The organism is Pseudomonas pharyngis, from assembly GCF_021602345.1.
Taxonomy (GTDB): Bacteria; Pseudomonadota; Gammaproteobacteria; order Pseudomonadales; family Pseudomonadaceae; genus Aquipseudomonas; species Aquipseudomonas pharyngis.
The window spans coordinates 1-57671 of record NZ_BQID01000015.1 but is presented as its reverse complement, the minus strand read 5'-3'; the positions used below and the strand labels follow the sequence as shown (position 1 = coordinate 57671).

At 60.7% G+C, this 57671-nt stretch carries 47 protein-coding genes and 1 rRNA gene (1 of these 48 running past the window's edge); 17 read left to right on the top strand and 31 right to left on the bottom strand.

The features are described 5' to 3' along the window. The 3 genes from L6D74_RS24745 to L6D74_RS24735 all read right to left on the bottom strand — a co-directional run. Window positions 1-521, bottom strand: partial view of a lipoprotein-releasing ABC transporter permease subunit gene (locus tag L6D74_RS24745; RefSeq protein ID WP_064598104.1) — the start only. Its footprint begins 724 nt before the window's first position; the window shows 521 of its 1245 coding nt (coding positions 1-521); its start codon is at window positions 519-521; its stop codon lies beyond the left edge, outside the window. A gap of 63 nt (window positions 522-584) precedes the next feature. Next, a complete protein-coding gene (lolD, locus tag L6D74_RS24740; protein WP_162831788.1) occupies window positions 585-1268 on the bottom strand; it encodes a lipoprotein-releasing ABC transporter ATP-binding protein LolD in 684 nt (227 codons plus the stop codon). A 7-nt stretch (window positions 1269-1275) separates the two neighbouring features. Further along, entirely contained in the window at window positions 1276-2526 is a 1251-nt protein-coding gene (locus L6D74_RS24735) for a lipoprotein-releasing ABC transporter permease subunit (protein ID WP_039772786.1), read from the bottom strand. A 94-nt stretch (window positions 2527-2620) separates the two neighbouring features. Between L6D74_RS24735 and L6D74_RS24730 the strand changes: the two genes are divergently transcribed. Both L6D74_RS24730 and L6D74_RS24725 read left to right on the top strand, forming a co-directional pair. Continuing rightward, entirely contained in the window at window positions 2621-3202 is a 582-nt protein-coding gene (locus tag L6D74_RS24730; RefSeq protein ID WP_011335183.1) for a PilZ domain-containing protein, read from the top strand. Between the two features lie 14 nt (window positions 3203-3216). Next, window positions 3217-3939, top strand: a complete 723-nt coding sequence (locus L6D74_RS24725; RefSeq protein WP_064381085.1) for a glycerophosphodiester phosphodiesterase — start codon at window positions 3217-3219, stop codon at window positions 3937-3939. A 42-nt stretch (window positions 3940-3981) separates the two neighbouring features. Here the strand turns inward: L6D74_RS24725 and sthA are convergent, their stop codons facing one another. Further along, window positions 3982-5376: a Si-specific NAD(P)(+) transhydrogenase gene (gene sthA / locus L6D74_RS24720; RefSeq protein WP_007953019.1), complete on the bottom strand. Its 1395-nt coding sequence runs from the start codon at window positions 5374-5376 to the stop codon at window positions 3982-3984. A 197-nt stretch (window positions 5377-5573) separates the two neighbouring features. Then, window positions 5574-6623 (bottom strand): FAD:protein FMN transferase, encoded by a 1050-nt coding sequence (locus tag L6D74_RS24715; RefSeq protein WP_236190836.1) that lies wholly within the window; start codon window positions 6621-6623, stop codon window positions 5574-5576. A gap of 53 nt (window positions 6624-6676) precedes the next feature. On the opposite strand from L6D74_RS24715, the gene tcuC reads away from it, so the two are divergent. Beyond that, entirely contained in the window at window positions 6677-7969 is a 1293-nt protein-coding gene (tcuC, locus tag L6D74_RS24710) for an MFS transporter (protein WP_039772790.1), read from the top strand. 65 nt (window positions 7970-8034) lie between these two features. On the opposite strand, the gene L6D74_RS24705 is transcribed toward tcuC, so the two are convergent. Next, window positions 8035-9498 (bottom strand): glyceraldehyde-3-phosphate dehydrogenase, encoded by a 1464-nt coding sequence (locus L6D74_RS24705; protein ID WP_039772791.1) that lies wholly within the window; start codon window positions 9496-9498, stop codon window positions 8035-8037. Between the two features lie 354 nt (window positions 9499-9852). Between L6D74_RS24705 and mfd the strand changes: the two genes are divergently transcribed. From mfd to L6D74_RS24690, 3 genes are read left to right on the top strand one after another with little or no spacing between them, the layout of a single operon-like run. Then, the gene (gene mfd / locus L6D74_RS24700) at window positions 9853-13302 is read left to right on the top strand and encodes a transcription-repair coupling factor (protein ID WP_236190834.1); all 3450 of its coding nucleotides are present in this window, start codon (window positions 9853-9855) and stop codon (window positions 13300-13302) included. Between the two features lie 10 nt (window positions 13303-13312). Then, window positions 13313-13879 carry a CsiV family protein gene (locus L6D74_RS24695; protein ID WP_064598109.1) on the top strand — a complete coding sequence of 189 codons (567 nt, stop codon included), beginning with the start codon at window positions 13313-13315 and terminating at the stop codon, window positions 13877-13879. An 11-nt stretch (window positions 13880-13890) separates the two neighbouring features. Continuing rightward, entirely contained in the window at window positions 13891-16581 is a 2691-nt protein-coding gene (locus tag L6D74_RS24690; protein ID WP_236190832.1) for a DEAD/DEAH box helicase, read from the top strand. A 114-nt stretch (window positions 16582-16695) separates the two neighbouring features. Here the strand turns inward: L6D74_RS24690 and L6D74_RS24685 are convergent, their stop codons facing one another. The 3 genes from L6D74_RS24685 to psrA all read right to left on the bottom strand — a co-directional run bounded on the left by L6D74_RS24685 (window position 16696) and on the right by psrA (window position 19323). Further along, the gene (locus tag L6D74_RS24685; RefSeq protein ID WP_064598112.1) at window positions 16696-17433 is read right to left on the bottom strand and encodes an S-methyl-5'-thioinosine phosphorylase; all 738 of its coding nucleotides are present in this window, start codon (window positions 17431-17433) and stop codon (window positions 16696-16698) included. A 13-nt stretch (window positions 17434-17446) separates the two neighbouring features. Then, entirely contained in the window at window positions 17447-18445 is a 999-nt protein-coding gene (nagZ, locus tag L6D74_RS24680) for a beta-N-acetylhexosaminidase (RefSeq protein ID WP_172829541.1), read from the bottom strand. Between the two features lie 170 nt (window positions 18446-18615). Continuing rightward, a complete protein-coding gene (gene psrA / locus L6D74_RS24675) occupies window positions 18616-19323 on the bottom strand; it encodes a transcriptional regulator PsrA (RefSeq protein ID WP_085613122.1) in 708 nt (235 codons plus the stop codon). Window positions 19324-19553: 230 nt separating this feature from the next. Between psrA and lexA the strand changes: the two genes are divergently transcribed. Further along, complete coding sequence (gene lexA, locus L6D74_RS24670; RefSeq protein WP_007953044.1) at window positions 19554-20162, top strand: transcriptional repressor LexA; 609 nt, start codon at window positions 19554-19556, stop codon at window positions 20160-20162. A gap of 10 nt (window positions 20163-20172) precedes the next feature. Continuing rightward, entirely contained in the window at window positions 20173-20646 is a 474-nt protein-coding gene (gene sulA, locus L6D74_RS24665; RefSeq protein ID WP_236190830.1) for an SOS-induced cell division inhibitor SulA, read from the top strand. Window positions 20647-20732: 86 nt separating this feature from the next. Here sulA and L6D74_RS24660 read toward each other — a convergent pair whose 3' ends face one another. The 7 genes from L6D74_RS24660 to L6D74_RS24630 all read right to left on the bottom strand — a co-directional run bounded on the left by L6D74_RS24660 (window position 20733) and on the right by L6D74_RS24630 (window position 29180). Continuing rightward, complete coding sequence (locus tag L6D74_RS24660; RefSeq protein WP_007953047.1) at window positions 20733-20966, bottom strand: hypothetical protein; 234 nt, start codon at window positions 20964-20966, stop codon at window positions 20733-20735. Between the two features lie 105 nt (window positions 20967-21071). Continuing rightward, the gene (locus L6D74_RS24655; protein ID WP_236190828.1) at window positions 21072-21596 is read right to left on the bottom strand and encodes a DUF6586 family protein; all 525 of its coding nucleotides are present in this window, start codon (window positions 21594-21596) and stop codon (window positions 21072-21074) included. Window positions 21597-21770: 174 nt separating this feature from the next. Further along, window positions 21771-24401 carry a type I DNA topoisomerase gene (gene topA / locus L6D74_RS24650; RefSeq protein ID WP_064598120.1) on the bottom strand — a complete coding sequence of 877 codons (2631 nt, stop codon included), beginning with the start codon at window positions 24399-24401 and terminating at the stop codon, window positions 21771-21773. 114 nt (window positions 24402-24515) lie between these two features. Beyond that, a complete protein-coding gene (locus L6D74_RS24645; RefSeq protein ID WP_007953059.1) occupies window positions 24516-24752 on the bottom strand; it encodes a DUF1653 domain-containing protein in 237 nt (78 codons plus the stop codon). Window positions 24753-24850: 98 nt separating this feature from the next. Beyond that, window positions 24851-26026: an acetyl-CoA C-acyltransferase FadA gene (gene fadA / locus L6D74_RS24640; protein ID WP_085613118.1), complete on the bottom strand. Its 1176-nt coding sequence runs from the start codon at window positions 26024-26026 to the stop codon at window positions 24851-24853. Window positions 26027-26055: 29 nt separating this feature from the next. After that, window positions 26056-28203: a fatty acid oxidation complex subunit alpha FadB gene (fadB, locus tag L6D74_RS24635; RefSeq protein ID WP_074689251.1), complete on the bottom strand. Its 2148-nt coding sequence runs from the start codon at window positions 28201-28203 to the stop codon at window positions 26056-26058. Between the two features lie 539 nt (window positions 28204-28742). Next, window positions 28743-29180 (bottom strand): hypothetical protein, encoded by a 438-nt coding sequence (locus L6D74_RS24630; protein ID WP_085649305.1) that lies wholly within the window; start codon window positions 29178-29180, stop codon window positions 28743-28745. Window positions 29181-29283: 103 nt separating this feature from the next. Between L6D74_RS24630 and L6D74_RS24625 the strand changes: the two genes are divergently transcribed. Beyond that, entirely contained in the window at window positions 29284-29721 is a 438-nt protein-coding gene (locus L6D74_RS24625; RefSeq protein WP_011335197.1) for a universal stress protein, read from the top strand. 75 nt (window positions 29722-29796) lie between these two features. Here L6D74_RS24625 and L6D74_RS24620 read toward each other — a convergent pair whose 3' ends face one another. After that, window positions 29797-31719, bottom strand: a complete 1923-nt coding sequence (locus L6D74_RS24620; protein ID WP_011335198.1) for an ATP-binding cassette domain-containing protein — start codon at window positions 31717-31719, stop codon at window positions 29797-29799. A gap of 215 nt (window positions 31720-31934) precedes the next feature. On the opposite strand from L6D74_RS24620, the gene L6D74_RS24615 reads away from it, so the two are divergent. Next, a complete protein-coding gene (locus tag L6D74_RS24615) occupies window positions 31935-33863 on the top strand; it encodes a transglycosylase SLT domain-containing protein (RefSeq protein WP_236190825.1) in 1929 nt (642 codons plus the stop codon). A gap of 93 nt (window positions 33864-33956) precedes the next feature. On the opposite strand, the gene L6D74_RS24610 is transcribed toward L6D74_RS24615, so the two are convergent. Continuing rightward, on the bottom strand, window positions 33957-35750 hold the full coding sequence (locus L6D74_RS24610; protein ID WP_236190823.1) for an ABC transporter transmembrane domain-containing protein: 1794 nt from the start codon (window positions 35748-35750) through the stop codon (window positions 33957-33959). Between the two features lie 259 nt (window positions 35751-36009). Here L6D74_RS24610 and L6D74_RS24605 point away from each other — a divergent pair, with 259 nt between their 5' ends. Beyond that, window positions 36010-36189, top strand: a complete 180-nt coding sequence (locus L6D74_RS24605) for a PA1571 family protein (protein WP_064598133.1) — start codon at window positions 36010-36012, stop codon at window positions 36187-36189. 57 nt (window positions 36190-36246) lie between these two features. On the opposite strand, the gene pdxB is transcribed toward L6D74_RS24605, so the two are convergent. Beyond that, window positions 36247-37389 (bottom strand): 4-phosphoerythronate dehydrogenase PdxB, encoded by a 1143-nt coding sequence (gene pdxB / locus L6D74_RS24600; RefSeq protein WP_236190821.1) that lies wholly within the window; start codon window positions 37387-37389, stop codon window positions 36247-36249. A gap of 179 nt (window positions 37390-37568) precedes the next feature. Here pdxB and L6D74_RS24595 point away from each other — a divergent pair, with 179 nt between their 5' ends. Next, on the top strand, window positions 37569-38978 hold the full coding sequence (locus L6D74_RS24595) for an MATE family efflux transporter (RefSeq protein ID WP_064598137.1): 1410 nt from the start codon (window positions 37569-37571) through the stop codon (window positions 38976-38978). A 49-nt stretch (window positions 38979-39027) separates the two neighbouring features. Here L6D74_RS24595 and tusA read toward each other — a convergent pair whose 3' ends face one another. Further along, window positions 39028-39279, bottom strand: coding sequence for a sulfurtransferase TusA (gene tusA, locus L6D74_RS24590; protein WP_007953079.1), 252 nt, complete (start codon window positions 39277-39279; stop codon window positions 39028-39030). Window positions 39280-39344: 65 nt separating this feature from the next. After that, the gene (gene rlmM, locus L6D74_RS24585) at window positions 39345-40418 is read right to left on the bottom strand and encodes a 23S rRNA (cytidine(2498)-2'-O)-methyltransferase RlmM (protein WP_236190820.1); all 1074 of its coding nucleotides are present in this window, start codon (window positions 40416-40418) and stop codon (window positions 39345-39347) included. 222 nt (window positions 40419-40640) lie between these two features. On the opposite strand from rlmM, the gene acnA reads away from it, so the two are divergent. Further along, window positions 40641-43382 carry an aconitate hydratase AcnA gene (acnA, locus tag L6D74_RS24580; RefSeq protein WP_236190819.1) on the top strand — a complete coding sequence of 914 codons (2742 nt, stop codon included), beginning with the start codon at window positions 40641-40643 and terminating at the stop codon, window positions 43380-43382. 290 nt (window positions 43383-43672) lie between these two features. Here the strand turns inward: acnA and L6D74_RS24575 are convergent, their stop codons facing one another. Then, window positions 43673-44488: an aminoglycoside phosphotransferase family protein gene (locus tag L6D74_RS24575; protein ID WP_236190818.1), complete on the bottom strand. Its 816-nt coding sequence runs from the start codon at window positions 44486-44488 to the stop codon at window positions 43673-43675. After that, window positions 44481-44969: an SRPBCC family protein gene (locus L6D74_RS24570; protein WP_064598144.1), complete on the bottom strand. Its 489-nt coding sequence runs from the start codon at window positions 44967-44969 to the stop codon at window positions 44481-44483. Before L6D74_RS24570 ends, L6D74_RS24575 begins: the two co-directional genes overlap by 8 nt. Before the next feature lie 196 nt (window positions 44970-45165). Here L6D74_RS24570 and L6D74_RS24565 point away from each other — a divergent pair, with 196 nt between their 5' ends. Together L6D74_RS24565 and L6D74_RS24560 are read left to right on the top strand one after the other, a co-directional pair. Further along, a complete protein-coding gene (locus tag L6D74_RS24565) occupies window positions 45166-46086 on the top strand; it encodes an ADP-ribosylglycohydrolase family protein (RefSeq protein ID WP_236190817.1) in 921 nt (306 codons plus the stop codon). Window positions 46087-46141: 55 nt separating this feature from the next. Further along, a complete protein-coding gene (locus tag L6D74_RS24560; RefSeq protein WP_236190816.1) occupies window positions 46142-46546 on the top strand; it encodes a lysozyme inhibitor LprI family protein in 405 nt (134 codons plus the stop codon). A 142-nt stretch (window positions 46547-46688) separates the two neighbouring features. Here L6D74_RS24560 and L6D74_RS24555 read toward each other — a convergent pair whose 3' ends face one another. From L6D74_RS24555 to L6D74_RS24545, 3 genes are read right to left on the bottom strand one after another with little or no spacing between them, the layout of a single operon-like run. Beyond that, entirely contained in the window at window positions 46689-47714 is a 1026-nt protein-coding gene (locus L6D74_RS24555) for a histone deacetylase family protein (RefSeq protein ID WP_085649312.1), read from the bottom strand. A 3-nt stretch (window positions 47715-47717) separates the two neighbouring features. Continuing rightward, complete coding sequence (locus L6D74_RS24550; RefSeq protein ID WP_236190815.1) at window positions 47718-48956, bottom strand: Zn-dependent hydrolase; 1239 nt, start codon at window positions 48954-48956, stop codon at window positions 47718-47720. Between the two features lie 22 nt (window positions 48957-48978). Then, window positions 48979-50289 (bottom strand): MFS transporter, encoded by a 1311-nt coding sequence (locus tag L6D74_RS24545; protein WP_085649314.1) that lies wholly within the window; start codon window positions 50287-50289, stop codon window positions 48979-48981. A gap of 162 nt (window positions 50290-50451) precedes the next feature. Between L6D74_RS24545 and L6D74_RS24540 the strand changes: the two genes are divergently transcribed. Beyond that, entirely contained in the window at window positions 50452-51387 is a 936-nt protein-coding gene (locus L6D74_RS24540; protein WP_064598173.1) for a LysR family transcriptional regulator, read from the top strand. Here L6D74_RS24540 and L6D74_RS24535 read toward each other — a convergent pair. The 3 genes from L6D74_RS24535 to L6D74_RS24525 are packed head-to-tail and all read right to left on the bottom strand — an operon-like array spanning window position 51381 to window position 54360. Then, on the bottom strand, window positions 51381-52310 hold the full coding sequence (locus L6D74_RS24535; RefSeq protein ID WP_236190814.1) for a 2-hydroxyacid dehydrogenase: 930 nt from the start codon (window positions 52308-52310) through the stop codon (window positions 51381-51383). The genes L6D74_RS24540 and L6D74_RS24535 overlap by 7 nt on opposite strands. Further along, window positions 52307-53062, bottom strand: coding sequence for a class II aldolase/adducin family protein (locus L6D74_RS24530; RefSeq protein ID WP_064598177.1), 756 nt, complete (start codon window positions 53060-53062; stop codon window positions 52307-52309). The genes L6D74_RS24535 and L6D74_RS24530 overlap by 4 nt, the downstream gene beginning before the upstream one ends. Continuing rightward, a complete protein-coding gene (locus L6D74_RS24525) occupies window positions 53059-54360 on the bottom strand; it encodes an MFS transporter (protein WP_236190813.1) in 1302 nt (433 codons plus the stop codon). Before L6D74_RS24525 ends, L6D74_RS24530 begins: the two co-directional genes overlap by 4 nt. A 144-nt stretch (window positions 54361-54504) precedes the next feature. Between L6D74_RS24525 and L6D74_RS24520 the strand changes: the two genes are divergently transcribed. Then, window positions 54505-55533, top strand: coding sequence for a LysR family transcriptional regulator (locus L6D74_RS24520; RefSeq protein WP_236190811.1), 1029 nt, complete (start codon window positions 54505-54507; stop codon window positions 55531-55533). Here the strand turns inward: L6D74_RS24520 and mrdA are convergent. Together mrdA and rrf are read right to left on the bottom strand one after the other, a co-directional pair. After that, on the bottom strand, window positions 55476-57368 hold the full coding sequence (mrdA, locus tag L6D74_RS24515; protein WP_064598181.1) for a penicillin-binding protein 2: 1893 nt from the start codon (window positions 57366-57368) through the stop codon (window positions 55476-55478). The two genes, L6D74_RS24520 and mrdA, sit on opposite strands and share 58 nt — an antisense overlap. 222 nt (window positions 57369-57590) lie before the next feature. Next, window positions 57591-57671 (bottom strand): 5S ribosomal RNA (gene rrf / locus L6D74_RS30365); the annotation flags it as partial.

The window sequence follows — 57671 nt, the reverse complement described above, 5'->3', positions numbered from 1 at the left end:
GTGCTGACTTCCGGCACGATCAGGGTGATCTTGTCGCCGACGTTGAGGCGAAAACGCCGAGCGGTGATTTCGCCCAGCACTACGCCGAACTCACCCGGTTTCAAGGCATCGAGACGACCCTGAACAATGTGTTGGGCAACGATCGACACCTTGCCTTCCTGAGCCGGGTCGACGCCGCTGATCTGGATCGGCTGCATCATGCCCTTGTAGGACAGCATGCCTTCCATCTCGGTGAACGGCACGGCGGCTGTCACTTCCGGGTTCTTCATCGCGGCGGCGGCCACTGGCTGCCAGTCGTCGATCGGCTTGACGCCGACGATGGTCGCGTGAGGCACCATGCCGAGGATGCGCGAGCTCATTTCGCGCTGGAAGCCGTTCATCACCGACAGCACCACGATCATCGCCAGCACGCCGAGGGCGAGGCCGATCATCGAGGTCATCGAAATGAACGAAACAAAGCGATTGCGGCGCTTGGCGCGGGTATAGCGCGTGCCGATAAAGATCGATAACGGTCTGAACATTCGCTGGGGCACCGTATAAAAATAAAAGACCCGACACCTTTTCAGGCATCGGGTTTCAAGCCGTCAGATGGGGGTCAGGCAACCTTCCTGCAGCTGCAGGACGCGGTCCATCTGGCGAGCCAGGTTCATGTCGTGAGTCACCACCAGAAACGCCGTGCGCATCGACGTGCTGAGTTCCAGCATCAGATCCTGAATGCCTTCGGCGGTATGGGAGTCGAGGTTGCCGGTCGGCTCGTCGAGCATCACCAGCCCTGGATTGTTCACCAGCGCCCGGGCGATGGCCACGCGCTGGCGTTCGCCACCGGACAGCTCTGCCGGTTTGTGCTCCAGGCGATGACCCAGGCCGACCCGTTCCAGCAACGCCGTGGCACGCTGACGTGCTTCCGGGATCGCGGTCTTGCCGATCAGCAGCGGCATGCAGACGTTTTCCAGCGCGGTGAACTCCGGCAGCAAGTGGTGGAACTGGTACACGAACCCGAGGGCGCGGTTACGCAGCAGGCCACGCTTCTTCTCGCTCAGCGCCGACAGTTCTTCACCGTCGAGCCAGACACCGCCCTTGGTCGGCGTATCGAGACCGCCCAGCAGGTTGAGCAAGGTACTTTTGCCCGAACCGGACTTGCCGACGATCGCCACCCGCTCACCCGGATGCAGTTCCAGTTGCAGGTTGGCCAGCACTTCCACCGACTCCGGGCCTTCCTCGTAGGATTTACCCAGGTTGCGGCAGCTCAAGATTGCTTTTTCACTCATGCCCGACTCACTCATAACGTAACGCCTCCGCCGGCTGGGTGCGCGCGGCACGCCAGGCTGGATACAGGGTGGCGAGGAAACTCAGGACCAACGCAGCGGCGCAGACCATGACCACGTCCTGGCTCTGCACCTGCGACGGCAGGTAATCGATGAAATACACATCGGCGTTGAGGAATTTGTGTCCGATCACGCCTTCGAGGGCCGAAATCGCGGCGCTGACGTTGAGCGCGGCGAAGATCCCGACCACGGCGCCGATGGCCGTGCCGACCACGCCGATCACCGTGCCCTGCACCATGAACGTGCGCATGATCGTGCCCGGCGTGGCGCCCAGTGTGCGCAGAATGGCGATATCGCCCTTCTTGTCATTCACCACCATCACCAGCGTGGAAATGATGTTGAACGCGGCCACCGCGACGATCAGCAGCAACAGCAGGCCGATCATGGCTTTTTCCATGCGGATCGCCTGATACAGGTTGCCGTGGGTACGGGTCCAGTCGCGGGCGTAGTAACGGTCTTCGCCGAGGCGTTGGGCGATGTTCCACGCCTCACGCGGGGCCTGGAACAGATCGTCGAACTTCAGGCGCAGGCCCTGCACCTGATCAGGCTTCCAGCGATGCATCTTCGCCAGATCCTGCAGGTTGGTCACGCCCAGATAGCCGTCCAGTTCACCGGCGCCGACATGAAAGATGCCGACCACGGTGAAGCGCTTCATGCGCGGGAACATCCCGGCCGGGGTCACACTGACCTCCGGTGCGACGAAGGTGATCTTGTCACCGAGGCCCACGCCGAGCTTGGTCGCGGCCTTGTCGCCAATCACGATGCCGAAGCTGCCCGGCGTCAGATCGTCGAGTTTGCCCTGCTTCATGAAGTTGTCGATGATCGAGACGTTGCGCTCCAGCGCCGGGTCGATGGCATTGAGCAACACCTTGGAGACCTGGCCGTTGTTGGTCAGCAACCCCTGCATCTGGGTGAACGGCGCGACGGCCGCCACCTGCGGGTTCTGCTTGACCTTGGCGGCCAGGCTCGGCCAGTCGTTGATGGCTTCACCGGACTCGATGGTCGCGTGGGGCACCATGCCCAGCACGCGGGTGCGCATCTCATGATCGAAGCCGTTCATTACCGACAGCACCACGATCATCACGACCACGCCAAGGGCGAGCCCGATCATCGAAGTCAGGGAAATGAATGACACAAAATGATTGCGACGCTTTGCACGGGTATAACGCGTGCCGATAAATACGAAGAGAGGTCTGAACATGTCGGGGCTTGTTCGGAGGGAAAAGGAACGTCCTTGTGGCGGGGGTCGATAACCAGCTTTACACTCAGACCACCGCCGCTACCATGGGTTCGCCATGTCGACATTAGATGAAGAAGATCGCCGCGAATACTACCGTATCGAGGACACGATCGCACTGGAAATTCGGCCCCTGTCCGCTCCCGAAGCCGCAGGCCAGGAAGTGTTGCAGGATGCTTCTCCACTGTTCAACCTGCTCAGCGAACTGCACCTGAGCGAATTCGAGTCGCAGCACCTGCTGCGCCAGATCAGTGAACGCGACCGCGCCATCGCGGCGTTCCTGAAATCCCAGAACAAACGCATCGACCTGCTCAGCCAGGTGGTCGCCCTGACCGTGCTCGGCCATATCGGCGAGCCGCAACCGGTGATCATCTCCGAGGGCGGCATCGACTTTCAGCACCCTACCCCGATCGCCAGCGGCGCCCACCTGTCGGTAAAACTGGTGCTGATGCCTCAGGCGCTTGGCCTGTTGTTGCGTGCCCGCGTGACCCATTGCGACCGCAAGGGCGACGGCTACGACGTCGGCACCGAGTTCGAACACCTGACCGACGCCCAGCGCCAGTTGCTCGCCCGCTATATCTTGCAGAAGCAGGCCCAGGAACGACGCCTGGCCCGCGAACAGAACGAATCAGGCATCTAAATTAAGGAAGAACCGTGACCCTTATCTACGGCCACCGCGGCGCCAAGGGCGAAGCACCGGAAAACACCCTGAGCAGTTTTCAGGAATGTCTCAAGCACGGCGTTCGCCGTTGCGAGCTGGACCTGCACCTGTCCAAGGACGGCGAGCTGATGGTCATCCACGACCCGACCCTCAAGCGCACCACCGACCGGCGCGGCAAGGTGGTCGAGCACACCGCCGCCGAGCTGGTGACCTACGACGCGCGCAAGGGCGGTCCGGGCTGGATCAAGCCATGCCCGATTCCAACGCTGGAAGAACTGTTCGAAAAGTGTGATTTCGAGCACTGGCAGCTGGAAGTCAAAAGCGCTTCTCGCACCCGCGCCGCGACCACCGTGCTGGCGATCCGTGAAATGGCAGTCAGACACGGGCTGCTCGACAAGGTGACGATCACCTCGAGTTCGCGGGAAGTATTGAAGGCTGCGCTGGATCTGGTGCCCGACGTCTCACGCGGCCTGGTGGCCGAATATGCCTGGCTCGATCCGTTGAAGGTCGCGCAAAGTTACGGTTGCGAGATTCTGGCGTTGAACTGGACGCTGTGTACGCCTGAACGCCTGCAAAAGGCGCAGCGTCAGGGGCTGCATGTGTCGGTGTGGACCGTCAACGAGCCTGCGCTGATGCGCAGACTCGCCGACTTCGGCGTTGACAGCCTGATTACAGACTTTCCCGGTTTGGCCACTGCCACCCTCGGGAATGGCTGAAATCGGTCTCCCCGGCCGGCTCAGGCCACCGGCCGGAGCCCGTCAAAAAAGCCGGTTGAGGCCGTCGTACGCCGCTACCCGATAGGCTTCGGCCATGGTCGGGTAGTTGAACGTCGTGTTGACGAAGTACTTCAGGGTATTCAGCTCGCCCGGCTGGTTCATGATCGCCTGACCGATGTGCACGATCTCCGACGCCTGATAACCGAAGCAGTGAACGCCCAGCACTTCGAGGGTTTCACGGTGGAACAGGATCTTCAGCATGCCTTGCGGCTCGCCGGCGATCTGTGCCCGCGCCATGCTCTTGAAGAACGCCTTGCCCACTTCGTACGGCACTTTGGCCTGGGTCAGCTCCTGCTCGTTCTTGCCGATCGAGCTGATCTCCGGAATGGTGTAGATGCCGGTCGGCACGTCATTCACGAAACGCCAGCTGCCATTGTCGACGATGCTGCCAGCGGCCGAACGGCCCTGGTCGTGGGCGGCACTGGCCAGGCTCGGCCAGCCGATCACGTCACCGGCGCCGTAGATATTCTGCACGCAAGTGCGGTAGTTCTCGTCGACTTCGATCTGGCCACGACTGTTGACCTTGACCCCGATGTTTTCCAGACCCAACTGATCGGTGTTGCCGGTACGGCCGTTGCACCAGAGCAAGGCGTCGGCCTTGATCTTCTTGCCGGACTTCAGGTGCAGGATCACGCCGTTGTCCACGCCTTCGACGCGGTCATACTCTTCGTTGTGACGTACGGTGATGTTGTTGTTGCTGAAGTGGTAGCTCAACGCCTGGGAGATTTCCGAGTCGAGGAAGCTCAGCAGCTGACCGCGGTTGTCCACCAACTCGACCAGCACGCCCAGACCGCTGAAGATCGAGGCGTATTCGCAACCGATCACGCCGGCGCCGTAAACGATCAGTTTGCGCGGGGTGTGACCGAGGCTGAGGATGGTGTCGCTATCGTAGATACGCGGGTGATGGAAATCGATGTCCGCCGGGCGATAAGGACGCGAACCGGTGGCGATGATGATGTGCTTGGCCACCAGTTTCTCGACCACGCCGTTGGCGCAGACCACTTCGATGGTTTGCTCGTCGGCGAAGCTGCCGGTGCCGAAGAATACGTCGACGCGGTTACGGGCGTAGTAGCCGGTACGCGAAGCAACTTGTTTGGAAATGACTTTCTCGGCGCTTTTCAACACGTCCGGGAAGGAGAACCAGCGCGGCTCGCCGATCGCACGGAACATCGGGTTGGTGTTGAACTGCATGATCTGCCGCACCGAGTGACGCAGGGCCTTGGACGGGATGGTGCCCAGGTGGGTGCAGTTGCCGCCGACCTGGCGACGGCTGTCGACCATCGCCACCTTGCGCCCTGCTTTGGCGGCGTTCATTGCCGCGCCTTCTCCCGCCGGGCCGGAACCCAGCACCACCACGTCGTAGTTGTAGACAGCCATGCGTACTCCTCAGAACAGGCCGCGGTGCCAGCAGCACCGGCGGCTAAATCACGCCGAACGACGGCGCGAAGGAACAATTGGGGGCCAGTAGAAAACCCGGACACAGTCTATAGAAGCGTCAACGCCGCGCACATTAACCCTTGGTCGCGTCGTAGGCTACTTTTGCATGCACTACAACGCCAGCTTTCGTACTGTTCTCAGTCAATTTTTGCGCCACTGAGCCGCTCGAAAGCGTGACTGGTGCGTGTGACGAAACCTGTATCGGCACGAATCACAAAGAATGCACCAATGTCGTGTTTTTCGGCATAGTCCCAAGCCCTTTCAGGCCCGAGAATCAGCAACAGCGTCGATAGTCCATCGGCCATCAGCGCTGAAGGATGAATCACCGTGACCGACGCCAGATCGTGTAGGACGGGCGCACCGGTGCGGGCATCGAAGGTGTGGGAATAACGCCGGCCATCCTGCTGAAAATAGTTGCGGTAGTCGCCGGACGTGGAGAGGCCGTAGCCATCGACATTGATGACGCGCTCTGCAACCTGCTGATCGTCGCGCGGTTCTTCCAGAGCGATACGCCATGGCGAACCATCAAGCTTTTTGCCGGATGCCTTGAGCTCGCCGGTGGCTTCGGCAAGGTAATCATGTATGCCCAGAGCCTGGAGCCGCGCGGCAATGGTGTCGACCGCGTAACCGGCGGCGATGCTGTTGAAATCCACCTCGACCGCCGCGTCCTTGCACAACCGGTCACCGTCGATACGCAGGTGCTGATGACCGACGCGCTGCCGCACTTCGGCCAGCGCCGCCGTATCAGGGACTTTTTCTTCACGCCCCTGCGGGCCGAAACCCCACAAATTCATCAGCGGTTCGACGGTGAGGTCGTAGGAGCCTTCGCTTTGTTGCGACAGCTGCTCGCCCACGCGGATCAATTCAAGGACCGGCGCGGGCATGACCTGACAGCGATCAGCCGGCAATGCGTTGAAGCGCGAGATGTCGGAGTCTGCGCGGTAAGTCGACATCTGCCAGTCGAAATCCGCGAGTATTTTTTCCACTTCGACACGCACCTCCTGCGGCGCAGGCAGATTGGCGTGGCGCACGTACTTGATCGAATAGGTGCTGCCCATCGTCGGGCCGCCGAAAGTCTCCAGGGAATCACCGTTGCCGCAGCCGGACAAAAACCCGGTCAGCAGCACGAGAATCACCCAGCGTCCAGTTAACAATTCTTCATCTCCCCGCAAAACCGCGCCGGCCATTATGGGCTACGAGCGCAACGCTTTCTTACAAGATTTAGAGCGAGTACCTACCCATGTCTTCCACGACCGGCAAAGGCAAGGCGATTTTTCGCGTTGTCAGCGGCAACTTTCTCGAGATGTTCGACTTTATGGTCTACGGCTTCTATGCCACGGCCATTGCCAAGACCTTCTTCCCTACCGACAGCGCCTTCGCGTCCCTGATGCTTTCCCTGGCCACTTTCGGCGCCGGCTTCCTGATGCGTCCGTTGGGGGCGATTTTTCTCGGTGCCTACATCGACCGACACGGCCGGCGCCAGGGCCTGATCATCACGCTGGCCATGATGGCAGCCGGCACCGTGCTGATTGCCTGCGTGCCGGGCTACGCCACCCTTGGCGTCGCTGCACCGCTGATCGTGCTGTTCGGGCGATTGCTGCAAGGTTTCTCGGCCGGCGTCGAATTGGGCGGTGTGTCGGTGTATCTGGCGGAAATCGCCACACCGGGCCGCAAGGGCTTTTTCGTCAGTTGGCAGTCCGCCAGCCAGCAGGCGGCGGTGGTATTCGCCGGCCTGCTCGGGGTCGGCCTCAACCACTGGCTGAGCCCGGAACAGATGGGCGACTGGGGCTGGCGCGTGCCGTTCCTGATCGGCTGCATGATCGTCCCGGTGATTTTCGTCATCCGCCGCTCGCTGGAGGAAACCCCGGAGTTCCAGGCGCGCAAACATCGCCCTACCTTGCAGGAAATCATCCGTTCGATCGGTCAGAACTTCGGCATCGTCATCGCCGGCATGGCGCTGGTGGTCATGACCACGGTATCGTTCTACCTGATCACGGCCTACACACCGACGTTCGGCAAGGCGGAACTGCACCTGTCGGACTTCGATGCGTTGCTGGTGACCGTGTGCATCGGTCTGTCGAACTTCTTCTGGTTGCCGGTGATGGGCGCGGTGTCTGACAAGGTCGGGCGTAAACCCCTACTGCTGGCGGCGACGATTCTGGCGATCCTGACCGCTTACCCGGCGCTGTCGTGGCTGGTGGCGAATCCGAGCTTCAGCCATTTGCTGATCGTCGAGCTGTGGCTGTCCTTCCTGTACGGCTCGTACAACGGGGCAATGGTGGTGGCACTCACCGAAATCATGCCGGTAGAAGTTCGTACGACTGGCTTCTCGCTGGCCTACAGCCTGGCGACCGCCACCTTTGGTGGCTTTACCCCGGCGGCCTGCACTTATCTGATTCATGTGCTGGACAACAAGGCGGCACCGGGAATCTGGCTCAGTGGCGCAGCGGTGCTGGGCCTGATCGCCACGCTGGTGCTGTTCCGTGGCAACAGGCACGAACTGCGCACGGCCCAAGCCGCCATCCCCCGCTGAAACAAATCGCGCGCAAACAAAAACGCCCCGACCAGAGTCGGGGCGTTTTCAATTGCAGCTAAGGCTTAGCGCGGGAACGCTGGCGGGTTTACACCGGCCATGTCTTCCATCACGCGAACCACCTGGCAGCTGTAGCCGAACTCGTTGTCGTACCAGACGTACAGAACAACGCGGTTGTCCTGAACGATGGTCGCTTCAGCGTCGACCACACCGGCGTGGCGCGAGCCAACGAAGTCGGTCGAAACCACTTCCTGCGAATTGACGAAGTCGATTTGCTTGTGCAGATCGGAGTGCAGCGCCATGTAGCGCAGGTACTCGTTCATCTCTTCACGGGAGGCGGCTTTCTCAAGGTTCAGGTTGAGAATGGCCATGGACACGTTCGGCGTCGGAACGCGGATCGCGTTACCGGTCAGCTTGCCGGCCAGCTCAGGCAGGGCCTTGGCTGCAGCGGTGGCGGCACCGGTCTCGGTGATCACCATGTTCAGCGCGGCGCTACGGCCACGGCGATCGCCCTTGTGGAAGTTGTCGATCAGGTTCTGGTCGTTGGTGTACGAGTGAACGGTTTCGACGTGACCGTTGATGATGCCGAACTTGTCATTCACGGCTTTCAGCACCGGCACGATGGCGTTGGTGGTGCAGGAAGCGGCGGACACGATCTTGTCGTCAGCAGTGATTTCGTTGTGGTTGATACCGTGAACGATGTTCTTCAGCTTGCCCTTGCCAGGCGCGGTCAGAACAACGCGGTCGATACCCGGGCACGCCAGGTGCTGACCCAGGCCATCGGCATCACGCCATACACCGGTGTTGTCCACCAGCAGCGCATCTTTGATGCCGTACTGGGTGTAGTCCACTTCGGTAGGGTTCTTCGCGTAGATAACCTGGATCAGGTTGCCGTTGGCGGTGATGGTGTTGTTTTCTTCGTCGATGGTGATGGTGCCGTTGAACGAACCGTGTACCGAATCGCGACGCAGCAGGCTGGCGCGTTTGGTCAGGTCATTTTCGGCGCCCTTGCGCACCACGATGGCACGCAGACGCAGGCCGTCGCCGCCACCGGTTTTTTCGATCAGGATACGCGCCAGCAGACGGCCGATACGACCGAAGCCGTACAGCACAACGTCGGTGCCTTTGCGGGCCGAAGCGTTTTGCTGGCCAACCACGTCAGCCATTTCTTCACGCACGAACTGCTCGGCGGTGCGGCCGTTGCCTTCGTTGCGGAATTTGTACGCCAGCTTGCCCAGATCTACCGAGGCCGCGCCGAGCTTGAGCTCGCTCATGGCCTTGAGCAGTGGGAATGTTTCGTGGACGGAGAGTTCGCTGTCGTCGGCAGAACGGTGGCGAGCAAAGCGGTGAGCTTTGAGAATCGCGATGACAGACTGGTTGATCAGGCTGCGGCCATAGATCGAGCTCACCACGTTGTTGTTGCGGTAGAGCTGACCGATAAGCGGAATCATCGCTTCTGCGAGTGCTTCACGGTCGATCCATTCACCAAGACACTGGTCGGGCTTCTGAGTCACGGTAACCTTCCACATGTAGGGGCAGAAAAAAGGGGCTACATTATGCCGCCGAGAACCTCTTGTAGCAATGCGCGCCTGTCGCGCAATCGGTAACAAAAACCCGTCCAAAAAAATAACGCCCTCCGCCAGCCCAGTAAATACGGGGCTTCCAGCGCAGTCAGTTTTTCGACGACTGTTAGACGATGTCTGTAACCCTCCGTAACACCACCAACTTTTGGCACTACATAACCGTAAAAAAAGCGCTGGTTTTTATGGTTACCACTACATTTTTCCCAAACGGTGCAGATAGACGCATCCTGCAACTGACAGGCGGCACCGGACGCCGCTACAATTACCGACTTTGTCGCAACGCCTGGAGCTCAACCTTCCGTGCCTGTTCTGCGTCTACCGCTTCTCCCTGCTGCGGCAGGTAAACAGCACTGGGGCAACCTCCCCGGTGCCGCCCTGAGCCTGGCGATCGCCGAGGCTGCCAGCGCTGCCAAGCGCTTCACGCTGCTTTTGACCGCCGACAGCCAGAGTGCCGAACGGCTGGAACAGGAGCTGAGTTTCTTCGCCCCGGATTTGCCGGTGCTGCATTTCCCGGACTGGGAAACCCTGCCCTACGATCTGTTTTCGCCGCACCAGGACATTATTTCCCAGCGCATCGCCAGCCTTTATAGGCTGCCGGAGCTGGAACATGGCGTGCTGGTGGTGCCGATCACCACCGCCCTGCATCGTCTGGCGCCGACCAAATTCCTGCTCGGCAGCAGCCTGGTGCTGGATGTCGGGCAGAAACTCGATGTCGAGCAGATGCGCTCGCGGCTCGAAGCCAGCGGCTATCGCTACGTCGACACCGTCTACGAGCACGGCGAGTTCACGGTCCGCGGTGCACTGATCGACCTGTTCCCGATGGGCAGCAAACTGCCCTATCGCATCGACTTGTTCGACGACGAAATCGAAACCCTGCGCACTTTCGACCCGGAAAACCAGCGTTCCATTGAAAAGGTCGATTCGGTCAAGCTGCTGCCGGCCAAGGAATTCCCACTGCAAAAAGAGGCGGTCACCCGCTTCAAGGCGCGCTTTCGCGAGCGCTTCGACGTCGATTTCCGCCGCTGCCCGATCTTCCAGGACCTGAGCAGCGGCATCACGCCGGCCGGTATTGAGTACTACCTGCCGCTGTTCTTCGAAGAAACCTCGACCCTGTTCGATTACCTGCCACAGGACACTCAAGTGTTCTCGCTGCCGGGCATCGAGCAGGCGGCGGAAAACTTCTGGAACGATGTGCGCAACCGTTATGAAGAGCGTCGCGTCGATCCATCCCGTCCTTTATTGCCGCCGGCCGAACTGTTCCTGCCGGTGGAAGACTGCTTCGCCCGCCTGAAGAACTGGCCGCGCGTGGTCGCCAGCCAGCAGGACGTGGAAACTGGCGTCGGCCGCGAGCGCTTCCCGGCGCAGGCATTGCCGAACCTGGCGATCGAGGCCAAGGCCACGCAACCACTGGCCGCGCTTTCCGCCTTCCTCGACGAATTCCCGGGGCGCGTGCTGTTCACCGCCGAATCCGCAGGTCGTCGCGAAGTACTGCTGGAATTGCTCGAACGCCTGAAGCTGCGCCCGAAAACCGTCGATAGCTGGCCGGACTTTGTCGCGAGCAAGGATCGTCTGGCGATCACCATCGCCCCGCTCGACGAAGGCCTGATGCTGGACGAGCCGGCCCTGGCACTGGTCGCGGAAAGTCCGCTGTTCGGCCAGCGCGTGATGCAGCGTCGCCGTCGCGAAAAGCGCGCCGATGCCAACAACGATGCGGTGATCAAGAACCTCACCGAGCTGCGCGAAGGCGCGCCGGTGGTGCACATCGACCATGGTGTCGGTCGTTATCTCGGCCTGACGATTCTGGAAATCGACAATCAGGCTGCCGAATTCCTGACCCTCGAATACGCCGAGAACGCCAAGCTCTACGTGCCGGTGGCCAACCTGCATTTGATCGCCCGTTACACCGGCAGCGACGACGCACTGGCCCCGCTGCACCGCCTCGGCTCCGAGACCTGGCAGAAAGCCAAGCGCAAGGCCGCTGAACAGGTCCGCGACGTGGCTGCCGAATTACTCGACATCTACGCCCGTCGCGCCGCCCGCGAAGGTTATGCGTTTGCCGATCCGAAGGCCGATTACGCGACGTTCAGCGCCGGTTTCCCGTTCGAAGAAACCCCGGACCAGCAATCCACCATCGAAGCCGTGCGCGAAGACATGCTCGCGCCGAAGCCGATGGATCGACTGGTCTGCGGCGATGTGGGTTTCGGCAAGACCGAAGTCGCAATGCGCGCCGCGTTCATCGCCGTGCACGGCGGCAAGCAAGTGGCGATCCTCGTGCCGACCACCCTGCTCGCCCAGCAGCACTACAACAGCTTCCGCGACCGCTTCGCCGACTGGCCGGTGACCGTGGAAGTGATGAGCCGCTTCAAGTCGGCCAAGGAAGTGAACGCTGCAGTCGCTCAGTTGGCCGAAGGCAATATCGATATCGTGATCGGCACTCACAAGCTGCTGCAGGACGACGTCAAGATCAAAAACCTCGGGCTGGTGATCATCGACGAAGAGCACCGTTTCGGTGTCCGTCAGAAGGAACAGCTCAAGGCTCTGCGCAGCGAAGTCGACATTCTTACGCTGACCGCCACGCCAATTCCGCGCACGCTGAACATGGCGGTGTCGGGCATGCGCGACCTGTCGATCATCGCCACACCACCGGCGCGACGCCTGTCGGTGCGCACCTTCGTCATGGAGCAGAACAAGAGCACGGTCAAAGAAGCCCTGCTGCGTGAGTTGCTGCGTGGCGGTCAGGTCTATTACCTGCACAACGACGTGAAAACCATCGAGAAATGCGCCGCCGACCTGGCCGAACTGGTGCCGGAAGCGCGAATCGGCATCGGCCACGGGCAGATGCGCGAACGCGAGCTCGAACAGGTGATGAGCGACTTCTACCACAAGCGCTTCAACGTGTTGATCGCCTCGACCATCATCGAGACGGGCATCGACGTGCCGAGCGCCAACACCATCATCATCGAGCGTGCCGACAAGTTCGGTCTGGCGCAGTTGCACCAGTTGCGCGGCCGCGTTGGGCGTAGCCACCACCAGGCTTACGCCTACCTGCTGACCCCACCGCGCCAGCAGATCACCGGCGATGCGGAAAAACGTCTGGAGGCGATTGCCAATACTCAGGATCTGGGCGCTGGCTTCGTGCTGGCCACCAACGACCTGGAAATCCGTGGTGCCGGCGAGCTGCTGGGCGACGGCCAGAGCGGTCAGATTCAGGCCGTCGGTTTCACCCTGTACATGGAAATGCTCGAGCGCGCGGTGAAGTCGATCCGCAAGGGTGAACAGCCCAACCTCGACCAACCGCTCGGCGGTGGCCCGGAAGTCAACCTGCGGGTGCCGGCGCTGATTCCGGAAGATTACCTGCCGGACGTGCACGCCCGCCTGATCCTGTACAAGCGCATCGCTTCGGCCACCGACGAGGAAGGCCTGAAGGATCTGCAAGTGGAGATGATCGACCGCTTCGGTCTGCTGCCGGAGCCGACCAAGAATCTGGTGCGCATCACGGCGCTGAAATTGCAGGCCGAACAGTTGGGCATCAAGAAAGTCGATGGCGGCCCGCAAGGCGGACGCATCGAGTTCGCGGCGCAGACGCCGGTCGACCCGATGACCCTGATCAAACTGATCCAGAGCCAGCCAAAACGCTACAAGTTCGAAGGCGCCACGATGTTCAAGTTCCAGGTGCCGATGGAGCGCCCGGAAGAGCGCTTTAATACTGTGGAGGCGCTGTTCGAGCGCCTCATCCCGAAAACTGCTTGAAGGACGCCGCATGCGCCTGTTTCGCTCTCTGACTTTGCTACTGACTCTGGTGGCACCTACGGCGTTTGCCGATGACCTTTATCAGGTCGAAATGATTCTGGTACGCCAGAACGCCGTGCCGGCGATTATCAGCCGCGCCGCACCGGAAGACTGGGCGGCAGGCGCCCAGCGGCTGGGAGATGACAGCAAACGCACGCCGGCGCTGAACGACGTTGTGACCAAACTCACCGCCAGCGGCGAGTACAGCGTGCTGATGCATAAGGCCTGGCAGCAGACCCTGGGCGAGACGCCTGCCAAAGTTGCGGTCAGCGAAGGTCAGGAGCAGTTCGGCCAGTTCCCAATCGAAGGCACGATTGAAATGAAGCTCGGGCGCTTCACCGACGTGAACGCCGACTTCTGGGTCAACCAGATCGACGCCAACGGCATGGTCACCGCCAGCGAGCGCCTGAAACAGGACAGCCACACCAAAAACGGCCAACTCAACTACCTCGATAACGGCCACCTGGCCCTGCTGATCAAGATCACTTCACTGACGGCGCCCGCGCCTCGGGAAGCGCCTGAAGTCGTTCCGGACTGATCGAAGTCCTTATGCCCCCGCCACTGAGTAAACCGCTGGCCTCCTCCTGGGTCAGCCGATTCAAGGAACAAAGCCTGGAGCGCGGCCGCCGCTACGCACTGGAAAACCGGGTGCGATTCGTGCAGGTCGGCGACGCGACCATAACCGCCAGTTGCGAAGGCTCTGGCGGTAACGTCTACCGTCAGACGATTCACCTGCGCGAGTCAGCCAAAGGCACGCTGCTGATGGTCGACGCTACCTGCACCTGCCCGGTACACAGCAACTGCAAACATTGCGCGGCGGTGTTGCTGCAAGTGCAGGAAACCCTCGAATACCCCGCCGCTGCCAAAGACGCCGAACTTCTGGAAAAACTCCAGGCTGTGCTGGAAAACCGCAGCCCGAAAGCGCCGCCGCAAGTGCTGGTGGACAACGTGCAACCGGTGCCGCGTTTGTGGCTGGCCAGCGTCGAATTCAGCGCGTTCGAACCGCGCAACGGCAAGATGCAGCGTTACATCCAGCATCGTGCGGCGCTGTCCTTCAGTTACCTCGACGAATACGTCAGCGGCCAGAAGAACAGCGACATTCTGATTCGCCAGGAAGCGCAGACCCTGCGGGTCAAGCGCCATCCGGACGTCGAGCAAAGCTACCGCGAGCAGCTGCGAATTCTCGGTTTCCGCATCGCCACCCGGCAGAGCAAGGCCCTGCCGGAAAGCGCCGGCGAACTCTACGAGATGGTCAACGACAGCGCCTGGCTGACGTTCACCCTCAACGATCTGCCGAAACTGCGCACCCAGGGCTGGGAGTTGCTGGTCGACGATGAGTTCGGCTTCGACCTGACCGCCGTTGACGATTGGTACGCCACCGTCGAGCAGACGCCGGAGCGCGACTGGTTCGATCTGGAGCTGGGGATCATCGTTAACGGTGAGCGCCTGAGCCTGCTGCCGATCCTGCTCAACCTGATGCGTTCGCACACGGAAATCCTCAATCCGGAACGTCTCGCCCGACGTCGCGACGATGAACTGATTCTGGTGAACATCCCGCAACGCAACAGCGAGCACGGGCCGCTGCAAGTCGCCCTGCCCCTCGGCCGGCTGAAACCGGTGTTGGCGACCTTGGGCGAGTTTTATTTGCAGGAACCGGGCGAAACCACCCTGCGCCTGAGCAAGGCCGACGCCACGCGCCTGAATTCGCTGGAAGGCATTCCCCTGCTCTGGGAGGGTGGCGAGCAGATTCGCAGCTTCGCCCAGCGCTTGCGTGATATCCGCGATTACAGCGCCAAAGCACCGAAGGGACTGAATGCGACGCTTCGTCCTTATCAGCTCGAAGGCTTGAGCTGGATGCAGTCGCTGCGGCAACTTGAGGTCGGCGGGATTCTCGCGGACGACATGGGGCTGGGTAAAACCCTACAGACACTGGCGCATATTCTCAGCGAGAAGAACGCCGGACGCCTGGATCGGCCGTGCATGGTGGTGATGCCTACCAGCCTGATTCCCAACTGGCTGGACGAAGCAGCGCACTTCACGCCGCAGCTCAAGGTGGTCGCCCTGTACGGCGCAAGCCGCAAAAAGCATTTCGAGCATCTGGCCGATTACGACCTGATCCTCACAACCTATGCGCTGCTGCCCAAGGATGTCGAACGTCTGGCCCAGCAGCCGCTGCACGTGCTGGTGCTGGATGAAGCGCAGTACATCAAGAACCCGAACAGCAAAGCCGCCCAGGCTGCCCGTGAACTCAATGCGCGTCAGCGCCTGTGCCTGAGCGGGACGCCGCTGGAGAATCACTTGGGCGAACTGTGGTCGCTGTTTCACTTTCTGCTGCCCGGCTGGCTCGGCGACGTCAAAAGCTTCAACGCCGATTACCGCGTGCCGATTGAAAAACGCGCGAGCGAAGTCAGACTTCAGCACCTCAACGGTCGGATCAAACCATTCCTGCTACGCCGCACCAAGGAACAGGTTGCGACCGAGCTGCCGCCGAAAACCGAAATCATTCATTGGGTCGAGCTCAACGAAGCGCAGCGCGACGTGTACGAAACCATGCGCCTGGCCATGGATAAAAAGGTTCGCGACGAAATCACCCGTAAAGGCGTGGCGCGCAGTCAGATCATCATTCTTGAAGCGTTGCTCAAGCTGCGTCAGGTCTGTTGCGATTTGCGCCTGGTCAATGACGCCACCCTGCCCGCTCGCGGCAGCACGTCGGGCAAGCTCGACAGTCTGATGGAAATGCTCGAGGAGTTGTTTGAGGAAGGACGGCGGATTCTACTGTTCTCGCAGTTCACTTCGATGCTGTCACTGATCGAGGACGAGCTGAAAAAACGCAATGTCGCCTATGCGTTGTTGACGGGACAGACCCGTGATCGGCGTACACCGGTGAAGGAATTCCAGAGCGGCAAGCGTCAGATCTTTCTCATCAGCCTGAAGGCTGGCGGCGTGGGTCTAAACCTGACAGAAGCGGACACCGTGATTCACTACGATCCGTGGTGGAACCCGGCGACCGAAAATCAGGCAACCGACCGCGCGTATCGCATTGGCCAGGAGAAGCCGGTGTTCGTCTACAAGATGATTGCCCGGGGCACGGTCGAGGAGAAGATTCAACACTTGCAGCGGGAAAAATCCGACCTGGCGGCCGGCGTGCTGGATGGGCGCAAGGCCGGGGACTGGAAATTGCAGAGTGATGATATCGAGGCGCTGTTTGCGCCGCTGCCGGACAAATTCGACAAGCGCTGAAGTCTTTGTCGTCTACCAGATCGATTCGCGGGCAAGCCCGCTCCCACAGAGATAGCGCTTAACCTGTGGGAGCGGGCTTGCCCGCGAATGGCTCGACTCGGTTTCGAGCCAGACTCAGCCCTTCAGCACCCGCGCCAACGTCGACTTCACTTTGCCCATGCCGTCGTGCAACGCCTGCTCGATCTCGGCCATGGTGATCACTTCCGTGGTCTTGCCCGCCGCCGGATTCACCACCAGCGACAGACACGCGTAATCCAGATCCAGCTCGCGAGCCAGCGCCGCTTCCGGCATGCCGGTCATGCCGACGATGTCGCAGCCGTCACGCTCCAGTCGCACGATCTCGGCCACGGTTTCCAGACGCGGGCCCTGAGTGCAGGCATAAACGCCTTGATCGCTGTACTCGCACCCTTCCGCGGCCAATGCAGCAATCAGTCGCTGACGCAGCGGTTCGCTGTAGGGAAAGCTGAAGTCGATGTGTGTGACATGTTCCAGGTCGTCGGCGAAATAGGTGTGCTCGCGACCACTGGTGTAGTCCACGATCTGATGCGGCACGCAGAAATGCCCGGTGCCCATCGCTGGATGAATCCCACCCACGGCGTTGACCGCAATGATCGCTTCGGCTCCGGCCTGCTTCAACGCCCACAGGTTGGCGCGGTAGTTGACCTTGTGCGGCGGGAAACGATGCGGGTGACCGTGACGAGCGAGGAACAGCACTTCCTTGCCGGCGTATTCGCCAATCTGGACCTCGGCCGATGGCGCGCCATAAGGCGTATCCACCGCCAGCGACTGACGAATGCTCAGGCCTTCCAGCTGGGTCAGGCCGGTGCCGCCAATGATTGCGTAAACCGTCATAGCGAAAAAATCCTTAATCGATCAGTTGAGCGTCTTTGAGCGCGCCGACAGCGGTCAGCCAGCGCGGATCCTGACGGTATTCGGTATTGGCGAATGCCTGACCGCGCATGCGTGCGATGCGCGGCGACGGCTTGACCTTCATGCGCTGCGCGGCGCTCAGGGCCAGCTCGGCGGCTGCGCGGTCGTTGCAGACCAGACCCATGTCGCAACCGGCACTGAGTGCCGCTTCGATACGGCTGGCGGCGTCGCCGACCACGTGCGCGCCGGCCATCGACAGGTCATCGCTGAAGATCACGCCGTCGAACTGCAACTCGCCACGCAGGATGTCCTGCAGCCAGCGCCGGGAGAAACCGGCAGGTTGTGTGTCGACTTGCGGATAAATCACGTGAGCCGGCATGACCGCGGCCAGTTGCTTGCTGAGTCTGGCGAACGGCACCAGGTCGTTGGCGCGGATCTCTTCGAGGCTGCGCTCGTCGTTGGGGATCGCGACGTGGGAGTCGGCTTCCGCCCAGCCATGGCCGGGGAAATGCTTGCCGGTGGCGGCCATGCCCGCGCTGTTCATGCCTTTGATGAAAGCGCCTGCGAGCAGTGCGGCGCGCTCCGGGTCACCTTCAAACGAGCGGGTGCCGACCACGGCGCTGCGCTGGTAATCCAGATCCAGCACCGGCGCGAAGCTCAGGTCGAGTCCGACTGCCAGCACTTCGGTGGCCATGATCCAGCCGCATTGCTCGGCCAGATACTCGGCGTTCGGGTTATCAGCGATGGCGCGCATGGCTGGCAAACGGACGAAGCCCTGACGCAGACGCTGGACGCGACCGCCTTCCTGATCCACCGCCAGCAGCAAGTCCGGACGAATGGCACGGATCGCAGCGCTCAGCTCGCGCACCTGGCGCGGATGCTCGATGTTGCGGGCAAAGATGATCAGGCCGCCCACTTCGGGCTGGCGCAACAATTGGCGATCTTCGGCCGTCAGCCAGGTACCGGCGACGTCCACCATCAACGAGCCTTGCAGGCCAGCAGTCATAGAGATTCCTTGAAAACGAAAAACCCGTCGCCCACGAAATCACCACCAGGGACATTGCCCGGCGGGTCGGTGATTTCAATGAGAAACGGGTTCAGAACGAGAGTCGACATGGGCGGCTAGCTTAGCGGATGTCAGCTGCCGCGCCCACCCATGAACGGTCAAACCTTGGCAGGTACCGGCGCGGATTTGCTGCGCGGACGCAACTGCGCTGTGGCCATGGCCGTGTCCGTGACGCCGGTTTCGGCACGCATGCCGGCCGCCAGGAACGGCACCATCAGACGCATCACCTGCTCGATGGAGGTGTTGACGCCGAAATCGGTCTCGGCAATCGCACGCAAGGCCTTGATCCCGGACATGCTGAACGCCGCAGCGCCGAGCATGAAGTGCACGCGCCAGAACAGTTCGATTGGAGGAATACGCGGCGCAGCTTCATTTACCAGCAACATGTAGCGGCGGAATACCTTGCCGTACATGTCTTCCAGATAACGGCGCAAGTGGCCCTGGCTCTGACTGAAGGCCAAACCGAGCAAACGCATGAAGATCGACAGATCGTTGCCGCTGCGTGGCTGTACCACCAGCGCCTGCTCGACGAGAATTTCCAGCAGCTCTTCGAGCGAAGGCTTGTTCTCTGGCTTGGCCTGGCGGCGCTCCAGCTCTTTGTCGAGGCTGATGCAGAACGGACCAAGGAAGCGCGAGAAAACAGCCTGGATCAGCGCCTTCTTCGAGCCGAAGTGATAGTTCACCGCAGCGAGGTTGACCCCTGCCTTGCTGGTGATCAGACGCAATGAGGTTTCAGCGAAACCTTTTTCCGCGAACAGCTGTTCTGCAGCATCAAGAATGCGTTCAACGGTTTCCGACTGGGCCATGGCTACTCCGCCTGACAAACACTTGTTTGAAACATACGTTTCAGTCTATGCCTTGTCAAGCCTGCCAGTTCGTTTTGGGAATGGTCGGTCAGTTATTTAACCACAACAAGGACGCCACATTAATCAGCGCCGTCACTGACCGTCCGGCGGCATGGCAAAAAACGATGATTGCCAAGACCGCTTCACTGTATATAATCCCAGTCACTGTATAAAAAGACAGAGCGATCAATATGCTTAAGCTGACGCCACGCCAAGCCGAGATTCTGGCCTTTATCAAACGCTGCCTCGAAGACAACGGCTACCCGCCGACCCGTGCGGAAATCGCTCAGGAACTGGGTTTCAAATCGCCCAACGCGGCCGAAGAGCACCTCAAGGCGCTCGCCCGTAAAGGCGCGATCGAGATGACTCCTGGCGCTTCTCGCGGCATTCGCATCCCTGGCTTCGAAGCCAAGGTCGACGAGTCCACGCTGCCGATCATCGGTCGAGTGGCTGCCGGCGCGCCGATTCTCGCTCAGCAACACATCGAGGAGTCCTGCAACATCAATCCGGCCTTCTTTCATCCGCGCGCCGACTATCTGTTGCGCGTCCACGGCATGAGCATGAAGGACATCGGTATTTTCGACGGCGACTTGCTGGCGGTTCACACCACCCGCGAGGCACGCAACGGTCAGATCGTGGTTGCCCGGATCGGCGACGAAGTCACCGTCAAACGCTTCAAGCGTGACGGCAGCAAAGTCTGGCTGATTGCCGAAAACCCCGAGTTCGCCCCTATCGAAGTCAACCTGAAAGACCAGGAACTGGTTATCGAAGGCTTGAGTGTCGGCGTCATCCGCCGCTAAAGGAGGCTTTATGCAGTTCCCACACGCACCTCAGCAAACACAACTGCCGTTGTTCGAAGCGTTTCTGGCGCAACCGATCGCCCCCATCCTCAAGGATGTCGTCGAGCGTCCGTGGAATACCGAACCTGAAGCGTTCAGCGAGCTGTCACTGCGCGGTGCGGCCGGAAACTGCCTGAACCTGCTGGCGCCGATTCTTCGCGAACTGAGCGAGGATCAGGACGCACGCTGGCTGACCCTGATTGCACCGCCTGCCAGCCTGACCCAGACCTGGCTGCGGGACGCTGGATTGAATCGCGAACGCATCCTGCTGTTACAGCCGCGCGGTGCCCAAAGCGCTCAGCAACTGGCCTGCGAAGCATTACGCCTGGGCCGCAGCCACACAGTCGTCACGTGGCTGAATCCACTGAGCACAGGATCACGGCAACAGCTGATCAGCGCCGCCCGCACCGGAGACGCTCAAAGCCTGAACATTCGTTTGGGGTGACTCAGCAACAATGCGCGCCACGTTAAGCGCAGGGCTTCTCCAGGGATAGAGAAGCCGGTCTGGAGCAGTAGCTGACAGACAGCGAATCAATGAAGAACCCGCGGCCCCTCATCTTTATCGAATTCGCCTTCAACCATACGCCCCGCCATTTGCACGCCAACGCTCAACATCGCTTTGGCAATTTCAACGTGCTGGCCCTGCAAAAACGCCTTGGCATCCTCGGAGAAATCCAGAGTCACCAGAGAACCCTCGTCCTCGGCCCTGCGCAGTTCGATTCGGCCGTCTGGTAGCTCGACAATTTCTAGAAAGGACGTTGGCATATAGGTCTGATCTCCACGAAAGGCAGGGATTATATAGACATCATTCAGGCTTCGCTCGGGATCTTGACCAGCAGCACGCCTCTCGTCGCCGCCAACCCACGCCCCTCAGCACTCGCTCAAGCCTTCACGGAAACGGAGCGCCAGCCCCTTGAGGTTCTGCCGCCAGCTCTCGAGCTCTTCACGGCTCAACTCTTCAACCACCTCTTCTTCATCCAGATTCACTGCCTGAATCAATGGCTGCGTCACATCGCCCTTCGGCTTGTGTGGCACGCGTAGCGGCTGAAACAACGCCGAATGCGCGGCCAGTAACTTAGACAGCCAGGTCTCCGGATTGCCCGCCAGCTCAATCATCTCTGCCAACTCTGGAATGGCGATCGACTCCAGCACTTCGCGGGTCAGCAGGGCTTCCGCTCGCGCCGCATTGGCTTGCGGCAGACGGTAGAAACCGGCAATTTCATGACACAAACCCAACAACGCACCATAGAGATGAAACAATGCGGATTCGCGCCCGGCCTGAATCAGCGCCAGCGAGTTCATCGCCCGCCCCTCTTCCGCCCTGGCCAGCGCTTCCAGCGACAAACCCGCGAAATAGATCTTCTGATTGGTACGGGTATAGAGTTCGTTGGCCATGTCGGCACTCTCCACAACGAAATAATTGCTTCACACAGGCCGGACAGTGTCGTGGATCAGCCGATCCGACCGCAAGCATTAAACAAAAAGGCCGCATGAAAACCCGAAGGTTGTCATGCGGCCTTTTGTCGTATTGGGCCGATAACATCAGCCCATCGCAAGGTCGGAGTCAGCTCACGCCTTGGCTTTCGCCGGACGCTTGTCCTCGACCGTCCACTTGCCACCGTCAAAGAACGCTTTCCAGCCAGTCGGCTTGCCGTCAACTTCGGTCTGAACATACTGTTCTTTGGTCTTGCGGCTGTAGCGGATCACGGCTGGCAGACCATCCGGATCCTTCTGCGGCGCTTCGCACAGGAAGTGGTACTTCGGATCGATCTCGTCCTTGTGCGGCAGAATCTCGATCACCAGCGGAGCACGGGTCTCGCGGTTTTTCGGGAACTGACTGGCCGCCAGGAACAGGCCGGACGCTCCGTCACGCAGGATGTAGGTGTCGTTGACCTTCTCGCATTTCAGCTCAGGCATCTTCACCGGATCCATCTTCGGCGGCGCCGCGTCACCGCTCTTCAGCAGCTTGCGGGTGTTCTTGCACGTCGGGTTGGTGCACCCGAAGAACTTGCCGAAACGGCCGGTCTTGAGCTGCATCTCGCTGCCGCACTTGTCGCACTCCAGGCTCGGACCTTCGTAGCCCTTGATGCGGTAGCTGCCCTCTTCGATCTCGTAGCCGGCGCAATCCGGGTTATTACCGCAGATGTGCAGCTTGCGCTTCTCGTCGAGCAGGTAAGCGTCCATAGCCGTGCTGCAGATCGGGCAGCGGTGCTTGCCGCGCAATACCAGGGATTCCGACTCACCCTCATCGTCCGCCGCGATTTCGTCGCCCGGCACCAGGTTGACGGTCGCCTTGCAGCGCTCTTTCGGCGGCAGGCTGTAACCCGAGCAGCCGAGGAACACTCCGGTCGATGCAGTACGGATCTGCATTGGACGGCCGCAGGTGGTGCAAGGAATATCGGTCATCACCGGCTGATTGGCACGCATGCCGGCTTCCGGATTCTCTGCTACTTCAAGTTTTTTCTTGAAGTCGCCGTAGAATTCATCCAGCACGTTTTTCCAGTCGCGCTCGCCCTGAGCCACGTCATCGAGATTCTCTTCCATACCGGCGGTGAAACCGTAGTCCATAAGATTGGAGAAGCTCTCCGACAGACGCTCGGTAACGATGTCGCCCATCTTTTCCGAATAGAAACGACGGTTGTGCAGGGTCACGTAGCCGCGATCCTGAATGGTCGAGATGATCGCCGCATAGGTCGAAGGACGGCCGATGCCGCGTTTTTCCATTTCCTTGACCAGGCTGGCTTCCGAATACCGGGCCGGCGGCTTGGTGAAGTGCTGGGACGGATCGAGCTTGATCAGCTTCATCACGTCGCCCTGCGCCATGTCGGGCAGAACGTCGTCATCGCCAGGTTTGGTGATTTGCGGCAGCACACGGGTGTAACCGTCGAACTTCAGGATGCGGCCCTTGGCGCGCAGCTCGAAGTCGCCGGCAGCGACGCTGACAGTGGTCGACAGGTATTGCGCCGGCAACATCTGGCAAGCCAGGAACTGGCGCCAGATCAGCTCGTAGAGGCGCTCAGCGTCGCGCTCCATGCCAGCCAGCTTGCTTGGTGTGGTGTTGGCGTCGGAAGGGCGAATCGCTTCGTGAGCCTCTTGTGCGCCTTCTTTGCTGCTGTAGACGTTCGGCGACTCCGGCAGATACTTCTTGCCGAACTCGGTCTCGATGTAATCGCGCGCCATCGTCACGGCATCAGCCGAGAGGTTGGTCGAGTCGGTACGCATATAAGTGATGTAGCCGGCTTCGTACAGACGCTGGGCCATCATCATGGTTTTCTTCACACCGAAGCCCAAGCGGTTGCTCGCGGCCTGTTGCAGTGTGGAGGTGATGAACGGTGCCGATGGCTTGCTGCTGGTCGGTTTGTCTTCACGCTTGACGATGCTGTAGCTGGAGGACTTGAGCTTCTCCAGCGCGGCCGTCGCTTGCGCTTCGTTCAATGGCTTGAAGGCTTCGCCTTTCTCTCGAGCCACTTCGAAACGCACGGTCGAGCCTTTGGCGGTGCCGAGATCGGCATGCACTTCCCAGTACTCTTCCGGGTTGAACGCGCGGATTTCACGTTCACGCTCGACCACCAGTTTCACGGCAACCGATTGCACGCGACCGGCGGACAGACCACGGGCGATCTTCGCCCACAGCAGCGGCGAGACCATGTAGCCGACGACGCGGTCGAGGAAACGACGGGCTTGCTGCGCGTTCACTCGATCGATGTCGAGTTCGCCCGGCTCCGAGAAGGCTTCCTGAATCGCCTTCTTGGTGATTTCGTTGAACACAACGCGCTTGTAGCGGCTGTCGTCACCACCGATGGCTTCGCGCAGGTGCCAGGCAATGGCTTCCCCCTCGCGATCCAAGTCGGTTGCGAGATAGATGGTGTCAGCATCCTTGGCGAGCCGGCGCAGCTCTTCGATGACCTTTTCCTTGCCCGGGAGGATCTCGTACTTGGCTTTCCAGCCGTGTTCGGGATCGACCCCCATACGCGAGACCAGCTGCTTGCGCGCCTTCTCTTTCGGCGACAGCGCTGGCGCTTCGCCCGCAGCAGCCTTGCCACGCTTGGCGGCAGGCTCCTTGCTGGCGCTAGCCGAACCGCTGGTGGGCAGGTCTCGGATATGGCCGATACTCGACTTCACCACGTATTGGTTGCCCAGATACTTGTTGATGGTCTTGGCCTTAGCCGGGGATTCCACAATGACCAGCGATTTGCCCATGGATCAGAAAATTCCTGAATTCTAGAAGTGAAAGGCGGTTGGCGCCTGACGCGGCACCGCTATATATAGTGGCTACAAGGTGAGGTCAAGCGCAGGGTTTTGCGCGCACTCGCCTTACGGCTTCGAAAAAAGGCTCGGTTCGGCTTGCACCAAAGCAAAGCGTGGGACCTGCTCGCCGTCAACCTCGACGGACTCCAGGAACATGCTCAAGGGACGTACCCAAAAGCCGTAATCGCCATACAGGGCTTGGTAAAAGACGACTTCTTCTTCGGTCTCGGAATGCCGCGCGACACTGAATACGCGGTACTGCGGACCTTTGTAATGTTGGTAGAGCCCAGGTTGTATCGGCATGCTTTGGCCCTCACTCAAATATTTTCAAAATAAAAACAAAATAAATCCGCAAAAACAAAAACCGGGGCACTTGGCCCCGGCTTCCATCGACGAGACGCTTAAACGCGTTCGAAGACGGTGGAGATGCCTTGGCCGAGGCCAATGCACATGGTGGCCACCCCGAAGGTGCCGCCATTCTGCTTCATCACGTTCAGCAAGGTGCCGGAAATACGGGCACCGGAGCAACCGAACGGGTGACCCAGGGCGATCGCGCCGCCGTGCAGGTTAACCTTCTCATTCATCTTGTCGAGCACTTTCAGGTCTTTCAGCACTGGCAGGGCCTGTGCGGCGAACGCTTCGTTGAGCTCGAAGAAGTCGATATCGTTGATACCCAGGCCGGCACGTTTCAGTGCTTTCTGAGTAGCCGGTACCGGACCATAGCCCATGATCGCCGGGTCCACACCCGCTACCGCCATCGAGCGAATCACCGCCATAGGCTGGATGCCCAGGTCCTGTGCGCGCTGTGCCGACATCACGATCATGCACGAAGCACCATCGGTGATCTGCGACGAAGTACCGGCCGTCACGGTGCCGCCCTTTGGATTGAACGCCGGCTTCAGAGCCGCCAGACTTTCCAGGGTGGTTTCCGGACGAATGGTTTCGTCGTAGTCGAAGGTTTTCAGGAAACCGTTCTCGTCGTAACCCTGCATCGGGATGATTTCGTCCTTGAACTTGCCTTCCACAGTCGCCTTGTGGGCCAACTGGTGGGAACGCACGCCAAAGGCGTCCTGCTGTTCGCGAGTGATGCCGTGCATTTTGCCCAGCATTTCAGCGGTCAGGCCCATCATGCCCGAGGCTTTCGCCGCGTACAGGGACATGTGCGGGTTCGGATCGACACCGTGCATCATGCTCACGTGACCCATATGCTCGACGCCGCCAACCACGAACACGTCACCGTTGCCGGTCATGATCGCTTGCGCCGCGGTGTGCAGCGCGCTCATCGACGAGCCGCACAGACGGCTGACGGTCTGGCCGGCCGAAGTGTGCGGGATCTGGGTCATCAGCGACGCCATGCGCGCGATGTTCCAGCCCTGCTCCAGGGTCTGGTTGACGCAGCCCCAGATCACGTCCTCGACTTCGGCAGGATCGACCTTGGTGTTGCGTTCCAGCAATTTGCTGATCAGGTGCGCCGACATGTCTTCGGCGCGGGTGTTGCGGTGCATGCCGCCCTTGGAGCGGCCCATCGGAGTACGACCGAAGTCGACAATCACGACGTCTCTAGGATTCAAGCTCATAAGTTCACTCTCACTCTAGTTGGGGGCGCTTAACCGAAGAAGCTCTGGCCGTTCTTGGCCATTTCGCGCAGCTTCGCGGTCGGGTGGTACAGCGCGCCCAAATCAGCGTACTGGTCGGCCAGGGCAACGAACTCGGCAACACCGATCGAGTCGATGTAGCGCAGCGCACCGCCACGGAATGGAGGGAAACCAATACCGTAGACCAGACCCATGTCGGCTTCGGCGGCGGTTTCGACGATGCCGTCTTCCAGGCAACGCACGGTTTCCAGGCACAGCGGGATCATCATCCAGTTGATGATGTCTTCGTCAGTGACTTCGCGCTGCTCGTAGACGATCGGCTTGAGTACTTCCAGTACCGACGGATCGGCGACTTTCTTCTGCTTGCCTTTCTTGTCGGCCTCGTAGGCATAGAAGCCCTTGCCGTTCTTCTGGCCCAGACGCTTGGCTTCGTAAAGCACGTCGATGGCCGAACGACGGTCGTCCTTCATGCGATCCGGGAAGCCTTCGGCCATCACGTCACGACCGTGGTGACCGGTGTCGATACCGACCACGTCCATCAGGTACGCCGGGCCCATCGGCCAGCCGAATTTTTCCATGATCTTGTCGATACGGACGAAGTCCACACCGGCGCTGACCAGTTTGGCGAAACCGCCGAAGTACGGGAACAATACGCGGTTGACCAGGAAGCCCGGGCAGTCGTTGACGACGATCGGGTTCTTGCCCATTTTCTTGGCGTAGGCAACGGTGGTGGCGATGGCCTGCTCGCTGGATTTCTCGCCACGGATTACTTCCACCAGCGGCATCATGTGCACCGGGTTGAAGAAGTGCATGCCGACGAAGTTTTCCGGACGCTTGAGGGCCTTGGCCAGCAGGCTGATGGAAATGGTCGAGGTGTTGGACGCGAGGATGGTGTCCTCTTTGACCTTGTCTTCGACTTCCGCCAGAACGGCTTGCTTGACCTTCGGGTTCTCGACCACGGCTTCAACGACCAGGTCAACGTGACCGAAATCGCCGTAGGACAGGGTCGGACGAATGCCGTTGAGCACTTCAGCCATTTTCGCGGCGGTCATGCGGCCTTTATCAACGCGACCGACCAGCAGCTTGGCGGCTTCAGCCAGACCTTGCTCGATGCCGTGCTCGTTGATGTCCTTCATCAGGATCGGCGTACCTTTGGAAGCCGACTGATAGGCGATACCGCCACCCATGATGCCGGCGCCCAGTACGGCAGCCTGCTTCACATCCTTGGCGATTTCGTCGTAGGCCTTGGCCTTTTTCTTCAGTTCCTGATCGTTCAGGAACAGACCGATCAAGCTCTGCGCGGCAGAGGTCTTGGCCAGTTTCACGAAACCTGCGGCTTCGACTTCCAGCGCCTTGTCACGACCGAAATTCGCGGCTTTCTGGATGGTCTTGATCGCTTCGACCGGGGCCGGGTAGTTCGGGCCCGCCTGGCCAGCCACGAAACCTTTGGCGGTTTCGAAAGCCATCATTTGTTCAATGGCGTTCAGCTTGAGCTTTTCCAGCTTCGGCTGGCGCTTGGCCTTGTAGTCGAACTCGCCGGAAATGGCGCGCTTGATCAGTTCAAGGGCAGCATCCTGCAGTTTTTCCGGGGCAACCACGGCATCGACGGCGCCGACTTTCAGCGCGTCTTCAGGACGGTTTTCCTTGCCGGCGGCAATCCACTCGATGGCGTTGTCGGCACCGATCAGGCGCGGCAGGCGCACGGTACCGCCGAAGCCCGGGTAGATGCCCAGTTTGACTTCCGGCAGACCGATCTTGGCCTTGGTCGACATGACGCGGTAATCCGCGGCCAGGCACATTTCCAGACCGCCACCGAGGGCGATGCCGTTGATCGCGGCGACAGTCGGAACGTTGAGGTCTTCGAAATCGCTGAAGATCTTGTTGGCTTCGAGATTGCCAGCAACCAGCTCGGCATCCGGCAGCTTGAAGTTGTCGACAAATTCGGTGATGTCGGCGCCGACGATGAACACGTCCTTGCCACTGCTGACGATCACGCCCTTGATCGAAGCATCTGCCTTGATGGTGTCTACGGCCTGACGCAGTTCGTTCAGGGTAAGACGGTTGAACTTGTTGACGGACTCACCCTTGAGGTCGAATTTCAATTCGACGATGCCACTTTCAAGAGCTTTAACCGTGATGGCTTTACCTTCGTAAATCATCAACTGATCTCCACGATATGGAAGCTGAACAGTACACGTCGGACGCAGGCGAATGGCTCGGCAGGACGCTTTTTCGTCAATGCTGACACCAATCCACCCGGCACACCCGCCAACGCGATAGTCGGGATTCTGTAGGAGCAGTCTGCAATACAAACGCTCAATTCATACGCCCGTTTGATTTGGGTACGCCACCTTCACGGAATTTCCGACAATTGTCAATCGCCCTAAATACGGGTTGAAATGCGACTTTGCGGTCATTTCTGTAGGACGCAGCCCGGCCACACACGCTTGCATGTGGGGGCATTCATAAGATTAATAGTTAGAAAAGTCGCCCTAATTCACGGCACGCCTTGTTTAACAGGCTACGCTGGCTGGACTACGAAGGAAAACAGGCGCACGTTTGTTGATCGGATCACCCGATTCAACGCCAAAAAGACTTTCCGGCCTGCCTGGCCAACCCCGCCCGATGAATCATGTCGGGCTTTTTATTGCTCGTCTGCCGGACATTTCGCGCCGTTGCAGCGCGAAAATTCCGCGAGTCATGCCAGCGCTTTCAGCGTGGCATCAATGTCCAGCAAAACCGATGCTTCACCCTTCTCGCCCCAATAGAGGGCGATCATCTGCTTGTCCGCCTCGACCTTGAAAACATTGCCCGGCAATTTTTCGAAATGATTCAGCAACAGCGGATCTTCACAGACTTCCTGCCACTGATTGACCCACACTCCCGGTGATTTCTGCCAGTACGTCCAGCACGCCGGCTGCTTGCCACGGCGTGGCCGATGGTATTGCGCACACGGGTTCGGCGGCTCCTGAGACATCCAGTGCGGCCACTCTTGAGGTGCCAGCTGCATGGCCAGCCCGATACGCCGGGCCTCCGTACGCAAGGCTATCCGGCCACTCTGTGCACGGGACGGGCGCAACCACGCCAGCGGACTCAACACCACCAGCAGGATTGACACCACCAGCCAGACCGTCATATCTCTACTCCCGAATCCTGATGAGCCCATTGCGTCACTTTGGAACCAATGCGCTTGAAACCAGCCATACTTACCAATATTGATCCCTCACGAGGAGCACCTCATGCCCTACCACCATATCCTGGTCGCCGTAGATCTGACCGAAGAGTGCGACCCTGTGATCCACCGCGCCCGAGAGCTGTCGGTGAGCAATGGCGCCAAGCTGTCGCTGGTGCATATCGTTGAACCGATGGCCATGGCCTTCGGCGGTGACGTGCCGATGGATCTGTCACAACTGCAACAACAGCAGTTCGACCAGGCCAAGGAACGACTCGAACGCCTGAAGCACAAGTACACCGAGCTCGAAGGCGCCAACTGCCACCTGACCTATGGCCAGCCACGTCAGGAAATCCACCATTTTGCCAAGGAACAGCAGTGCGACCTGATCGTGGTCGGCAGTCACGGCCGGCATGGTCTTGCATTGTTGCTGGGCTCGACCGCCAATGACGTGCTGCACGGCGCACCATGCGATGTGTTGGCGGTGCACCTGGTCAAACGCTGATACCAGTCACTTATGAAAAGCTGAAAAGCCCGGCGCCCATCACTGGACGCCGGGCTTTTTCATGCCTGGAATCAATCAGGCGTCGAGCTCGGCCCAGCGCTCGACCAAGGCATCCAGCTCCGCCTGCAATTGCTCCAGAGAAGCAATGACCTTGGCCGTCTCGGCCGGCGGACGCTGATAGAAACCGGCCTCAGCCATTTCAGCCTCGACAGCAGCAATCTGCTGCTCTTTGGCGTCGATATCGCCCGGCAAGGCTTCCAGCTCGCGTTGAAGCTTGTAGCTCAGCTTCTTCTTCGCAGCCGGGGCCGCAGCAACAGGTGCGGCAACCGGAGCCGGCTCAGCAGTGACCACCGCCGAGTTCAGGTCAGCCTTGCCGGATTTGCTTTCCGTCACGCCCAGCAGACGCGGCGAACCGCCCTGACGGATCCAGTCCTGATAGCCGCCGACGTATTCGCGAACCTTGCCTTCACCTTCGAAGACCAGGGTGCTGGTGACCACGTTGTCGAGGAATGCCCGGTCGTGGCTGACCATCAGCACGGTGCCGTTGAAGGTCAGCAGCACTTCTTCGAGCAGCTCGAGGGTTTCCACGTCGAGGTCGTTGGTCGGTTCGTCGAGTACCAGCAGGTTCGCCGGCTTGCTGAACAATTTGGCCAGCAACAGACGCGCACGCTCACCACCGGACAACGCCTTCACCGGCGTGCGGGCACGCTGCGGGCTGAACAGGAAGTCGCCGAGGTAGCTCAACACGTGGCGACTCTGGCCGTCGATATCGATGAAGTCGCGACCTTCGGCGACGTTATCGATCACGGTTTTTTCCAGATCCAGCTGATGACGCAACTGGTCGAAGTAGGCCACGTCGATCTTGGTGCCCTCTTCCACTTTGCCGCTGGTCGGTTGCAGACCGCTGAGCATCAGTTTCAGCAGGGTAGTCTTGCCGGTACCGTTGGCGCCGAGCAGGCCGATCCGGTCGCCGCGTTGCAGCACCATGGAGAAATCGCGGATCAGGAACGGACCGCCCGGATGCGCGAAGCTCACGTTATCCAGCACCATCACCTGCTTGCCGGACTTCTCCGCTGTTTCCAGCTGGATGTTGGCCTTGCCGGTGCGCTCGCGACGCTCGCTGCGCTCAACACGCAATGCTTTCAGGGCACGGACGCGGCCTTCGTTACGGGTACGACGAGCCTTGATGCCCTGGCGAATCCACACTTCTTCCTGGGCCAGACGCTTGTCGAACAGCGCGTTGGCGGTTTCTTCGGCGGCCAGTGCGGCTTCTTTGTGAACGAGGAAACTGGCGTAGTCACCGTTCCAGTCGATCAGGCCACCGCGATCCAGTTCGAGGATGCGGGTGGCAAGGTTTTGCAGGAAGGAACGGTCGTGCGTGATGAACAGCACGGCGCCCTGGAAATCCTTCAGCGCTTCTTCAAGCCAGGCAATCGCACCGATGTCCAGGTGGTTGGTCGGTTCGTCGAGCAGCAGCAGATCCGGTTCGGACACCAGCGCCTGCGCCAGCAACACACGACGACGCCAGCCGCCGGACAGTTCGGCGAGGGTCTTGTCGGCCGGCAGTTGCAGGCGGCTCAGGGTGCTGTCGACCAGGGTCTGCAAGCGCCAGCCATCGCGGGCTTCGAGGTCGTGCTGAACGTGCATCAGCTTGTCCAGATCGGCATCGGTGACGATGTTCTGGCTCAGGTGATGGTATTCGGCGAGCAAGGCGCCAACGCCGTCGAGACCTTCGGCGACCACGTCGAACACAGTCCGCTCGTCGGCCACCGGCAATTCCTGCGGCAATTCACCGATTTTCAGACCGGGGGCACGCCACACCGAGCCGTCATCAGGCTTCTGGTCGCCCTTGACCAGTTTCATCATGCTGGATTTGCCAGTGCCGTTGCGGCCGATGATGCACACCCGCTCACCACGGGCGATCTGCCAGGACACCTTGTCCAACAACGGCATCGCGCCGAATGCAAGGGACACATCGCTGAATTTGAGCAGGGTCATGAGCTTCTCCAAAAACCGGGCGCGCATTCTACCTGAATCGAGGCCCGAACAGGCCGGCAATTTCGCCGCTGACGCACTCTGCACAACAATTGTTGCGAACTTGTGCTGCAAGGTCGGCAAAGCTTTCGCCCCTTGCTGGCAAAAGGCTAAGCTACAGGCAATTCAGTGCCGGCCTTGAGCCGGCACTTGTCATGATTTCTCTGCCCGGATGTCTCATGCGCAGTCGCCTCTTCAGTGTTTTGTCATGTTTGCTGCTTTCCGCCGCTGCCGTTCAATCCGTCCAGGCGGTGGACCTGTCCACCCAACGCCAGTATTACGATGAAGCCAAGCGCGCCCTGGCCAAGGGCGACAGCGGCCCGTATTTCCGTTACAGCCAGGCCCTCGCCGATTATCCGCTGAAGCCGTACCTCGCCTACGACGAGCTGACCGCCCGCCTGAAAACCGCCAGCAACGCGGAGATCGAAAAATTCCTCGCCGAGCACGGTGACCTGCCCCAGGCCAACTGGATGAAACTGCGCTGGCTGCGCTGGCTGGCCGATCGCGGCGACTGGGCGACGTTCGTCAAGTATTACGACCCCAAACTGAATTTCACCGAACTGGACTGCCTCAACGCGCAGTACCAGATCAGCCACAACAAGAAGGCCGAGGGCTACGCCAACGCCGAGAAACTGTGGCTGACCGGTAAATCCCAGCCCGCCGCCTGCGATGCGCTGTTCGGCATGTGGGCCGCCGAAGGTCAGTTGACCGAACAGAAACGCTGGGAACGCGCCAAACTCGCCGCCCAGCACCGCAACTATCCGCTGGCCAACAGCCTGGTCAACGGCCTGACCACCCTCGCCCCGCGCGGCCGCCTGCTGGTGGACGTGGCGCAGAAACCGGAATTGCTCAACCAGCCGTCGCGCTTCACGCCGGCCGATGAACCGATGTCGGACGTGGTCAGCCTCGGCCTGCGCCGCCTCGCGCGTCAGGACCCGGACAAGGCCATGGCCCTGCTCGACGGTTATGCCAGCAGCATGCATTTCTCCCGGGATGAAAAAGTCGCGATCGCCCGGGAAATCGGCCTGACGCTGGCCCGCCGCTTCGACAGCCGCGCGCTGGACGTGATGACCAAGTACGACCCGGAGCTGCGCGACAACACTGTGTCCGAATGGCGCCTGCGTCTGTTGTTGCGTCTGGCGCGCTGGGATGACGCCTACCAACTGACCCGCCGTTTGCCACAGGACCTGGCCACCACCAACCGCTGGCGCTACTGGCAGGCCCGCAGCCTGGAACTGGCGCAACCGCAGAACCCGGAAGCACAGACGCTGTACAAGAACCTGTCGCGGGAACGTGATTTCTACGGCTTCCTCGCCGCTGACCGCTCGCAATCGCCGTACTCGCTGAACAACAAGCCGCTGGTGCTCAGTCAGGCGCTGATCAACAAAGTGCGCAACACCCCTGGCGTACGTCGTGCACTGGAGTTCCACGCCCGTGGGCAGATCGTCGACGGTCGCCGCGAGTGGTATCACGTCAGCCGGCATTTCAACCGCGACGAGATGGTCGCCCAGGCAAAACTGGCCTACGACCTGAAATGGTACTTCCCGGCTATCCGCACCATCAGTCAGGCGCAGTACTGGGATGATCTGGACATCCGGTTCCCGATGGCTCACCGCGACACTCTGGTACGCGAAGCCAAGGTGCGCGGCCTGCATTCGAGCTGGGTGTTCGCCATCACCCGCCAGGAAAGTGCGTTCATGGACGACGCCCGCTCCAGCGTCGGCGCCAGCGGCCTGATGCAACTGATGCCCGGCACCGCCAAGGAAACCGCGCGCAAGTTCAGCATTCCGTTGGCCTCGCCGCAGCAAGTGCTGGATCCGGATAAAAACATCCAGCTCGGCGCCGCCTATCTGAGCCAGGTGCACAGCCAGTTCAACGGCAACCGCGTACTCGCCTCCGCCGCCTACAACGCCGGCCCCGGCCGCGTGCGCCAATGGCTGCGCGGCGCAGACCACCTGAGCTTCGACGTGTGGGTGGAAAGCATCCCGTTCGACGAAACCCGCCAGTACGTACAGAACGTGTTGTCCTATTCGGTGATCTACGGCCAGAAACTGAACTCGCCACAGCCGCTGGTGGACTGGCATGAGCGGTATTTCGACGACCAGTGATCGGGGCGCGTATCGCCGATAGATCGACGTAAACAAAAATGCCCGCATCGAGAGATGCGGGCATTTTTTATGGCGTTCTACTGGGTCGGTTACTTAGTCGGTTACAGGGTCGGTCGAAGCTTGATGACCATCACTGAACTGCAACGCCGCCAACCGCGCATACAGCGGATTGCTGGCGATCAGCTCCTGATGTGTGCCAATCGCTACCAGTTTGCCCTGATCCATCACCGCGATCCGGTCGGCGTTTTTCACCGTGGCCAACCGGTGGGCGATGACCAGCGTGGTGCGGTTTTGCATCAGGCTCGGCAGCGCTTGCTGGATCAGGTGTTCGCTTTGGGCATCGAGGGCGCTGGTGGCTTCGTCGAGCAGCAGGATCGGCGCGTCGACCAGCAACGCCCGGGCAATGGCCAGGCGCTGGCGTTGTCCGCCTGACAGACCGAGGCCACCGTCACCCAGATGGGTCTGGTAGCCGTCGGGCATCTGTTCGATGAAGTCGTGGGCGTGGGCGATTCTGGCCGCCTCCCGCACCTGCTCCAGCGTGGCGGTCGGGCAGCCGTAGCGAATGTTCTCTTCGACACTGCCGAAGAACAGCGCCGGGGTTTGCGAGACCAGCGCGAAGCAGCGACGCAAGTCCAGCGGATCAAGGCTCGTCAGCGGCACGCCATCGATCAGGATCCGCCCTTCCCGGGGATCGTAGAAACGCAGCAGCAGGTCATACACCGTGGACTTGCCCGCGCCGGACGGTCCTACAAGCGCGAGGGTTTCTCCGGCGTTGATCGTCAGACTCAAGCCATCGACGGCAAGACTTTCGGGACGCGAAGGGTAGGAAAAACGCACATCCTGTAATTCCAGCTCGCCTTTGACCCGCCCCGGCAACGTCACCAACCCTGTGGTCGGTGGCTGAATAATGTTCTCCGAACGCAGCAGTTCCGCAATTCGCTCCGCGGCGCCGGCCGCTCGCTGCAACTCGCCAATCACTTCGCTCAACGTGCCAAACGCACTGCCAACAATCAGGCTGTAAAACACGAACGCCGCCAGTTCACCCGCCGAAATCCGTCCCGCGATCACGTCCATGCCGCCGACCCACAACATCACCGCGACGGCGCCGAGCACCAGCACGATTACCAGCGTGATCAGCCAGGCCCGCTGGAAAATCCGTTTGCGCGCGGTCTCGAACGCTTGCTCGACGGTGCTGGCGAAACGCTGTTCGTCCTGCACCTGATGGTTGTAGGCCTGCACGGTTTTGATCTGGCCGAGGGTTTCCGAGACATAACTGCCAATGTCGGCAATCCGGTCCTGACTCAGCCGGGAGAGGTTGCGCACGCGACGGCCGAAAATCAGGATCGGCGCAATCACCAGCGGCAGTGCGATCACCACGATGCTGGTGAGTTTGGGGTTGGTGATGAACAGCAGCACCACACCGCCAATGACCATCAGCAGATTACGCAGGAAGAGCGACAGCGACGAGCCGATCACCGATTGCAGCAATGTGGTGTCAGCGGTCAATCGTGACTGGATTTCCGAGCTGCGATTGTCTTCGTAGAATCCGGGGTGCAGGTACACCAGATGGTTGAACACCTGCCGGCGAATGTCTGCCACCACGCGCTCACCGATCCACGACACCAGATAAAACCGCGCAAAGGTGCCGACCGCAAGGCCGAACACCAACAGCATGAACAGGCCGATGGATTGGTTGAGCAAGTGCGGCGACTGGGTCATGAAGCCTTGATCGACCAGCAACTTGATGCCCTGCCCCATCGACAGGGTGATGCCCGCCGTGACGATCAGCGCCAGCAGTGCGCCGAAGGCCGGCCAGCGATAGGGAGCAAGGAAATGACTGGTCAGGCGCAAGGCCCGGCGGTGGCGCGAGGAAAGCATCGAGATCATTCAGGTTCACGTCGTGTGCTGATGGATAGGGCCAGCCTACAGAGTCAAATGGGGTGGAACTCTGCAAATCACAATGAGTCAGGTTAATTATGACCGGCAAGACTACCCCCTAGACGCTATTGGTCTAAGGTCCGGGTTGAGACAGACGGTCATTTCTGTTTGAGTGGAGATGCCGTTCCGGACCGACCGCAGGGAGTTGTCACAGCCTGGTCACCTGACGGTTTTAATCTAGGCACACAACCTGATGAGGAGACAGGCCATGTCCTTGCAACACAGCAGCGATGACAAAATTGAAGTGATCCGCACCAAGCCCGGCCAACCTCTGGGTTGCTCGATCATCGATAAGGATGGGCGCGAAGTGCCAATCACTGAAGACATGATCCAGGACGCCTGCCGCGAACTGGAGAAGCGATTGGTCAAGCCTGCCGAACAAAAGTGATATCGCCACCGTCTTCCTGACCCGGCCCCTGCAGGCCGGGTTTTTTCTGCCCGCTGTTTATACCGCCACAGCCCCCAGCGCGGTCACGATCTGGCGCAAGACGGGCGAATCCCCCTCGATCCGCACCTTCAAGCCTTCGATTTCGCGTCGCGAAGGATACTGTTTGCGCAGCAGATCAAACGCGGCGCGTTGCTCACCGACACTGCCCAGCAGCGTACGACGGAAATCCGCATCGTCCCGGCGCGGGTCGTACACACCGCGGCACAACATCGCCAGCGCCCAGGCCGGATCGCTGTCGGCATGCAGGGAAACTTCCGACAGCCACGGCGCCGGCAGCAGATCACCGAGCTGAATGGTGGCGGGCTCACCGATAAAGTCGCAGTAAGCCTGATAGATCTGCGCCGTGCCGCGCTGTTTGCCATCGAGGCTGTAACCGGCGATGTGCGGCGTAGCCAGCACGCAGAGTTCGGCCAGCGCCACATCGACTTGCGGCTCGGCTTCCCAGACATCGAGCACTGCTTGCAGGTCTTCTCGCTCCAGCAGCACCTCGCGCAACGCGGTGTTATCCACTACCGGACCGCGCGCCGCGTTGATCAGCCAGGCGCCGGGCTTGAGCTGCTGCAAACGCTGCTCGTCGAACAAATGCCAGGTCGCGCCGTCGCCGCTGCGGGTCAGCGGGGTATGCAGGCTGATCACATCGCACTGCGCGATGATCTGCTCCAGGCTGACATAGTCGCCGCCCTCGGCCGCCTGACGTGGCGGGTCGCAGACTTTCACGTTCCAGCCCAAGCCTTTCAGTACCTTGATCAGGCGACCGCCGACTTCACCGGCACCGATCACACCGTAAGTGCGTTCGCTTAAATCGACGCCTTCGATTTCGGCCAGGGTCATCAGGCTGCCGAGCACGTAATCGACCACACCCCGGGCATTGCAGCCGGGTGCGCTGGACCAGGTGATGCCGGCCTCGTTGAAATAGTCGAGATCCAGATGATCGGTGCCGATGGTGCAGGTGCCGACAAAACGCACCTTGCTGCCTTCGAGCAGTGCGCGGTTGACGTTGGTCACCGAGCGCACCAGCAGCACGTCGGCGTGTTCGACCGTGGCCCGGTCGATGGAACGGCCCGAAACCCGGCGGATCTCGCCGAAACCGGCAAAAAAGGCATCGAGCAGCGGGATATTTTCGTCGGCAACAATCAGCATGGCGGGGCTCCTTGGGCGGATCGGCAGTGTAGGCGCTGGGACTGCGATGAGCCAGCAGGCTGTGATTTCTTGATGAGGCGCCTCGATTACAAATACGCAACAGAGGATTTTTCCTGACCGTTACGTCAGCGGCGTAGAATGCCCGGCCTTGCGCATCAACCCCTGTGGACGCTTTGCCTGTGAATTCCGTGACTGACCGCCCTGCCGCCGTTTCCCTCAACCGCCCTGCCCGGGTTCGCCTGGAGCTGAAAAACCTGCTCGGCCTGGCCCTGCCGATCATGATCGCGCAACTGGCGACCACCGCCATGGGCTTCGTCGATGCGGTGATGGCCGGGCGCGTCGGACCCAAGGATCTGGCGGCCGTGGCGCTGGGTAACTCGATCTGGGTGCCGGTGTTCCTGCTGATGACCGGCACTTTGCTGGCCACCACGCCGAAAGTCGCCCAGCGCTTCGGTGCCGGCACCCACAGTGAAATCGGCCCGATCGTGCGCCAGGCCCTGTGGCTGGCACTGGTGGTGGGCCTGATGGCAACCTCCATGCTGTTCAGCGCCGAACCGATCCTGCATCTGATGAAAGTCGATCCGGAACTGATCGGCCCGTGCATGCAGTACCTACACGGCATTGCCAGCGGTCTGCCAGCGGTGGCCTTCTATCACGTGCTGCGCTGCACCAGTGACGGCCTCGGTCGCACCCGCCCGGCGATGGTGCTTGGCCTGTGCGGTCTGGCGCTGAACATTCCACTGAACTACGTGTTCATTTATGGCCACTTCGGCGTGCCGGCCATGGGCGGCGTCGGTTGCGGCTGGGCCACGGCGATCGTGATGTGGGTGATGGCGCTGGGCCTGGCCGGTTATGAACGCTGGGCGCCGGCCTACAAATCGAGCGAACTGTTCAGCCGCTTCGACTGGCCGCAATGGGCGGTGATCAAGCGTTTGCTGGCCATCGGTCTGCCGATCGGCGTCGCGGTGTTTGCCGAGTCGAGCATCTTCGCGGTGATCGCGCTGCTGATCGGCAGCCTCGGCGCCACGGTGGTGGCCGGGCACCAGATCGCACTGAACGTCAGCTCGCTGGTGTTCATGATTCCGTACTCGCTGGGCATGGCCGTGACCGTGCGGGTCGGCCAGGCTCTGGGCCGTGAAGAACCTCGCGAAGCACGTTTCGCCGCGGGTGTCGGCATGGGCACTGCGCTGGCTTACGCCTGCCTGTCGGCGAGCATGATGCTGCTGATGCGCGAACACATTGCGGCGATCTACACCTCCGATCCGATGGTGATTCACATCGCAGCGATGCTGATCGTGTACTCGGCGCTGTTCCAGTTCTCCGACGCGATCCAGGTCACCGCCGCCGGCGCCCTGCGCGGTTATCAGGACACTCGCGTGACGATGATCCTGACCCTGTTCGCCTATTGGGGCATCGGCCTGCCGGTGGGTTACGCCCTCGGCCTGACCGACTGGCTCGGCGAGCCACGTGGCCCGAGCGGCTTGTGGGAAGGTTTGATCGTCGGCCTCAGCTGCGCGGCGCTGATGCTGTCGATCCGCCTGACGCGCAGCGCACGCAAACGCATTCGCATCAGCCGTTCGATGGGCTGACCGGCCATAAAAAAAGACCTGCATTTGCAGGTCTTTTTTTGCCTTGCGATCAACCGGACTTCTTGCGGATCCAGTACAGATAGGTCCCGGCTTCTTCGTGCTGCCCCACCAGTTCATGGTCGAGAAACACGCAGAACTTGGGGATGTCGCGGCGGGTCGACGGGTCGGTGGCGATCACCTTGAGCAGTCCGCCGGGCACCAGGTCACGGATGTGCTGGTGCAGCATCATCACCGGCTCCGGACAGTTGAGGCCTGTGGCGTCGAGGGTGCCGTCGACCGGCGTATCGATCATTTCACTCATGATTCACTCCTGAAACTGGCCGGCATTGTCGCCCAATGCCGGGTGTTCGGTCACCTGTCGCGCGCTCAGCGGGCTTTGGTTTTCTTCACGTCATGGCGGCGCAAATGGCAGGTCACTTCCTCGCGGTCGTGGTAAAGCTGCTTGCAGCCGATGTCGACCTTGATCCCACGGGCCTTGAAACCGTCGGCGATACGCTCGAGCAGGCGCTTCACTTCGGCGTAACGCTGCTTCATCGGCAACTTCAGGTTGACCACCGCTTCCCGGCAATGCCCCTCGCCGATCCACTCTTCGAGCATCGCGGCGTTGCGCGCCGGTTTCTCAACGATGTCGCAGACCATCCAGTCCACCGGTTGCTTGGGTTTGAAAGTGAAACCGTCAGCCATCAAGTGCTGCACCAGACCGGTGTCCATCAGGCTTTCGGCCATCGGACCGTTGTCGATGGCGGTCACCAGCATGCCGCGATTGACCAGTTGCCAGGTCCAGCCGCCCGGCGCAGCGCCGAGGTCGACGCCGGTCATGTCGCTGTGCAGGCGATCTTCCCACTGGTCGCGGGGAATGAAGTGGTGCCAGGCCTCCTCCAGCTTCAGGGTCGAACGGCTCGGCGCCTCGCGCGGGAACTTCAGGCGCGGAATGCCCATCGGCCACATCGCCGAGTTGCCGGCGTCGGCCAGACCGAGAAACACCTCACGACCGCTCTTGAAGGTCAGCAGCAGGCGTGGCTTGCTCGCGTCCTCCACCAGTTTGCCGGCGCCGGTCAGCGCCTTGCGCAGTGGGCCTTCGAACTTCTTGCAGAAATTCGACAATTCCTTGCCGTCGTTGGTGTCGACGACTTCCAGCCACAGACTGCCGCACACCGGGAATTCAGCCATGTGCGCGAGGATCACGCTGATGCGGTCGTTTTCCGGCAGATCGATGAAAAATCCGCGCGCCCACTGGCGCGGGAAGATCAGCTCGGCGAAACGCTGACCGCGCATCAGACGCTCGGCGCCATCCTCTTCGCTGCAGACGAACTCGGCGCAAGCGGTAGCCGGTTTGGCCTTGGCGTAGCCGGCCACGTTGAGTTGGGCGGCGAGGTCGGAAATCTCCGAGCAGACTTCACCTTCGAAACCTGGCCGGCAATGCATGAATAGGGTGTTCATTCTTACTCCTGGGCAGAGGGCGATCATTCATCCCCTGCGCGATGCCCAGACCCTGCTTTGAAGCAAAGCCTGTCACGAAAACCGGCGCATGATAGCCCATGTCGGAACCTTGGACTTGCCCATAGAGTCCAGTTATTAGCCAGCTACTGAAAACAGGGCTACGTTGATAGCTCTGCCCGTCCCCTCAATCCGTAGCCGTGCGGATTCAAAGGAGTGATCGTAATGCCGTCCCTCGATAGTCTGAATTCTCTGAAAACCCTCAAAGTCGATGACAAGACTTACCACTATTTCAGCCTGCCGGATGCCGCCAAGACCTTGGGCGATCTCGACAGGCTGCCGATGTCGCTGAAAGTCCTGCTGGAAAACCTGCTGCGCTGGGAAGATGAAAAAACCGTCACCGGCGCCGACCTCAAGGCCATTGCCGCGTGGCTCAAGGAGCGCCGCTCCGACCGGGAAATCCAGTACCGCCCGGCCCGCGTGCTGATGCAGGACTTTACCGGCGTACCCGCCGTGGTCGATCTGGCCGCGATGCGCGCCGCCATGGCCAAGGCCGGTGGTGATCCGCAGCGAATCAACCCGCTGTCGCCGGTGGATCTGGTGATCGACCACTCGGTGATGGTCGACAAGTTCGCCAGCGCCAGCGCCTTCGAACAGAACGTCGACATCGAAATGCAGCGCAACGGCGAACGCTACGCCTTCCTGCGCTGGGGCCAGAGCGCCTTCGATAACTTCAGCGTGGTGCCGCCGGGCACCGGGATCTGCCACCAGGTCAACCTCGAATACCTCGGCCGCACCGTGTGGACCAAGGACGAAGACGGCCGCACTTATGCCTTCCCCGACACCCTGGTCGGCACCGACTCCCACACCACCATGATCAACGGCCTCGGCGTACTCGGCTGGGGCGTCGGCGGGATCGAGGCGGAAGCGGCGATGCTCGGGCAGCCGGTGTCGATGCTGATTCCGGAAGTGATTGGTTTCAAACTTACCGGCAAACTAAAGGAAGGCATCACCGCCACCGACCTGGTGCTGACCGTCACCCAGATGCTGCGCAAGAAAGGCGTGGTCGGCAAATTCGTCGAGTTCTATGGCGACGGCCTCGCCGACCTGCCGCTGGCCGACCGCGCAACCATCGCCAACATGGCCCCGGAATATGGCGCGACGTGCGGCTTCTTCCCGGTGGATGACGTGACCCTTGACTACCTGCGCCTGTCCGGCCGTCCGCCTGAAGTGGTGAAGCTGGTCGAGGCCTACACCAAGGCTCAGGGCCTGTGGCGCCTGCCCGGTCAGGAACCGGTGTTCACCGACAGCCTGGCGCTGGACATGGGCAGCGTCGAAGCCAGCCTCGCCGGGCCGAAACGCCCGCAGGACCGCGTCTCGCTGCCGAATGTCGGCCAGGCGTTCAGCGACTTCCTCGACTTGCAGTTCAAACCCACCAGCAAGGAAGAAGGACGTCTTGAAAGCGAAGGCGGTGGTGGCGTGGCGGTGGGCAATGCCGATCTGGTCGGCGAAACGGATTACGAGTACGACGGCCACACCTATCGCCTGAAAAACGGTGCCGTGGTGATTGCCGCGATCACCTCCTGCACCAACACCTCCAACCCCAGCGTAATGATGGCTGCCGGGCTGCTGGCGAAAAAAGCCGTGGAAAAAGGCCTGACCCGCAAGCCGTGGGTGAAGAGTTCGCTGGCACCGGGGTCGAAAGTGGTCACCGATTACTACAAGGCCGCCGGGCTGACGCAGTACCTCGACCAGCTCGGGTTTTCACTGGTGGGTTACGGCTGCACCACTTGCATCGGCAACTCCGGACCGCTGCCGGAACCGATCGAAAAAGCCATCCAGAAAGCCGATCTGACCGTGGCATCGGTGCTGTCCGGCAACCGCAACTTTGAAGGCCGGGTGCATCCGCTGGTGAAAACCAACTGGCTGGCGTCACCGCCGCTGGTGGTCGCCTACGCCCTGGCCGGCACTGTGCGCACCGATATCAGCAGCGAACCGCTGGGTAACGACCAGCAAGGTAACCCGGTGTACCTGCGTGACATCTGGCCGAGCAGCAAGGAAATCGCCGACGCGGTAAATCAGGTCAACACGGCGATGTTCCACAAGGAATACGCCGAGGTGTTTGCCGGTGACGAACAGTGGCAAGCCATCGAAGTCCCGCAAGCCGCGACCTACGTCTGGCAGGCGGATTCGACCTACATCCAGCATCCGCCGTTCTTCGATGACATTGCCGGGCCATTGCCGGTGATCGCCGATGAGAAAGGTGCGCGAGTGCTGGCGCTATTGGGCGATTCGGTGACCACCGACCACATCTCCCCCGCCGGCAACATCAAGGCCGACAGCCCGGCCGGGCGTTACCTGCGCGAGCAAGGCGTCGAGCCACGGGACTTCAACTCCTACGGCTCGCGCCGGGGCAACCACGAAGTGATGATGCGCGGCACGTTTGCCAATATCCGTATCCGCAACGAAATGCTCGGCGGCGAAGAAGGTGGCAACACCCTCTACATTCCGACCGGCGAGAAACTGGCGATCTACGACGCCGCCATGCGCTATCAGGCGTCGGGTACGCCGCTGGTAGTGATTGCCGGGCAAGAATACGGCACCGGTTCCAGTCGCGACTGGGCCGCCAAGGGCACCAACCTGCTGGGCGTGAAAGCGGTGATCGCCGAAAGCTTCGAGCGCATTCACCGTTCCAACCTGGTGGGCATGGGCGTGCTGCCGTTGCAGTTCAAACTGGATCAGAACCGCAAGAGCCTGAACCTCACCGGCAAGGAAACCCTGGATATCCAGGGCCTGAGCGGTGTCGAGCTGACGCCACGGATGAACCTGAGCCTGGTCATCACCCGTGAAGACGGACGGCAGGAGAAAATCGAAGTGCTGTGCCGCATCGACACCTTGAACGAGGTGGAGTACTTCAAGTCCGGCGGGATTCTGCATTACGTGTTGCGCCAGTTGATCGCCTCGTAAGACCTGCAGATGCAGAAACACCGCCAGATCGGCGGTGTTTCTGTTTGAGCACGGCACTTTTCTGCAGACGAAAAAAAACCCGCCGAAGCGGGTTTTTCCCAAGACCATTATCGACTCCCTGTCGGCAGCGATCCTTGCTAATGGTCGATCATCCGTGATCCTGAAACACTCCCTGTGCTTCAGTTGATGAGGCTAGATTACGCTGTGGATCCAATCGGCAATAGTCGAAAAAGCTACTATCGCGTGTAAGACATTCGCCATAGCGCGCCTTCCGAAAACCCTTAGGCGTGTCAGGCATTGAGCGCGGAAGCCGCCAGTTGTGCGACTTTCAGCTGCCCGGCGGCGGCTTTTTGCTCGTCATCCTCCATGAACCATGCGGCAGACAGTCCGGCAAAGGCCAATACCCATTGCAGCAAGCGGCTTCGCTCGATGCCCGCTGTTGCGCAGATCACCTCGACTTGCCGCTGAAAGCGCTCCGGATCGGTGGCCGTCGGCAGTTCCGGGTTGCAGATCAGGTTGGCGTAGTCATAACCACGCTCGCCCCGCACCCGCTTGGGGTCGATGGCCAGCCAGCCCCGTGGGCCGAAATCGAGGACATTGTCGTGGTGCATGTCGCCGTGCAGCACCACCACGTCCTGCGGTTCGGCGAGCAAGGTCTCGGCGATTTGCAGGCATTCGGTGTATTGGCCGCCGTATCGGACCGCGGCCATTGTTAATGATGCAAACCACGGCGCCAGCTCCACCAACGGCGGTGGCGGCGTCGGTCGCGGTGCGTGCAGGTGCGCCAGCGCTCGACACATGATCCGTGTGGCTTCGTCGTCTTCGCCGTTGAGCGCCATGTGCATCAGCGAACGCTGGCCCATGGCCCGCTCCAGCAACAGGCTCTCGTCGTGATGGGCGAGCACCCGGGCGGCACCGTCGCCGCCCCACCAGGTCATCAGCAGGTTGCCGTACTTTTCCTCCTCGTCCACCGCGACTTTCAGCATCGCCGGAGTATTGCCCTGACGCACAGGTAACAGGCGGCTGCCCGGGGTGATGACCGGCTCACCGTCCGGCGTCAGCGCCCAGCGTTCCAGCCACGGCGTGAACAGGCCGAGATCAGCCACCCTCACGCTCGCGGGCCCGTTCGCTCTCCGTGAGGAAGTGTTCAAGTCGACTCAACTGTTCCTCCCAGCCCCGGCTGTCCATGTAATACGCTTCTTTCTGGCGCACGTCGGGAATGTGCGCGAAACCGGATTCGGAGACTTTCAGCAACGTACCGTTCTCGTAGTCCTGCAATTCGAATCTGACCAGCGTGGTCGGTTCCTGGGAGTAGTCGATTTTCGGGTTCACCGCGTAGGGGTGCCAACGGAAGGAGAACAACTGCTGCGGCTCGACCCGCTCCACCAGCACGTTCCACAACACATGTTCATAACCGGGGTACGTGACCTGCCCTTGCGTCCATTCGCCCGCGATAAACCGCCGGCCCTCCAGCGCAACGCCGAACCACTGGCCGAACGCCTCGGCATCGACCAGGGCGCGCCAGACATGGGAGCGCGGCGACCTGAGCATGATCTTACGTTCAAAGCTGTTGGGTACTGGTTTCATACGTCACCTCCTGTTTTGAACAGTAGGCTTGTATGACCACATGTCCAATCCGAAGTTGTATCAATCCAGTGCAACGGTCGGGTCTGATTGAAATATCCGGCAGTATTTTGGATCACCGGTTCGTCAGAATGCGCACGGATCGGCGCGGCGAAACTGCTAACGTTCCCAGCGAATTGAACGACACAAGGACGTCATCATGCAGCCCTCCCTCCCCGAACGTTACCGTGGCGCCCTGCTCGGCCTGGCCTGCGGCGATGCCGTGGGAACCACCGTCGAATTCCAACCTCGCGGCAGCTTCCAGCCCCTGACCGACATGGTCGGTGGCGGGCCTTTTCACTTGAAGCCCGGACAATGGACCGACGACACCTCGATGGCGTTGTGCCTGGCTGAAAGTCTGCTGAACAAGAACGCATTCGATGCCGCTGATCAGATGGGCCGCTATCTGAACTGGTGGCAATGGGGTTACCTGAGCTCGACCGGCGAATGCTTCGACATTGGCATGACCGTGAGCCAGGCGCTGGATCGCTATCAACACACCGGAGAGCCGTTTGCCGGCTCCACCGATCCCGATAGCGCCGGCAATGGCTCGTTGATGCGACTGGTGCCCGTGGTTCTGTTTTATTTCCCCGATGCCCGGCAAATCAGGCGATTCGCCGCCGACAGTTCACGCACCACACACGCGGCGCCCGAGGCCATCGAATGTTGCCAGTTGTTTGCCGAACTGCTCTGCAAGGCCCTGGAAGGCGCATCGAAAGCGCAACTGCGCACTCTGCCGCAAACATCCTTCAACCAGCCCAAGGTGGCGGCGATTGCCCGGGGTAACTACCTGCACAAGACCGAGCGCGACATTCGCGGCAGCGGCTACTGCGTCGAATCCCTGGAAGCGGCGTTATGGTGCTTCCAGCACACCGACAGTTTTGCCACCGCCGTCCTGCAAGCGGCGAATCTGGGCGATGACGCGGACACCACGGCCGCCATCGTCGGTCAGTTGGCCGGTGCCCATTACGGCGTGCAGGGAATCCCGTCCGCGTGGCTGGAAAAACTACATGACGGAGAGGAAATTGCGGCGACTGCCGAACGGTTGCTCAACGCATCCAGACATCGCACACCTTGTTAGCGCGACGAAGCCGCTAAACTGCCCGGCAAGTTCATTCATCAAAGCGAGATGACTCATGTCCCCACGCCTGCTTCTGGCCCTGACACCCTTTCTTTTCACTTCCGTCGTCCACGCCGCCGTGGACTGCGCCAATGCCAGCGATCAGGCGACGATGAATCAGTGCGCCGCGCAGGAAAACAAGACGGCGGACAAGGAGTTGAATACGGTTTATCAACAGATCACAGCTCGGCTGAAGGACAACACTGAGGGCAAAAAAATGCTGGTGAGCGCGCAACGGGCATGGATCGGCTTTCGCGATGCCGAGTGCAAGTTTTCGGCATCCGGGGTGGCAGGCGGGAGTGTTTATCCGTTGATCTACAACAATTGCATCACCTCAGTGACAAAGACGCGAACCGAGGCGCTCAAGCAGTATTTGAAGTGTGAGGAAGGTGACATGAGCTGTCCGGTACCCGGGGCCTGACTTTCTGTAGCGGTTTCGAGGGCCTCTTCGCGGGCAAGCTCGCTCCCACATTTGAACCGCATTTCAAATGTGGGAGCGAGCTTGCTCGCGATGGCTTCAGGGCGATGGCAAGCACCACCGGCGCTACGGCAGGTGGGGTGCCTCAGCGTTGCCACACCTCGCCATTCACGAAAAACGCTCGGGCATTGTCTTCGAGACTTTCCAGGTGATAACCGCCCTCCTGCACGATCAGGCATGGCAGATCCAGGCTGCGGATCCGCTCACCCAGTACCGCAAAGCCCTCACGAGTCACGGCGACTTTGCTTTGTGGGTCCAGCTCATAGATATCGAAACCCAGCGACAGCACCAGCACCTCGGCGCCGAACTCGCGCACCGCGTTCAATGCGACGTCCAGTTGCCCAAGAAAATCCGCTTCGCTTGAACCATGGGCCATCGGCAGGTTGAGATTGAAGCCCTCCCCCGCGCCGCTGCCGCGTTCGTCGGCGAACCCGGCGACGCCCGGGTAGAAGTTGGTCGGATCGCCATGCACCGAGACGTAGAGCACGTCATCGCGGTCGTAGAAAATCTCCTGGATGCCCTGACCGTGGTGCATGTCGGTATCGAGTACGGCGACTTTTTCAAACTTGTCACGCAGCACCTGCGCCGCCACCGCCGCGTTGTTCACGTAGCAGAAACCGCCCGCCGCTTCGGCACGGGCATGGTGCCCCGGCGGACGGCACAAGGCGTAGGCCGCCGGCTCGCCATCGATCAAGGCTTGCGCACCGGCCACTGCGCTTTGCGCCGACCAGTAGGCGGAACGCCAGGTCTGCTCGCCGACCGGGCAACTGCCGTCCGCCAGATAGCGCGCCGCCTGGGCGAGGATGCCGCGCAAGGCGTTGGGCTCGCGGACGAAGATGTTCGACATCACTTCATCGCCCCAGTCTTCGGGGATTTCTTTCCAGCGTGCATGCGCTTCCTGAAGGAACGTCAGATACGGCGCACCGTGTACCGCCAGCAACGGTGCGAGGCCGGCATCGATCGGCTGCTCGACACTGAAACCCAAACCGTGGGCGGCCTGCACCAGACGTTGCGCACGCTCGGGGACTTCCTGCGGCGTGCGCATCTGCCCCCGCGAGTAATAGCTGCGTGGATGGTGGAGCAATTGTTCGGGGTGGAAAAAACTGCGCATGGTTCAGGCTCCCTGTTCGATTCGACCGGCGCGGGCCAGCACGGCGTTGAGCAATACATCGGTGCCCTGCTTCACATCTTCGGGCAACACGTCTTCGGCTTCGTTGTGGCTCAGGCCGCCAACGCACGGGATGAACACCATCGCCGTCGGGCAGTAGCGTGCAAGATGAATCGCGTCATGCCCGGCGCCGCTGACAATCGACTGCTGAGCGTAGCCCAGCGCATCTACCGCTTCTTGCACCGCCGCCACGCACTCGGCGTCGAACGGTGTGGCCGGGCTGATCCAGTGCGGGGTGATCGTCAGATTCAGACCTCGCCCATCGGCGATCGCCTGCAGGCGGGCGCGGACTTGTTGCTCCATGGTGGCAATGGCGTCGTCGCGGTGATGACGCAGATCGACGGTGAAATTCACCAACCCCGGAATGGTGTTGCGCGAGGACTTGTTGATACTCAACTCGCCGACCGTGGTCAGGCCTTCCGGGGCAAAATCAGCGGCCAGACCTTCGATGGCCTGAATCATCCGCGCCACCCCGTACAGCGCGTCTTTGCGCAGCGGCATCGGCGTGGTACCGGCGTGGGCAGCCATGCCTTCCACGCGCACGTCCAGCCAGCGGATCGCCTGACCGCCCGTGACCACGCCGATGCTTTTGACGTTGTCCTCGAGGATCGGGCCTTGTTCGATGTGCGCTTCAAAATACGCGTCCACCGCGCCTCCCAACGGGCGATCACCGGCGTAACCGGTACGCTGCAAAGCTTCTGCGACGCTGATGCCATCGACATCACGCACCGCCAGCGCAGCGTTCAGATCCATGATCCCGGTGAACACCGCCGAGCCGAACATGGCCGGGGTGAAGCGTGCGCCTTCTTCGTTGGTCCATACCGCCACTTCCAGCGGTTTGCGGGTCTGGATGTTCAGGTCATTGAGGCAACGTACCACTTCCAATCCTGCGAGTACGCCGTAGACGCCGTCGAAACGCCCGCCTTCGGGCTGGGTGTCGAGGTGGCTGCCCATCATCACCGGCGCGGCGTCCGGATCGGTGCCGGCGCGACGGGCGAACAGGTTGCCGATGGCATCCACGCTCAGGGTCATGCCGGCTTCGCGGCACCAGTGGGCGAACAGCTCGCGCCCGGCCTTGTCTTCGTCGCTCAATGCAAGACGGCAGCTGCCGCCTCGGGCTGTTGCACCGATTTCGGCCATGGCCATCAGGCTCGCCCACAGGCGTTCGCCATTGATTTTCAACATGAGGTTCTCCTGAAATTCCGGGTCAGGCACGGGCCAGTTCCGCGCGATGAGCACTGGCGTGACGACGGGCGAGGGACAGCACGCACACCAGCGAAATGCCGGCGATCAGGCTGTAGAACACCGCCATCGGCCACCACTGCCCGGTGAACTTGTGAGCGAGCATCGTGCCGATCAGCGGCGTCAGCCCACCGGCCACCGCGCCGCAGATCTGATAGGCCAACGAGATCGCGGTGTAGCGCACGCGGGTCTCGAACATGCCGCTGACATAACCGGCGATCACCGCATAGAACGAGGCCATGCACACCACCGCCAGCGCGATGCCGAGGATGATCAGCGGCGCCTGGGCCGAGCTGACCAGCACGAACATCGGATACGGCGAGGCCATCGCCAGCAGCGATACCAAGCAAAGGAAACGCGTCGCGCCGATCTTCTCCGCCGTCCACGCGGCCAGCGGCTGAATGCAGAACTGGATGATCGCGACGAAGAACAGGCATTCGAGAATCAGCGAACGTGGCAGCGCCAGTTGCTGAGTGGTGTAGGCGATCATGAAGGTGTTGGTGAAATACACCCCGGCGATGCCCAGCGTGTTGGCACCGATGCACAGCAACAATGGGCGCCATGCGGTGCGCAGGACTTCCATTACCGGCGCCTGTTCTTTCTTGATTTGCTTGCTGGCCTGCTCGCGGCTGGCGAGGAATTCCGGTGACTCATTCACGCCCAGACGAATCGCCAGACCCACCAGCAGCAACAGCGCACTGGCGAGGAACGGCAGGCGCCAGCCCCAGCTCATCAGGTCTTCTTCCGGCAAACGGGTCACGGCACTGAAGGCCAGCAGCGACAGGATCAGACCCGCCGGACTGCCCAGTTGCGCGAACGAGGCGAAGAAATTGCGCCGCCCCTTCGGCGCATGCTCACCGGCCATCAACACCGCCCCGCCCCACTCACCACCGACGGCAATGCCCTGGACGATGCGCAACAGAATCAGCAGCACCGGTGCTGCCGCGCCGATCTGCGCGTAGGTCGGCAGCAGACCGATGCACACCGTGACCACACCCATCATGAGCAGCGTGATGATCAGGGATTTCTTGCGGCCGATGCGGTCGCCGATATGGCCGAAGATGATCCCGCCCAACGGCCGGGCGAAGAAGCCCACGGCGAAGGTGCCGAACGCCGCCATGGTGCTGAACAGCGGATCGTCGGAGGGAAAGAACAGCGCGCCGAACACCAGCGCGGCGGCGGTGGCGTAGATGTAAAAGTCGTACCACTCGATCATGGTGCCGATGAAGGCTGCGGCCGCCGCACGGCGCGGCTGGTTCGAAGCGTGGGGCTTCATTGGGTCGGGCTCCTTTGATTGTTTTTTTGGCAGGAGGAAAACGTAAATCCAAGGCGCTCTGGCGGCGCCTGTCGTGGGGTGATTTATCGTCCCGGGGCTATGATTAGTCAATTTTCTATTTATTATTCCGAGTATTACCTCACCTTATAATCGAGAGCCGCCATGGCCGAACGCGATGTCCAACGCCTGCTCAACGACCGCCTGGACTGGAACCTTTTGCGCACCTTCCGGGTGATCGGCCAGGAGCTGAGCATCAGCCGCGCCGCCGCGCGTCTGCACCTGACGCAGCCGGCGGTGAGCCAGGCACTCAAGCGTCTGGAGGAGCAACTGGGTCGCCAGCTAATCGCCCGGCGCGGCCCACGCTTTGCCCTCACCGAAGTCGGCGAGCAGATCTTCGAACTGGCCGGCGAGATCTACGGGCAAATGTCCCAGGTCAGCAGCCTGCTGGAGCAACCAGCTGACGAAGTGATCGGCAAGGTGCGACTGCTGATCATCAGCCGGATCTTTTCCGAGCGCTTCGATGACTTCCTCGCTGACTTTCATCGGCAGTATCCACGGGTGGATCTGGAGGTCGATGTGATGCGCAGTTCGGACATCGTCAGCGCCCTTCAGGAGAAAACCGCGACGCTCGGCCTTAGCCTCAATCGCCGCCCGCAACCGCGTCTGGAACAGCGTCTGTTTCTGCGTCAACGCTATGCGTTCTTCTGTGGCAAACACCACGCGCTGTTTGGCCGACAGGACATCGGCGAAGGCGATTTGCAGCGTGAGAATTTCGTCAGTTTCACCAGCGACCAGATTGGCGGCATGCTCTCGCCGCTGACGATTTTTCGCGATCAACAGGGCTTCAGCGGACGCATCGTTGCGTCATCGCCGAGCCTGGAAGAAGTACGGCGACTGGTGATCGCCGGGTTCGGTATCGGTTGCCTGCCGGAGCACGTGGTGGCAGCGGACGTCGAGGCCGGATTGCTCTGGCGCCTGCCGCCCCACGAGGGTATTGCCGATGTCGACATTCATCTGCTGTGGAACCGCGACCAGCGCTTGAGCCGCGCCGAAACGCTGTTCATCGAACGCTTGCAGGCCTGCCTGGCGGATCAGTAACCGAGCAGGCGATCCGCGCTGTTGAGCAGCGGCTCGCCGGCATTCAAACGGCGGAAGTTCTCGGCGATCTGATCGGCGATGCAATCGTGGGAGGCTGCCGAAGCCATGTGCGGAGTGATGGTCACGCCCGGGGTTTTCCACAGTGGATGATCGGCGGGCAGCGGTTCCTGTTCGAAGACATCGAGCAGCGCCCCGCGCAGTTTTCCACGGGCCAGCGCTTGTCGCAGATCCTCGATATTCAGGTGCCCGCCGCGCCCGACGTTGACCAGCGCCGCGCCGTTTGCCAAGTGCTCGAAAGTCTGGCGATTGAGGATGCCGCGAGTCTCGTGAGTCAGCGGCAACAGATTGATCAGCAATTCCACACCGTCGAGGAACGGGTGGAAGGCACCGGTGCCGGCAAAGGTCTGCACGCCCGGTAAATCCTTTTTGCTGCGCGCCCAGCCACGCACCTCGTAACCGGCACTGGCCAGGTCTTGGGCAATCGCGCTGCCGAGCGAGCCGAGCCCCATCACACCGATCCGGAACTCACGGGCCGGGCGTTGCAGCGGTCGCTCCCAATGCTGTTGGCGTTGTTGCTCGAGCACTTGATCGAAGCCGCGATGAAAGTGAATCACCGCCCAGCGCACATACTCGGTCATGCCTTGGCGATGGCCGGGATCAACTACCCTGCACACTGGCAAATCCGGGCACGACGGATCGTGCTCCAGGTGATCAATGCCGGCGGCGACCGAGTGAATCACTTGCAGATTAGGCAACGCGGCGAGGCTGTCCGGCAGCGGAAACCAGCACGCCGCGATCTGCGCAGTCGCCGCCCGGGGATCGTCGGCCAGCACCGCCGAAAGCTGCGGCGCACAGCGGGCAAAAGCTTCCTGCATTTGTTTGAGCAACAGCGTATCGCGGGACATCAGTGCAACGGTGTTCATGACAGATAGGACTCGCGCTGGGATTCGATCAGGGTCAATGCGGCCTCCCAGGCCAGGTCGATGATGTTGTCCTGCTCATCGCGGTCGAACTGTTCGGCGGTGTGGGCACAGACTTCCGGCGACGGGAAATGCAGCTCGCAACCGCCGGCCAGCGCTTGCACTTGAGCCTGGCAGGCGCGCTCCAGAAAGTGGATTTCCTGGAATGCCTGGGCCACGCTCGAACCGCCGACCAGCAGGCCGTGATTGCGCAGGATCATCGCCCGGTGCGGGCCGAGGTCGGCGATCAACCGATCGCGCTCGTCCAGCGACAGAGCGATACCTTCGTAGGTGTGGTAAGCGAGTTTTCCGTAGAACTTCAACGCGTGTTGACTGATCGGCAGCAGGCCCTGTTTCTGCGCGGCGACAGCCATGCCGGCGGCGGTGTGGGTGTGAATCACGCAGTTCAGATCCGGCCGCGCCATGTGGATCGCCGAGTGGATCACGAAGCCGGCAGCGTTGACCCGATGCCCGGCGTACTCAGGATCGACGATGCGCCCGTCCTGATCGATGCGCACCAGATCGGAGGCGCGCATGCGGTCGAAAATCACGCCGTAGCGGTTGATCAGGAAATGGTGCTCAGGCCCCGGAATCCGCAGGGTGATGTGGGTGTCGATCAGGTCGGTCATACGAAAGTGCGCGATCAATCGGTACAACGCCGCGAGCTCGCAACGGGCTTGCCATTCGATCGGGTCAATGTGGGCGGGCTTACTCACGAATACACCTCTTTGTTGGTATGAAGGACGACCGGGTTGGCCCGCAAGCGCGCGAGGCCGCAGACACCGATCAGAGACAGGGCGGACAGCAGCGTGAAGAACACCGCCAATGGCAGCCACTGTCCGGAGAACTTGCTGGCCAGCAGCGTGCCGATCAGCGGCGTGGTGCCGCCGGCCACTGCACAACTCAACTGGTAAGCGATGGAAATACCCGAGTAACGCAGGTGCACCGGGAAGGCCTGGGTCATGTACCCGGCAATCACCGCGTACAATGCCGAAAGAATCACCACCGCGACAGCGATGCCGAGGGTCATCAACAGAATGTTTTGAGTGCCGACCAGCAGGAACATCGGGTACGGCGTGCCCATGCACAGCAACGCCACCAACATCAGGAATCGGCCTTCGCCGATACGCTCGGCGAGCAGTGCCGATAACGGTTGCGACAGCAGTTGAATGACTGTCACCAGGAACAGGCAGTCGAGAATGGTCGCGCGCGGAATGCCCTGATATTGGGTGACGTAGGTGATCATGAAGGTGTTGGTGAAGAAGAACCCGGCCGAACCGATGGTGACTGCGGCCGCGGCGAACAGGATCTGCCGCCAGCACTGACGGATCACGTCTTTCACTGGGTATTTAGCGGTTTCGTTGTTGTCCTTGGCCTTGGCGAATTCCGGCGATTCATGCACCCCGGAGCGGATCATCAGGCCGACCATCATTAGCACGCCGCTGGCAAGAAACGGTAGACGCCAACCCCAGGCGAGGAAGTCTTCCGGCGACAGCGACGTCACCAGTCGAAACGCGATCAACGCCAGCAGCAAACCCGCCGGGCTGCCGAGTTGTGCAAAGGAGGCATAGAAGGTTTTACGCTTGGCCGGGGCGTGCTCACTAGCCATCAACACTGCCCCGCCCCACTCGCCGCCGACGGAAATGCCCTGAATCAGGCGCAACGCGATCAGTCCGATGGGCGCCCAGATGCCGACGCTGGCGTAGCTCGGCAACATACCGATACCCGCCGTGGCCAAGCCCATCAACGCCATGGTCACCAGCAGCATTTTCTTGCGACCGAGACGATCGCCCAAATGACCGAACACCATCCCGGCCATCGGGCGGGCGATGAAGCCGACAGCAAAACTGCCGAACGCGGCGAGGGTGCTGGTCACCGGGTCGCTGCTGGGAAAGAACACTTGCCCGAGCACCAGCGCGGCGGCGGTGGCGTAGATGTAGAAATCGTAGAACTCGATGGTCGTGCCAATGAAGGCAGCGGCCGCGGCGCGACGCGGCTGAGCGGTGGTGTGCATGCAAGAACCCTGTGTATTTATAGTTTTGGGCAGGTGTCGAGGCGGCTGACGGTCGCGCTCTGTGGCGCTTGTGGGCTTTATCGCTTCCGTGAAAGGATTAGTCAATTTTCAAAAACTTATCTTTACTATTAGCGTGGCTACTACATGACCTCCTCCGCAAATCCCTGGATTGGCCGGCGTTTTCTCAATGACCGGCTGGACTGGAACCTGCTCCGCACGTATCTGGTGATAGGGCAGGAAGGCAGCATGAGCCGTGCTGCTGCACGCTTGCACATTACCCAGTCGGCAGTCAGCCAGGCGTTGAAACGTCTCGAAGAACAACTGGATTGTGTGTTGATTGCGCGCAGTGGAAGGCGCTTTGATCTGACGGAAACCGGGGAAGAAGTCCTGCGGATTGCGGCGGATATCTACGGCGATATTTCCCGTTTGGGCACCGTGCTCGAGAACCGTCATGACGATGTCGTGGGCAAGATCCGCATTCTGACCGTCAGTGGCGTGCAGGCGCGGCATTACGATGAGTTTCTTGCGGATTTCCACGAAACTCACCCGAAAATCGAGCTGGAAGTCGAGGTGATGGGCAGCTCGAACATCATCAGTTCATTGCTGCAAAAGACCGCTACGGTAGGTGTCGGATTGTGTCGTCTACCGCAGCCGAGGCTGGAACAACGGGTTTTGTTTCGTGAGCGCTATGCGTACTTTTGCGGGCAGCGGCACCGGCTGTTCGGGCAGCAGAATCTGACGCTGGAGCAACTCGCGGCAGAGAACTTTGTCAGCTTCACCAGTGATCAGCTCGGCGGCAATCTTTCGCCGTTGACGCTGTTTCGTGATCAACAGGGCTTTACCGGCAAGATTGTCGCATCCTCCACCAGTTTCGAAGAGATTTACCGCCTGATCTGTGCGGGGTTCGGGATTGGCTGTCTACCGATTCACCTGGTGCGAAGGGATGTCGAACAGGGTTTGTTGTGGCGCTTGCCGCCGGAGGATGGGGTGGTGGATTTTGATATCCAGCTGCTGTGGAATCGCGAGCAAAAGATGACTCAGGCGGAAACGGTGTTCCTCGACAGCTTCCAGCACATGCTCAGCTTGCGTGAGCCGTGCTGTGAAGCTGCGGCAGGTTACACGTGGGGATCGCCCGGCGCTTTGGTCGGCGCCGCGTATTGCGGCTTGAGGTGACCGTCCTGGTCGAGTAGCCAGGCGTCCATGATCTGCCGCACTACGGGACCTGCAACGCGGCCACCGGCCTCGCCGTTTTCGATCATCACCGAGATCACGATCTTCGGATGTTCGGCGGGCGCAAAGCCAACGAACAACGCGTTGTCACGGTGACGTTCGAGGGTTTTCTCGCGGTTGTAGCGCTCGCCCTGCTTGATCGCCACCACCTGCGCCGTACCGCTCTTGCCGGCGATGCGGTATTGCGCACCGGCCGCCGCCGCACGGGCAATGCCTCGGGCATCGTGCATCACCATCTGCATGCCATGATTGACCTGTTCCCAGTCACGGGGATCCTTTAGTAGGATATTCGGCATCGGGTGTTCGTCCACCGGTGCTACACCGTCGACGGTCTTGGCCAGATGCGGACGGTTCCAGACGCCCTTGTTGGCGATCAACGCGGTGGCCTGGGCCAGTTGCAGTGGCGTGACTTGCATGTAGCCCTGGCCGATACCGAGAATCACCGTCTCGCCAGGGAACCAGGCCTGACGACGAGTTGCACGTTTCCAGGCTTGGGACGGCATCAGGCCGGGTGACTCCTCGAACATGTCGAGCGAGACTTTCTCGCCGAGGCCGAACATCGCCATGTAGTCGTGCAGGCGATCGATGCCGAGCTTGTGCGCCAGGTCGTAGAAGTAGGTGTCGTTGGAGCGCATGATCGCGGCGTCCATGTCCACCCAGCCGTCGCCGCTGTGGTTCCAGTTGCGGTACTTGTGATCGAAATCAGGCAGTTGGTAGTAACCCGGATCGAAGACGCGGGTCTGAGGCGTGACCACGCCGGCGTCGAGCCCGGCAATCGCCACCTCTGGCTTGATCGTCGAACCGGGCGCGTACAGGCCGCGCAACACGCGGTTGAACAGCGGGCGGTCAATGGAGTCACGCAGCGCGGAGTATTCCTTGGAGCTGATACCGGTCACGAACAGATTGGGGTCGAAGCTCGGGTTGCTGACCATGGCCAGCACTTCTCCGGTCGAGGGGTCCAGTGCAACGACCGAGCCGCGACGGTCGCCCAGTGCGGCTTCGGCGGCTTCCTGGAGTTTGACGTCAAGGCTCAGAACGATGTTTTTGCCGGGTATCGGATCGGTGTGTTTCAGCACGCGCAGTACGCGGCCCTGAGCATTGGTCTCAACTTCCTCGTAACCGACGTGGCCGTGCAGTTGCGGCTCGTAGAAGCGTTCGATACCGGTCTTGCCGATGGATTGGGTGCCACGGTATTCGACAGAATCGAGAGTCTTGGATTCTTTTTCGTTGATACGGCCGACATAGCCGATCGAGTGTGCGAAGTGTGCGCCCAATGGATAGTTACGAACGAATTGCGGCTCGACATCCAGACCCGGCAGGCGGAACTCGTTGACTGCCAGCACGGCGATCTGTTCTTCGGTCAGCTCATAGAACAGCGTCACTGGTGTAAACGGGTGACGCGACTGCTTCATGGCCTTGTCGAAGACTGCGCGGTCTTCGGCGGGCAGGTGCAGGAGGTTGATGACTTCATCCAGCTCCCGGTTGACGTCCGTCGCACGTTCTCTTGTGATCGTCAGGTTGTAGCTGGGACGGTTGTCGGCCAGCAACACGCCGTTGCGATCGTAGATCAGGCCGCGTGTCGGCGGGATCGGCAGGACATGGACACGATTGTTTTCGGAGATGGTCGAGTGGTAGTCGAACTCGACGACTTGCAAGATGTACAGGCGCACCACCAAGGCGCAACTAATGGCGAAGACGAACAAGGCACAGGCGATCAGGCGTTTGTTGACCAGCCGCGTCTCTTTTTCGTGATCTTTGATTGGGATGGGTTCGGGCATTTCTGCAGCCACTCTTTGACAAAAAAATGAGCGCCGATCCTTGGGCATGACATCAGTCCGTTAAAAAACGAGCTGCACCATACCAAAAACCGGGCGGTCATTTCAGAGGGATTTCCCCAATGGTTGCGATCGTGACGGTTGGAGCTTCAGCTTCCTCCAGGCACTTTCCTGCGGAAAAAACAAAACCCCAACTGCTTTCGCAATTGGGGTTTCGGAATTTAATCTTGACGATGACCTACTCTCACATGGGGAAACCCCACACTACCATCGGCGATGCATCGTTTCACTTCTGAGTTCGGGATG

What these genes read in the sequence shown, in the direction of transcription:
- L6D74_RS24660 (WP_007953047.1), bottom strand. Translation starts at nt 20,966, where the DNA reads ATGCCAACGTCCTTTCTAGAAATTGTCGAGCTACCAGACGGCCGAATC.
- mrdA (WP_064598181.1), bottom strand. Translation starts at nt 57,368, where the DNA reads ATGCCCGAACCCATCCCAATCAAAGATCACGAAAAAGAGACGCGGCTG.
- tusA (WP_007953079.1), bottom strand. Translation starts at nt 39,279, where the DNA reads ATGAGTGAAATGATCGATACGCCGGTCGACGGCACCCTCGACGCCACA.
- L6D74_RS24645 (WP_007953059.1), bottom strand. Translation starts at nt 24,752, where the DNA reads ATGCCGATACAACCTGGGCTCTACCAACATTACAAAGGTCCGCAGTAC.
- rlmM (WP_236190820.1), bottom strand. Translation starts at nt 40,418, where the DNA reads ATGAACACCCTATTCATGCATTGCCGGCCAGGTTTCGAAGGTGAAGTC.
- L6D74_RS24525 (WP_236190813.1), bottom strand. Translation starts at nt 54,360, where the DNA reads ATGCACACCACCGCTCAGCCGCGTCGCGCCGCGGCCGCTGCCTTCATT.
- L6D74_RS24520 (WP_236190811.1), top strand. Translation starts at nt 54,505, where the DNA reads ATGACCTCCTCCGCAAATCCCTGGATTGGCCGGCGTTTTCTCAATGAC.
- L6D74_RS24615 (WP_236190825.1), top strand. Translation starts at nt 31,935, where the DNA reads ATGCGCAGTCGCCTCTTCAGTGTTTTGTCATGTTTGCTGCTTTCCGCC.
- lolD (WP_162831788.1), bottom strand. Translation starts at nt 1,268, where the DNA reads ATGAGTGAAAAAGCAATCTTGAGCTGCCGCAACCTGGGTAAATCCTAC.
- L6D74_RS24735 (WP_039772786.1), bottom strand. Translation starts at nt 2,526, where the DNA reads ATGTTCAGACCTCTCTTCGTATTTATCGGCACGCGTTATACCCGTGCA.
- L6D74_RS24620 (WP_011335198.1), bottom strand. Translation starts at nt 31,719, where the DNA reads ATGACCCTGCTCAAATTCAGCGATGTGTCCCTTGCATTCGGCGCGATG.
- acnA (WP_236190819.1), top strand. Translation starts at nt 40,641, where the DNA reads ATGCCGTCCCTCGATAGTCTGAATTCTCTGAAAACCCTCAAAGTCGAT.
- L6D74_RS24690 (WP_236190832.1), top strand. Translation starts at nt 13,891, where the DNA reads ATGCCCCCGCCACTGAGTAAACCGCTGGCCTCCTCCTGGGTCAGCCGA.
- L6D74_RS24625 (WP_011335197.1), top strand. Translation starts at nt 29,284, where the DNA reads ATGCCCTACCACCATATCCTGGTCGCCGTAGATCTGACCGAAGAGTGC.
- L6D74_RS24715 (WP_236190836.1), bottom strand. Translation starts at nt 6,623, where the DNA reads ATGGCCGGCGCGGTTTTGCGGGGAGATGAAGAATTGTTAACTGGACGC.
- L6D74_RS24560 (WP_236190816.1), top strand. Translation starts at nt 46,142, where the DNA reads ATGTCCCCACGCCTGCTTCTGGCCCTGACACCCTTTCTTTTCACTTCC.
- L6D74_RS24555 (WP_085649312.1), bottom strand. Translation starts at nt 47,714, where the DNA reads ATGCGCAGTTTTTTCCACCCCGAACAATTGCTCCACCATCCACGCAGC.
- sthA (WP_007953019.1), bottom strand. Translation starts at nt 5,376, where the DNA reads ATGGCTGTCTACAACTACGACGTGGTGGTGCTGGGTTCCGGCCCGGCG.
- L6D74_RS24730 (WP_011335183.1), top strand. Translation starts at nt 2,621, where the DNA reads ATGTCGACATTAGATGAAGAAGATCGCCGCGAATACTACCGTATCGAG.
- L6D74_RS24540 (WP_064598173.1), top strand. Translation starts at nt 50,452, where the DNA reads ATGGCCGAACGCGATGTCCAACGCCTGCTCAACGACCGCCTGGACTGG.
- L6D74_RS24570 (WP_064598144.1), bottom strand. Translation starts at nt 44,969, where the DNA reads ATGAAACCAGTACCCAACAGCTTTGAACGTAAGATCATGCTCAGGTCG.
- L6D74_RS24545 (WP_085649314.1), bottom strand. Translation starts at nt 50,289, where the DNA reads ATGAAGCCCCACGCTTCGAACCAGCCGCGCCGTGCGGCGGCCGCAGCC.
- L6D74_RS24630 (WP_085649305.1), bottom strand. Translation starts at nt 29,180, where the DNA reads ATGACGGTCTGGCTGGTGGTGTCAATCCTGCTGGTGGTGTTGAGTCCG.
- psrA (WP_085613122.1), bottom strand. Translation starts at nt 19,323, where the DNA reads ATGGCCCAGTCGGAAACCGTTGAACGCATTCTTGATGCTGCAGAACAG.
- tcuC (WP_039772790.1), top strand. Translation starts at nt 6,677, where the DNA reads ATGTCTTCCACGACCGGCAAAGGCAAGGCGATTTTTCGCGTTGTCAGC.
- fadA (WP_085613118.1), bottom strand. Translation starts at nt 26,026, where the DNA reads ATGAGCTTGAATCCTAGAGACGTCGTGATTGTCGACTTCGGTCGTACT.
- L6D74_RS24705 (WP_039772791.1), bottom strand. Translation starts at nt 9,498, where the DNA reads ATGTGGAAGGTTACCGTGACTCAGAAGCCCGACCAGTGTCTTGGTGAA.
- L6D74_RS24565 (WP_236190817.1), top strand. Translation starts at nt 45,166, where the DNA reads ATGCAGCCCTCCCTCCCCGAACGTTACCGTGGCGCCCTGCTCGGCCTG.
- L6D74_RS24535 (WP_236190814.1), bottom strand. Translation starts at nt 52,310, where the DNA reads ATGAACACCGTTGCACTGATGTCCCGCGATACGCTGTTGCTCAAACAA.
- fadB (WP_074689251.1), bottom strand. Translation starts at nt 28,203, where the DNA reads ATGATTTACGAAGGTAAAGCCATCACGGTTAAAGCTCTTGAAAGTGGC.
- L6D74_RS24655 (WP_236190828.1), bottom strand. Translation starts at nt 21,596, where the DNA reads ATGGCCAACGAACTCTATACCCGTACCAATCAGAAGATCTATTTCGCG.
- lexA (WP_007953044.1), top strand. Translation starts at nt 19,554, where the DNA reads ATGCTTAAGCTGACGCCACGCCAAGCCGAGATTCTGGCCTTTATCAAA.
- pdxB (WP_236190821.1), bottom strand. Translation starts at nt 37,389, where the DNA reads ATGCTGATTGTTGCCGACGAAAATATCCCGCTGCTCGATGCCTTTTTT.
- L6D74_RS24605 (WP_064598133.1), top strand. Translation starts at nt 36,010, where the DNA reads ATGTCCTTGCAACACAGCAGCGATGACAAAATTGAAGTGATCCGCACC.
- L6D74_RS24550 (WP_236190815.1), bottom strand. Translation starts at nt 48,956, where the DNA reads ATGTTGAAAATCAATGGCGAACGCCTGTGGGCGAGCCTGATGGCCATG.
- sulA (WP_236190830.1), top strand. Translation starts at nt 20,173, where the DNA reads ATGCAGTTCCCACACGCACCTCAGCAAACACAACTGCCGTTGTTCGAA.
- L6D74_RS24685 (WP_064598112.1), bottom strand. Translation starts at nt 17,433, where the DNA reads ATGACGGTTTACGCAATCATTGGCGGCACCGGCCTGACCCAGCTGGAA.
- L6D74_RS24610 (WP_236190823.1), bottom strand. Translation starts at nt 35,750, where the DNA reads ATGATCTCGATGCTTTCCTCGCGCCACCGCCGGGCCTTGCGCCTGACC.
- topA (WP_064598120.1), bottom strand. Translation starts at nt 24,401, where the DNA reads ATGGGCAAATCGCTGGTCATTGTGGAATCCCCGGCTAAGGCCAAGACC.
- L6D74_RS24695 (WP_064598109.1), top strand. Translation starts at nt 13,313, where the DNA reads ATGCGCCTGTTTCGCTCTCTGACTTTGCTACTGACTCTGGTGGCACCT.